This is a genomic window from Variovorax sp. LjRoot175 (assembly GCF_964253805.1).
GTDB lineage: Bacteria > Pseudomonadota > Gammaproteobacteria > Burkholderiales > Burkholderiaceae_C > Variovorax.
Genome location: NZ_CAXURY020000002.1, coordinates 1,052,407 through 1,107,603 on the forward strand (window position 1 = coordinate 1,052,407; position 55,197 = coordinate 1,107,603).

Annotated in this window: 53 protein-coding genes and 5 pseudogenes (1 of these 58 only partly in view); 32 read left to right on the plus strand and 26 right to left on the minus strand. The window is 64.3% G+C overall.

Annotated features, from left to right (window positions below; all coding sequences use genetic code 11):
• The first annotated feature begins 112 nt into the window (after window positions 1-112).
• A complete protein-coding gene (locus ACSQ89_RS35345) occupies window positions 113-1,186 on the plus strand; it encodes a DnaJ C-terminal domain-containing protein (RefSeq protein WP_436295555.1) in 1,074 nt (357 codons plus the stop codon).
• Window positions 1,187-1,690: 504 nt separating this feature from the next.
• Window positions 1,691-2,191, plus strand: coding sequence for a hypothetical protein (locus tag ACSQ89_RS35350; protein ID WP_436295556.1), 501 nt, complete (start codon window positions 1,691-1,693; stop codon window positions 2,189-2,191).
• Between the two features lie 4 nt (window positions 2,192-2,195).
• Here ACSQ89_RS35350 and ACSQ89_RS35355 read toward each other — a convergent pair whose 3' ends face one another.
• The 3 genes from ACSQ89_RS35355 to ACSQ89_RS35365 all read right to left on the minus strand — a co-directional run bounded on the left by ACSQ89_RS35355 (window position 2,196) and on the right by ACSQ89_RS35365 (window position 7,879).
• A complete protein-coding gene (locus tag ACSQ89_RS35355; protein WP_436295557.1) occupies window positions 2,196-5,645 on the minus strand; it encodes an AAA family ATPase in 3,450 nt (1,149 codons plus the stop codon).
• Window positions 5,646-5,702: 57 nt separating this feature from the next.
• Complete coding sequence (locus ACSQ89_RS35360; RefSeq protein WP_436295558.1) at window positions 5,703-7,283, minus strand: flavin monoamine oxidase family protein; 1,581 nt, start codon at window positions 7,281-7,283, stop codon at window positions 5,703-5,705.
• Window positions 7,284-7,459: 176 nt separating this feature from the next.
• Window positions 7,460-7,879 carry a TerC family protein gene (locus tag ACSQ89_RS35365; RefSeq protein WP_436295559.1) on the minus strand — a complete coding sequence of 140 codons (420 nt, stop codon included), beginning with the start codon at window positions 7,877-7,879 and terminating at the stop codon, window positions 7,460-7,462.
• A gap of 110 nt (window positions 7,880-7,989) precedes the next feature.
• Here ACSQ89_RS35365 and ACSQ89_RS35370 point away from each other — a divergent pair, with 110 nt between their 5' ends.
• Both ACSQ89_RS35370 and ACSQ89_RS35375 read left to right on the plus strand, forming a co-directional pair.
• Window positions 7,990-8,193: a DUF2905 domain-containing protein gene (locus tag ACSQ89_RS35370; protein WP_093111088.1), complete on the plus strand. Its 204-nt coding sequence runs from the start codon at window positions 7,990-7,992 to the stop codon at window positions 8,191-8,193.
• A 315-nt stretch (window positions 8,194-8,508) separates the two neighbouring features.
• Window positions 8,509-8,652, plus strand: a complete 144-nt coding sequence (locus ACSQ89_RS35375; RefSeq protein WP_436295560.1) for a hypothetical protein — start codon at window positions 8,509-8,511, stop codon at window positions 8,650-8,652.
• Window positions 8,653-8,655: 3 nt separating this feature from the next.
• On the opposite strand, the gene ACSQ89_RS35380 is transcribed toward ACSQ89_RS35375, so the two are convergent.
• Entirely contained in the window at window positions 8,656-9,204 is a 549-nt protein-coding gene (locus tag ACSQ89_RS35380) for a MarR family winged helix-turn-helix transcriptional regulator (protein ID WP_436295561.1), read from the minus strand.
• Between ACSQ89_RS35380 and ACSQ89_RS35385 the strand changes: the two genes are divergently transcribed.
• Window positions 9,184-9,540 carry a Bug family tripartite tricarboxylate transporter substrate binding protein gene (locus ACSQ89_RS35385; protein WP_436295562.1) on the plus strand — a complete coding sequence of 119 codons (357 nt, stop codon included), beginning with the start codon at window positions 9,184-9,186 and terminating at the stop codon, window positions 9,538-9,540. The genes ACSQ89_RS35380 and ACSQ89_RS35385 overlap by 21 nt on opposite strands.
• A gap of 371 nt (window positions 9,541-9,911) precedes the next feature.
• Here the strand turns inward: ACSQ89_RS35385 and ACSQ89_RS35390 are convergent.
• A pseudogene (locus tag ACSQ89_RS35390) lies at window positions 9,912-10,019 on the minus strand (LysR family transcriptional regulator); the annotation flags it as partial.
• Window positions 10,020-10,042: 23 nt separating this feature from the next.
• On the opposite strand from ACSQ89_RS35390, the gene ACSQ89_RS35395 reads away from it, so the two are divergent.
• Window positions 10,043-10,510: a transposase gene (locus ACSQ89_RS35395; protein WP_436295563.1), complete on the plus strand. Its 468-nt coding sequence runs from the start codon at window positions 10,043-10,045 to the stop codon at window positions 10,508-10,510.
• An 85-nt stretch (window positions 10,511-10,595) separates the two neighbouring features.
• Here the strand turns inward: ACSQ89_RS35395 and ACSQ89_RS35400 are convergent, their stop codons facing one another.
• Window positions 10,596-11,315: a GntR family transcriptional regulator gene (locus tag ACSQ89_RS35400; protein WP_436295578.1), complete on the minus strand. Its 720-nt coding sequence runs from the start codon at window positions 11,313-11,315 to the stop codon at window positions 10,596-10,598.
• 77 nt (window positions 11,316-11,392) lie between these two features.
• Window positions 11,393-12,118, minus strand: coding sequence for a maleate cis-trans isomerase family protein (locus ACSQ89_RS35405; RefSeq protein ID WP_093111080.1), 726 nt, complete (start codon window positions 12,116-12,118; stop codon window positions 11,393-11,395).
• A 98-nt stretch (window positions 12,119-12,216) separates the two neighbouring features.
• Between ACSQ89_RS35405 and hydA the strand changes: the two genes are divergently transcribed.
• The 12 genes from hydA to ACSQ89_RS35465 all read left to right on the plus strand — a co-directional run bounded on the left by hydA (window position 12,217) and on the right by ACSQ89_RS35465 (window position 24,841).
• Window positions 12,217-13,638 (plus strand): dihydropyrimidinase, encoded by a 1,422-nt coding sequence (gene hydA, locus ACSQ89_RS35410; protein ID WP_436295564.1) that lies wholly within the window; start codon window positions 12,217-12,219, stop codon window positions 13,636-13,638.
• A 2-nt stretch (window positions 13,639-13,640) separates the two neighbouring features.
• Window positions 13,641-14,384: an aspartate/glutamate racemase family protein gene (locus ACSQ89_RS35415; RefSeq protein WP_093111076.1), complete on the plus strand. Its 744-nt coding sequence runs from the start codon at window positions 13,641-13,643 to the stop codon at window positions 14,382-14,384.
• 39 nt (window positions 14,385-14,423) lie between these two features.
• Window positions 14,424-15,401 carry a Bug family tripartite tricarboxylate transporter substrate binding protein gene (locus ACSQ89_RS35420; RefSeq protein ID WP_436295565.1) on the plus strand — a complete coding sequence of 326 codons (978 nt, stop codon included), beginning with the start codon at window positions 14,424-14,426 and terminating at the stop codon, window positions 15,399-15,401.
• Between the two features lie 49 nt (window positions 15,402-15,450).
• Complete coding sequence (locus tag ACSQ89_RS35425; protein ID WP_093111072.1) at window positions 15,451-16,278, plus strand: IclR family transcriptional regulator; 828 nt, start codon at window positions 15,451-15,453, stop codon at window positions 16,276-16,278.
• A 149-nt stretch (window positions 16,279-16,427) separates the two neighbouring features.
• Window positions 16,428-17,069, plus strand: coding sequence for a TRAP transporter small permease subunit (locus tag ACSQ89_RS35430; RefSeq protein ID WP_436295566.1), 642 nt, complete (start codon window positions 16,428-16,430; stop codon window positions 17,067-17,069).
• Window positions 17,066-18,373: a TRAP transporter large permease gene (locus ACSQ89_RS35435; protein ID WP_436295567.1), complete on the plus strand. Its 1,308-nt coding sequence runs from the start codon at window positions 17,066-17,068 to the stop codon at window positions 18,371-18,373. The genes ACSQ89_RS35430 and ACSQ89_RS35435 overlap by 4 nt, the downstream gene beginning before the upstream one ends.
• A gap of 23 nt (window positions 18,374-18,396) precedes the next feature.
• Window positions 18,397-19,431: a TRAP transporter substrate-binding protein gene (locus tag ACSQ89_RS35440; RefSeq protein WP_436295568.1), complete on the plus strand. Its 1,035-nt coding sequence runs from the start codon at window positions 18,397-18,399 to the stop codon at window positions 19,429-19,431.
• Between the two features lie 24 nt (window positions 19,432-19,455).
• Window positions 19,456-20,496 carry a TRAP transporter substrate-binding protein gene (locus tag ACSQ89_RS35445; protein WP_436295569.1) on the plus strand — a complete coding sequence of 347 codons (1,041 nt, stop codon included), beginning with the start codon at window positions 19,456-19,458 and terminating at the stop codon, window positions 20,494-20,496.
• Window positions 20,497-20,656: 160 nt separating this feature from the next.
• The gene (locus ACSQ89_RS35450) at window positions 20,657-22,033 is read left to right on the plus strand and encodes an amidase (protein WP_436295570.1); all 1,377 of its coding nucleotides are present in this window, start codon (window positions 20,657-20,659) and stop codon (window positions 22,031-22,033) included.
• Window positions 22,009-22,794, plus strand: coding sequence for a 2-keto-4-pentenoate hydratase (locus tag ACSQ89_RS35455; RefSeq protein WP_436295571.1), 786 nt, complete (start codon window positions 22,009-22,011; stop codon window positions 22,792-22,794). Before ACSQ89_RS35450 ends, ACSQ89_RS35455 begins: the two co-directional genes overlap by 25 nt.
• 15 nt (window positions 22,795-22,809) lie before the next feature.
• Window positions 22,810-23,586, plus strand: coding sequence for a fumarylacetoacetate hydrolase family protein (locus ACSQ89_RS35460; protein ID WP_436296934.1), 777 nt, complete (start codon window positions 22,810-22,812; stop codon window positions 23,584-23,586).
• A gap of 31 nt (window positions 23,587-23,617) precedes the next feature.
• On the plus strand, window positions 23,618-24,841 hold the full coding sequence (locus tag ACSQ89_RS35465; RefSeq protein ID WP_436295573.1) for a pyridoxal-phosphate-dependent aminotransferase family protein: 1,224 nt from the start codon (window positions 23,618-23,620) through the stop codon (window positions 24,839-24,841).
• A gap of 321 nt (window positions 24,842-25,162) precedes the next feature.
• Here the strand turns inward: ACSQ89_RS35465 and ACSQ89_RS35470 are convergent, their stop codons facing one another.
• Window positions 25,163-25,606: a hypothetical protein gene (locus tag ACSQ89_RS35470; protein ID WP_436295574.1), complete on the minus strand. Its 444-nt coding sequence runs from the start codon at window positions 25,604-25,606 to the stop codon at window positions 25,163-25,165.
• 123 nt (window positions 25,607-25,729) lie between these two features.
• Here ACSQ89_RS35470 and ACSQ89_RS35475 point away from each other — a divergent pair, with 123 nt between their 5' ends.
• Window positions 25,730-26,761, plus strand: a complete 1,032-nt coding sequence (locus ACSQ89_RS35475; RefSeq protein WP_436295575.1) for an MBL fold metallo-hydrolase — start codon at window positions 25,730-25,732, stop codon at window positions 26,759-26,761.
• Between the two features lie 7 nt (window positions 26,762-26,768).
• On the opposite strand, the gene ACSQ89_RS35480 is transcribed toward ACSQ89_RS35475, so the two are convergent.
• Both ACSQ89_RS35480 and ACSQ89_RS35485 read right to left on the minus strand, forming a co-directional pair.
• The gene (locus tag ACSQ89_RS35480) at window positions 26,769-27,026 is read right to left on the minus strand and encodes a hypothetical protein (protein WP_015867751.1); all 258 of its coding nucleotides are present in this window, start codon (window positions 27,024-27,026) and stop codon (window positions 26,769-26,771) included.
• A 22-nt stretch (window positions 27,027-27,048) separates the two neighbouring features.
• Window positions 27,049-27,325 (minus strand): annotated as a pseudogene (locus ACSQ89_RS35485) (SDR family NAD(P)-dependent oxidoreductase); the annotation flags it as partial.
• A 949-nt stretch (window positions 27,326-28,274) separates the two neighbouring features.
• Between ACSQ89_RS35485 and ACSQ89_RS35490 the strand changes: the two are divergent.
• Window positions 28,275-28,580, plus strand: coding sequence for a YciI family protein (locus ACSQ89_RS35490; protein ID WP_093110894.1), 306 nt, complete (start codon window positions 28,275-28,277; stop codon window positions 28,578-28,580).
• A gap of 191 nt (window positions 28,581-28,771) precedes the next feature.
• On the opposite strand, the gene ACSQ89_RS35495 is transcribed toward ACSQ89_RS35490, so the two are convergent.
• Window positions 28,772-29,197, minus strand: a complete 426-nt coding sequence (locus tag ACSQ89_RS35495) for a type II toxin-antitoxin system PemK/MazF family toxin (RefSeq protein ID WP_436295576.1) — start codon at window positions 29,195-29,197, stop codon at window positions 28,772-28,774.
• Window positions 29,194-29,463 carry a hypothetical protein gene (locus tag ACSQ89_RS35500; protein ID WP_436295577.1) on the minus strand — a complete coding sequence of 90 codons (270 nt, stop codon included), beginning with the start codon at window positions 29,461-29,463 and terminating at the stop codon, window positions 29,194-29,196. Before ACSQ89_RS35500 ends, ACSQ89_RS35495 begins: the two co-directional genes overlap by 4 nt.
• 352 nt (window positions 29,464-29,815) lie before the next feature.
• On the opposite strand from ACSQ89_RS35500, the gene ACSQ89_RS35505 reads away from it, so the two are divergent.
• Complete coding sequence (locus ACSQ89_RS35505; RefSeq protein ID WP_436297275.1) at window positions 29,816-30,379, plus strand: CC0125/CC1285 family lipoprotein; 564 nt, start codon at window positions 29,816-29,818, stop codon at window positions 30,377-30,379.
• Window positions 30,380-30,551: 172 nt separating this feature from the next.
• On the opposite strand, the gene ACSQ89_RS35510 is transcribed toward ACSQ89_RS35505, so the two are convergent.
• The gene (locus tag ACSQ89_RS35510; protein ID WP_436296935.1) at window positions 30,552-31,523 is read right to left on the minus strand and encodes an ABC transporter substrate-binding protein; all 972 of its coding nucleotides are present in this window, start codon (window positions 31,521-31,523) and stop codon (window positions 30,552-30,554) included.
• A gap of 503 nt (window positions 31,524-32,026) precedes the next feature.
• Window positions 32,027-32,842 (minus strand): nucleotidyl transferase AbiEii/AbiGii toxin family protein, encoded by an 816-nt coding sequence (locus ACSQ89_RS35515; protein WP_436295871.1) that lies wholly within the window; start codon window positions 32,840-32,842, stop codon window positions 32,027-32,029.
• Between the two features lie 177 nt (window positions 32,843-33,019).
• On the opposite strand from ACSQ89_RS35515, the pseudogene ACSQ89_RS35520 reads away from it, so the two are divergent.
• A pseudogene (locus ACSQ89_RS35520) lies at window positions 33,020-33,517 on the plus strand (anthranilate synthase component II); the annotation flags it as partial.
• Window positions 33,518-33,974: 457 nt separating this feature from the next.
• Here ACSQ89_RS35520 and ACSQ89_RS35525 read toward each other — a convergent pair.
• Window positions 33,975-37,565, minus strand: coding sequence for an indolepyruvate ferredoxin oxidoreductase family protein (locus tag ACSQ89_RS35525; protein WP_436296936.1), 3,591 nt, complete (start codon window positions 37,563-37,565; stop codon window positions 33,975-33,977).
• Window positions 37,566-37,656: 91 nt separating this feature from the next.
• On the opposite strand from ACSQ89_RS35525, the gene ACSQ89_RS35530 reads away from it, so the two are divergent.
• A complete protein-coding gene (locus ACSQ89_RS35530) occupies window positions 37,657-38,160 on the plus strand; it encodes an Lrp/AsnC family transcriptional regulator (RefSeq protein ID WP_093110988.1) in 504 nt (167 codons plus the stop codon).
• A 361-nt stretch (window positions 38,161-38,521) separates the two neighbouring features.
• On the opposite strand, the pseudogene ACSQ89_RS35535 reads toward ACSQ89_RS35530, so the two are convergent.
• Window positions 38,522-39,143 (minus strand): annotated as a pseudogene (locus tag ACSQ89_RS35535) (tyrosine-type recombinase/integrase); the annotation flags it as partial.
• Between the two features lie 171 nt (window positions 39,144-39,314).
• The gene (locus tag ACSQ89_RS35540) at window positions 39,315-41,606 is read right to left on the minus strand and encodes a thioredoxin domain-containing protein (protein WP_436296937.1); all 2,292 of its coding nucleotides are present in this window, start codon (window positions 41,604-41,606) and stop codon (window positions 39,315-39,317) included.
• On the opposite strand from ACSQ89_RS35540, the gene ACSQ89_RS35545 reads away from it, so the two are divergent.
• Together ACSQ89_RS35545 and ACSQ89_RS35550 are read left to right on the plus strand one after the other, a co-directional pair.
• The gene (locus ACSQ89_RS35545; RefSeq protein ID WP_093110962.1) at window positions 41,560-41,886 is read left to right on the plus strand and encodes a hypothetical protein; all 327 of its coding nucleotides are present in this window, start codon (window positions 41,560-41,562) and stop codon (window positions 41,884-41,886) included. The two genes, ACSQ89_RS35540 and ACSQ89_RS35545, sit on opposite strands and share 47 nt — an antisense overlap.
• Window positions 41,887-42,020: 134 nt before the next feature.
• Window positions 42,021-42,332: a hypothetical protein gene (locus ACSQ89_RS35550; protein WP_436295868.1), complete on the plus strand. Its 312-nt coding sequence runs from the start codon at window positions 42,021-42,023 to the stop codon at window positions 42,330-42,332.
• Window positions 42,333-42,395: 63 nt separating this feature from the next.
• Here ACSQ89_RS35550 and ACSQ89_RS35555 read toward each other — a convergent pair whose 3' ends face one another.
• Window positions 42,396-42,629: a hypothetical protein gene (locus ACSQ89_RS35555; RefSeq protein ID WP_436297276.1), complete on the minus strand. Its 234-nt coding sequence runs from the start codon at window positions 42,627-42,629 to the stop codon at window positions 42,396-42,398.
• A 1-nt stretch (window position 42,630) separates the two neighbouring features.
• A pseudogene (locus ACSQ89_RS35560) lies at window positions 42,631-43,059 on the minus strand (hypothetical protein); the annotation flags it as partial.
• Here ACSQ89_RS35560 and ACSQ89_RS35565 point away from each other — a divergent pair.
• A complete protein-coding gene (locus ACSQ89_RS35565) occupies window positions 43,011-43,211 on the plus strand; it encodes a hypothetical protein (RefSeq protein WP_436296938.1) in 201 nt (66 codons plus the stop codon). The pseudogene ACSQ89_RS35560 and the gene ACSQ89_RS35565 sit on opposite strands and share 49 nt — an antisense overlap.
• Window positions 43,212-43,947: 736 nt before the next feature.
• Here ACSQ89_RS35565 and ACSQ89_RS35570 read toward each other — a convergent pair.
• Entirely contained in the window at window positions 43,948-45,537 is a 1,590-nt protein-coding gene (locus ACSQ89_RS35570; protein WP_436295865.1) for a hypothetical protein, read from the minus strand.
• Window positions 45,538-46,073: 536 nt separating this feature from the next.
• Window positions 46,074-47,228, minus strand: coding sequence for a GTPase (locus ACSQ89_RS35575; protein WP_436295864.1), 1,155 nt, complete (start codon window positions 47,226-47,228; stop codon window positions 46,074-46,076).
• A gap of 418 nt (window positions 47,229-47,646) precedes the next feature.
• Between ACSQ89_RS35575 and ACSQ89_RS35580 the strand changes: the two genes are divergently transcribed.
• The 4 genes from ACSQ89_RS35580 (at window position 47,647) to ACSQ89_RS35595 (ending at window position 50,202) form a co-directional block, all read left to right on the plus strand.
• Window positions 47,647-47,859, plus strand: a complete 213-nt coding sequence (locus ACSQ89_RS35580; RefSeq protein WP_436295863.1) for a hypothetical protein — start codon at window positions 47,647-47,649, stop codon at window positions 47,857-47,859.
• Window positions 47,860-48,126: 267 nt separating this feature from the next.
• Complete coding sequence (locus ACSQ89_RS35585) at window positions 48,127-48,654, plus strand: transporter substrate-binding domain-containing protein (RefSeq protein WP_436295862.1); 528 nt, start codon at window positions 48,127-48,129, stop codon at window positions 48,652-48,654.
• The gene (locus ACSQ89_RS35590; protein ID WP_436296939.1) at window positions 48,620-48,928 is read left to right on the plus strand and encodes a hypothetical protein; all 309 of its coding nucleotides are present in this window, start codon (window positions 48,620-48,622) and stop codon (window positions 48,926-48,928) included. Before ACSQ89_RS35585 ends, ACSQ89_RS35590 begins: the two co-directional genes overlap by 35 nt.
• Window positions 48,929-49,389: 461 nt before the next feature.
• Window positions 49,390-50,202, plus strand: coding sequence for a class I SAM-dependent methyltransferase (locus ACSQ89_RS35595; protein WP_436295580.1), 813 nt, complete (start codon window positions 49,390-49,392; stop codon window positions 50,200-50,202).
• Between the two features lie 261 nt (window positions 50,203-50,463).
• On the opposite strand, the gene ACSQ89_RS35600 is transcribed toward ACSQ89_RS35595, so the two are convergent.
• The 5 genes from ACSQ89_RS35600 to ACSQ89_RS35620 all read right to left on the minus strand — a co-directional run bounded on the left by ACSQ89_RS35600 (window position 50,464) and on the right by ACSQ89_RS35620 (window position 53,575).
• Complete coding sequence (locus ACSQ89_RS35600; RefSeq protein WP_436296940.1) at window positions 50,464-50,826, minus strand: GNAT family N-acetyltransferase; 363 nt, start codon at window positions 50,824-50,826, stop codon at window positions 50,464-50,466.
• Between the two features lie 440 nt (window positions 50,827-51,266).
• Window positions 51,267-51,872 (minus strand): class I SAM-dependent methyltransferase, encoded by a 606-nt coding sequence (locus tag ACSQ89_RS35605; protein WP_093110952.1) that lies wholly within the window; start codon window positions 51,870-51,872, stop codon window positions 51,267-51,269.
• Window positions 51,873-51,974: 102 nt separating this feature from the next.
• The gene (locus ACSQ89_RS35610; protein WP_093110950.1) at window positions 51,975-52,427 is read right to left on the minus strand and encodes a hypothetical protein; all 453 of its coding nucleotides are present in this window, start codon (window positions 52,425-52,427) and stop codon (window positions 51,975-51,977) included.
• A gap of 147 nt (window positions 52,428-52,574) precedes the next feature.
• Window positions 52,575-53,003 carry a VOC family protein gene (locus ACSQ89_RS35615; RefSeq protein ID WP_436295616.1) on the minus strand — a complete coding sequence of 143 codons (429 nt, stop codon included), beginning with the start codon at window positions 53,001-53,003 and terminating at the stop codon, window positions 52,575-52,577.
• 125 nt (window positions 53,004-53,128) lie between these two features.
• Window positions 53,129-53,575: a hypothetical protein gene (locus ACSQ89_RS35620; protein ID WP_436295581.1), complete on the minus strand. Its 447-nt coding sequence runs from the start codon at window positions 53,573-53,575 to the stop codon at window positions 53,129-53,131.
• Between the two features lie 394 nt (window positions 53,576-53,969).
• Here ACSQ89_RS35620 and ACSQ89_RS35625 point away from each other — a divergent pair, with 394 nt between their 5' ends.
• Together ACSQ89_RS35625 and ACSQ89_RS35630 are read left to right on the plus strand one after the other, a co-directional pair.
• Complete coding sequence (locus ACSQ89_RS35625) at window positions 53,970-54,455, plus strand: hypothetical protein (protein ID WP_436295582.1); 486 nt, start codon at window positions 53,970-53,972, stop codon at window positions 54,453-54,455.
• 181 nt (window positions 54,456-54,636) lie between these two features.
• Window positions 54,637-55,197, plus strand: the 5' portion of a protein-coding gene (locus ACSQ89_RS35630; RefSeq protein WP_436295583.1) for a lysyl oxidase family protein. Its footprint extends 465 nt past the window's final position; 561 of the gene's 1,026 nt are visible here — the first part of the coding sequence; the start codon lies at window positions 54,637-54,639; the stop codon falls past the right edge of the window.

Sequence of the window (55,197 nt, forward strand, 5' to 3'; positions counted from 1 at the left end):
CGCGCGTGGCACACGGCTTGCGTGCCGCTCCCTCGGATAACATTCACGCTAACAGGCCGCCGCCTCCATGGGCTTCCATCTTGGACGGCTTCCCTGAACAAGGTCTTTGGATTTGGGCACCGAGAACGCTTTCGCCGAACTGGGATTGGCACCTGACGCGACCGAGCGCGAGGTGAAGGCGGCATGGCGCCGGCTCGCCTCGCAATGGCATCCGGACCGCAATGACAGCGCCGGTGCTGTTGCCAAGATGCAGCGCATCAACCAGGCATTCGAAGAGATCCGCCGCGCCGGATTCGGTGCCCGGGCGAACGCCGACGTCGACACGCCCGGCGCGCCGGACAACAACACCCCCGACGGATTCGACGCCGACCAAGCTACGACGGCATCCCGCGCGGCCGGCACGGAACGGCAGCGCCGCCCCCTGCACCGCAAGGTCAGGATGACTCTGGAGGAAGCGGCCGTCGGTTGCATCAAGGTGCTGCGGGGCAAGGTCACCGACATCTGCGCCACCTGCGCGGGCGCCGGGCACCAGGTGATGGGCGGGAATTGCGCTCGGTGCGGGGGGTCGGGCGCGATCCCGAAGCGCTCCTTTTTCGGTTGGCCCGCCGGTGTGACCGAGTGCGAGGCTTGCTTGGGCGGCGGCATCGCGAGGCAGCCGTGCGCGGCGTGCGGCGGGGTCGGCAAGAAGGAGCCGCGCGGCTACAAGATGAACGTGCGCATTCCGCACGGCGTGCGCGATGGCGATCTGCTCCATGTCGACGGACGGCGCGTGCGAGCCGAAGGCCCTCCCGCCGACGTCGAGATTCGCGTCGAGGTGTCGGAGCACGCGTTCTTCAAGCTCGACGACGACGGCACCATTCGATGCGAGATGCCGGTCGATGGATTCGCGTGGATCGCCAATCGGCAGGTCAAGGTGCCGACCGTCACCGGCTTCCAAGCGCTGCAGCTGAGCCGCGACCGGCTGTCTTACCGCTTGAAGGGCCAGGGCTTCCCGGTGCAGTGCCGCGGCACGCGTGGCGACCATCTGGTCACGCTGGCGCCGATATTTCCGCAACAGCTCAGCACCGATCAGCAGATCCTGCTCGACCAGCTCTCGGCCACCAGCTCGGGCGCTGGCGGAGAAGCATCGGACGACCGCCTTCGCGCATGGAATCGGGGGCTACGCGCCTGGGAACGAGGCCTGTAGACGGCGGTAGCTGAGCCGGCGATGGACCGCGGACCGTGCCCCCGGGCGCGCGGGCTAGTAGGGGAACGAAATGACATTGCACCGTTTTCTCAAGACACTCGCAACAACCCAGGCGCCTCATCGTCCATTGAAGATCTTGAACCGCAGACCTCTCTCGTCGACATTGCGGACCTTCAGACTGACAGCTCGAAAGGCAGCAACGGGTCTGGTGCCGCGGCACAGTCTTCCCCACCGGTAGGGCCGGACTCGCAGCCAGATGCGGACGGTCGCCGCCGCCACCTGAATCCGCGTCGCCGCGCGCAACAATGAGTGTAGAAATGGATTTGACGCAGGTCTCCTTCACCGGCCCCAACCTTGATACTCAGTCGCCGGCGCTCGAGCGCCTACCGACGGAGCTTGCCGAATATGGCGGACTGCACGTGCGAGGCATCTGCTCAATATGGGCTTCGCACCTGCTGTCCTTCAAGAACTTGGGCATATCATCGAAGTCAGAAACAGATCCCCATGGCGCGGCCGACCAACAACCAGAGCATCACCCCGGAGGTACGACCGGTCACCGAAGAACTGGACCGCTTCGCGAGCCGTCCCGACGTGTTGTGCGTCCTGCGGCAGGCGGCCGCCGATGCACGCGAGAAATTGCGGCAGAACCCGAACATTGCCGAAGCCTTTGCAGCATTGGATCTCTCGTGTCTTGGGTGCCCAGTGCCCGCGGCGATTGGTAGCGTCAGAGTCGTGGTGAATCGCGGCGCCGGCGGCGCAAGCATCGAGCGGCATGTGAATAGCACGCAGTTTCTGTTTGCCCTGGATGGCGCCATGGAAACGCACGTCCAGACAACGGACGGCTGGCGCGTGGATCGTTATGGGCAAGGCAACCCAGCCGTACTGGAAAATCGATGGCACGTCGTTCCGCCCGGGGTTTGGCACAAATCCACCGCCCCCGGAGCGCGGAACTGGGGTGTCGTGGCTTTCCATTCCGCACGCAACGTGAGCGACGAGTATCAGTGAAGGCTCAGCCTTGCCCCGCCCTCCCAAGCAACTCGCGCGCCTCGATCAAGTCAGCCGCATCGAAGCCTTCGGTAAACCATTCATACACGGAGGCAAGCTCGAGCAAGGCCTGCGCGTGCCCGCCATGGAGACGCGCCAACCGGACCATGCTGACGCATGTGCGCAATTCAAGAGACTTGGCGCTTTGCTTCCTGGCGATGGAAAGAGCGCGCTCGAAGCAGGTCTGCGCCTCGGCGGCATTTTCCGTGGAGAGGGCAAGAAGCAATTCTCCCCTGACGCGAAAGAGCTCAGCCTCCCACCAATACGTACCCATCTCGCTGGCGAGGCCCAGCGCCTTGGTGACCGATTCCAGTCCCTCGGCGATTTGTCCGGCACGCGAGAGCGCCTGAACCTGCAACAGCAGGAATAGCGGCTGCCAGACCTTGGCACCGGTAGCCTTGTACGCTAACAGCGCCTGCTCGATGTGGGTGAATCCGCTTTCGGTATTGCCTAGCTCGGCCTCGGCCCATCCTTGGACGATCAGGCCGTGGACGAGCCAGCTCGGGAAACCCTGCTCGGTGGCGAAATCGGTCGTCGCTTCGGCCGCTTGCAGAGCCAGCGACGCTTCGCCGCGGAATTGATGGACCCATGCCAATGAAGCCATCGCGTACGCGAGGCTGAACGGGTGCCGAGGCGTTGCCGCATGCGCCGCCCGCTGCGCTTGCGCAACGCCCGCAACCGCCTGATCCGGGTATCCCAACAGCCACAGCGCCAGCGCCCCGAAGGCAAGACAGGAGACCCTCGGATCCCGGCCCAGGCTGTCGCGCAGTGCGTGATCGTGCACGTCCTCGTAGCGCTGAACCGCCAGCTCCATATGCGACCTGCAATCGAGCAGGTCGCCGACCCGAAGCAACGTGAGTCCGAGCAATTCGTGGCCGCCCACAAACAGCTCGGTTTCCAGCCTGCGCTCGGCCAAGCCCAGAAGTTGCTCGCCGATATCGCGCGCCAACCGCAGTTCACCCCGATTGATGTACAGCAATCCCAATCCTGAAAGCACCCGAACGAGGTCGGCGCTATCGGTGGTGTCCTGGCATAGTTCGCGGGCCCGCTCGTAGGCTTGGGCGACCTCCGGCACCGCAAAGCCGCGCGTCGCCATCCATGCGGACCCGAGCATCGATTGAATCTGCAACTCGCGCGAGCCGCGCCCCGCCGGATCGGAAAGTCCCGGCAGCATGGTCAGCGACGAGCTGAGATGATCGATTGCCGTGGCGTAGGCGGAGCGTTGCATCGCTTGCGATCCGGCGCGCATCAGGAAATCGACCGCCTTCGGCACGTTGTCGCTGCAAGCATAGTGATGGGCAAGCTCGCTGCAGTGATCGTCCAGGTGATCGCTGAAATGCGCTTCCATCGCTTGCGCCACACGCGAATGCAAGATGCGCCTGGTGTCAGCCAGCAGCTCGCCGTAGGCCGCCTCCCGGGTGAGTGCGTGCTTGAACACGTATTCCACATCGGGGAACACCGTTCGCTCGAAGATGAATTCGGCACTCTGCAGGCGGTCGAGCATCTCCTGGAGCTGCATTTCGGAACTCTGCGCCACACGCTCGATGAGACGCAGCGGGGACGCATTGCCGAGCACCGCAAGCATCTGTAGAAACGCCTTGTGCTCGGGCTCCAAGCGGTCGATGCGGGCCACCAACACGCCCTGCACCGTTGCGGGCATCTCGATCGTCGCCAATGCGCGGGTGAGCACGATCTCTTCACCGCGTCGCATCAGAACACCATGATCGAACAGGGTCTGAACGTACTCCTCCATGAAGAATGGATTTCCCTGCGTCTTCTCGACAATGAGCGATTTCAGCTCGGCGAGCGCGGGAGCTATTCCGAGCAAGGCGATCAGCAACGCTTCGGCATCCTCACGCCCGAACGCTTTCAAGCGCAATTGGCTGTGCGACGTGGCAGCGTCCCAGCTGGGTTGGTACTCGGGACGATAGTTGACGAGCAGCAGGATGCGCGCACCTTCCACGGCGCGGCCGAACATCGTCAGGAAGCTCTGACTCTCGGCGTCCAGCCAGTGCAAGTCCTCCATCACCATCAAGACCGGCTGGTTGACGGCTTCGCGCAGCACCAGTCGCTGAATTGCGTCGAACGTCCGGCGGCGCCGAATCTGCGGATCCATCTTGTCGATCGGCGCGGCAGGATCCCTGACGCCCAACAGGGTCAACAAGAAGGGGATCGTGTCATCGAGGCTGCGATCGAGCCCCAGCACGCGGCCCGTCACCTTCTCCAGCTTACGGCGGTCGTCGTCGCCCGGCGCAATCTGCAGATAGCTCTTCAGCATGTCGATCAACGGCAGGTAGGGAAACGCCTTGCCGTAGGAGTCCGAACTGCATTCCAAGATCAGGCAGCCCTCTCTCGCCAGCAGCTTGAACTCGTGACACAGGCGCGACTTGCCCACGCCCGCCTCGCCGATGACCGCGATGATTTGTCCTTCGCCCGCCTTGGCCAACTGCAGCATCGCCTGCATCCGTTCGAGCTCGTGCTGGCGACCGACGAACCGTGCCAAACCGTGGCTGGCGGACACTTCGAGGCGGGTACGCAATGGGCCGATGCCGGTGACTTCGAAGAGGTTGACGTTCGCACTGACGCCTTTCAACGGGACGCTGCCCAGGCTGCGAAACTCGAAGTAGCCCTCCGTCAGGCGATGGGTGGATTCGCTGACGACCACTGCGCCGGGTGCCGCGACGTGCTCAATGCGAGCCGCCAGTCCCGTCGAGTGCCCGATCGGAACATAGTCCGCACGCTGGTCGTCGGTCGGGATCGAACGCACGACCACTTCACCGGTATGGATCCCCACCCTGATCTGCATGGCGGGCAGCCCGTATTCCCGCAGCAGCCGGGCGCCGTACCCTTTCATCTGCTCCTGCATGCTGAGCGCCGCATAGAGAGCCCGGCGGGCGTGATCCTCGCGCGCGATCGGAGCGCCGAAGAAGGCGAAGATGCCGTCACCAAGCGACTGGGCAACATAGCCTTCGTAGCGGTACACGGCAGTCATCATCAAGCGCAGTGCCGGATCGATCACCTGCCGCGCGAGTTCCGGGTCCATGCCGTCGAGCAGCGCCATCGAGCCCTTGATGTCCGCGAACAGCGCGGTGATGATCTTGCGCTCGCCGACGTGCTGCGTGAGATGTACTGCGTGGCCCAGCCGGAACCGCTCGGCCAGATACGCGGGAACGTACGGATCCGCCGCGACAGCCTCGGCCGACACGCCAGGACGCGCAGACGGCGAAGGTTCAAACGTCGTTGCCGCAACGACCGCCGGTTGCGGAGTCAGCTGCGTTCCGCACTTACGACAGAACTTGCTGACTGCCGCATTCGCGGCATGACAGCCGCTGCAAATCAGCTCGAGCTTGGCACCGCAATCCTGACAAAAGTTGGCATCGGCCAGATTTTCACATTGGCAGAGGCGACACTGCATTCGCGGCTCCCAGTGATCTGGTGGCGCAAGAAGCCGAGAAACGACAATGCAGTACTGTCACACAGGACGATCGTAAGCGGGCAGGCCAAAGCACTCTTGCAGGACGGTTTCCGTGGAACGCAATGCACCGTCCACCCAAGCTTGTTCATCCGAATACGCTTCACCGCAAATGTAGACCTTGCCCTTGATCGGGTTCTGCAGCCGCGCTGCGATGGCCTTATCGTCCGCGCCGATCACCCACGAGTGATCGCCGTCCCCGAACTCCGGCGAGCCCCAACGCACATAGGTCGACAACAGCGGATCCGGCAAGGCGTTGTCGCCGAAGAACTCGGCAAGCTGCCGCATCGCCTGCTCGACCACGAACGTACCGGCCGGCGTCGTGTGCTTGGGTTGCGTCAATCCATCGGTAGGCGTGAAGGGCTTGCCCGTCTTCTGCAACTCCTCCCAATATGTGGTGCGATCGAAATCGCAGTAGATCGTCATCGACGCCGGCCCTTTGTCGTCATTGGCCGCAATGGGCCAATAGCAGTAAAACTGGGCCATCGGCAGGTCGGTGAAAGAACCGCCTGCGGCAATCTTGTAGCGGTCGAACCACCACCGCTCCTTGAAGTACAGGTTGATCTTCGTGAGCGGCATGGTGGTGACGCTGCGGATGTCAGCCATGAGCTGACCGTTGTCGCGCAGCGCCGGACATTGCGAGCAAAGGAGCTCGAGCGGACGACTGGGCAGCCCGAGGACGAGTTGCGGACAAAGAAAGTGCGTCGTCCAGCCGTTGTCAGTATGGGCTCTCACGTTGAGCAGGTTCTTGTCAGTGACGTCGAAGTCGAAGGCATCGACGTGATGTCCCAGGAGAATCCTTCCTCCCATTTCCTTGATCTGCTGCGCAAGCGTGTCCGACAGCGTTTCGTAGCCGGGCCGTAGCGTTAGATAGTTGGGCAACTTGTCGAAGTCACCCATGGTCTGGAAGCCGACGCCGGCGTTGACCTTTTGGTCATAGAACGCGAGGAACCCCATCGAGTCCTCGATCATCTGCAAGCATTCCTGAGAAAGACCGAAGTCGACGAGCAATGCCCAAAAGCCCCATTCATACAAGGGCACGCCGCGATAGCGGAATTCGAGGCGAATCTTCTGCCAGTCCTCGGGGGTTTGCGGATACCACTGCTTCGGATCGACACCATTCTCTGTCAGCACCGTGTCGAAAACCTCTTGAAGAATCTTGTTCGGCTGGCGCTGTTTCTCCTGGTCACGCAGGAAGTAGCGGCTGCTCCAGAGGTCGGGATTGCCCGCCATGTCGCCAAAGGTGAAGCGGCGGCCACGCAGGTAGTAGATGTTGTTGTCGTCCCCCATGTTGAACGGCATGATGTCCTTGTCGAGCGACAGCGTCTTGAGCAGCCACATCAAGTTCTTCATGCTATCGACAAAGCGCATGCCGCCTTCTTCGTTCTTGACCAAGGTGCCGTCGATGACGACGAGATCGGTATCCAACCGTCCGCCGGGGCGATCGAGCATTTCCAGGATGACGATCTTCGTCGTAGGCTTGTGCCTGAGCATCCGCCAAGCGAAGTACAGACCGGCCATGCCGGCGCCAACGACGACGATGTCTGGCTGAATTGCCTCTGCCGTATTCGATTCCGTCATCTGTGCCTCCCGGACCGGTTTGCCGTAGTGAGGTATGCGTGACGCAGATCGTACGGCCAGGGCGACTAAAACGCGGACTTTCGCACTCTTGTGGAACCAGATGTTACGAAATCGTACTTACATTCGGCCGCTACGCGATTGTTCAGCGATGGCAATGGCTCCGGCAGCAAGTACCGTCAGCGACGCCGGCCGCAGGAGCTAGGTTTCGATGAGCGCTCGATCAGCGCCGCGCCCAGCAGGATGAAGCCGGTGCGCGCCACCAGCGCGATCACGATGCCGATCAGCAGCGCCTTCTGTTGCGCCTCGCGCGGCACCTTGAAGCTGGACATGATCACCAGGAAGACGAACACGTTGTCGACCGACAGCGCCTTCTCCGTCAGGTAGCCGGCGAAATACTGGGTGCCGGACTCGGTGCCGCCGAGCACCCACACCATGACAGCGAACAGGACGGCCACGCCGATGTGGGCGGCCGATCGGCGGGCGGCTTCGGCGAGCATGGGCACGTGCGCCGTGCGGATGTGGAAGAAGTAGTCGAACAGCAGCAGGGCGACGATCAGGGCGATCGTCACTTCCCAGACCAGCGGGCCGTGAGTCATGTCGCACTCCTCGAGGAGCCTGAATCCGATGAAAGACACCGCGGGCTGACCATGCCCGCGGCCCGGCCGGGCCGCTACCGCTCGGCACCGCCCGGCGCTAGTATTGCCGCATGCAACGCTTGCTCATTGCGCTGGGCGTGCTCCTCGTCGTCGCGGGCCTTGCCTGGCCCTGGCTGTCGCGGCTGCCGTGGGGGCGCCTGCCGGGGGATTTCTCGATCGAGCGTGAAAGCTTCAGCTTCCATTTTCCGCTGATGACCTCGCTGATCGTGTCGATCGTCCTGAGCCTCGTCGTCTGGTGGTGGTGGCGCAAGTAGGCTTCGATCCCTCAAGGCGGGTTCTCCTCCCTGAAGATCACCTGGCTGCGCGTGCTCTCCACGCCGGCCAGCGCCTCGCGGCGCGGTTGGCAAATCACTGCTGTATTCCCGAGGTGGCCAGATCGGCCTGGACCATGGCCATCAACGACCTTCGCGGGTGACCGTTCCCGAGAAGTCGAGTTGCTGCCTCTGACATCCTGCTCATCGCGCACTAGCGCCAGCGCCACGCGGCAGCGCTTTTCAGCTCCGCGCGCATGCGAGTGGGCGCCATGAGTCGCGAACAATTGACGATTGCTGACGCTGGACCACCTACGAATGGCCAAGGCCTGGCTCGACCGGGATGCGCGGCTAGCAGAAGCGATGCACCGCTCCAACCTGAAGAAGACAGTCGAAAACTGCGAGCAGAACTTCGTCAAGTCAGGCGTTGGTGAGATGCCTCGAGTGCATGCCGTAGGCTAGCCATCAAACATGGTCTATGCCGCTCCACGCCGGTGCGTTGGCGCAGAGCTTGCGCAGCAACTGCTGCAACTGCTGACGCTCTTCGGTCGTCAGGCATTCCATCATTGCCTTCTCGCGTTCAACCAGCCCAGGCATGAATCGGTTGTGCATCTTGCGGCCGGACGCCGTGATGAATATGACCTGCCTGCGCTGATCGATCTCGTCAAGCTCCCGTCGGATCAACCCCTTCTTCTCCAGCGCGGTCACGGCGCGGCTGATGTTGTTCTTCAGGTGTCCGGAAAAGTCGCAGATGTCTGAAGCGGAAATGCCGTCTCTGAAGTACAGGAAGATCAAGGAAAGAATCTCCGGCCTCGTCAACCCGTACTTTGCTTCGATGGACCGGAACGACGGTTCGCGATACGAATTGATCATGTACCCGAGCTTGTAGGCGTACGGAATCGCAACGCCTTCCAGGATGTCGCTCAGGGGTCGAGAGGTCGTCCGCTGATGCAAGCACAGCTCGCGGATCAGGTGAACTGCACGATCGTTCCAGTGCTCGTCGCCGAACAGCATCTTCGTGCTGGGCGTGTTCGCAGCCTGGCAATTACGGCACGCGAGCGCCTACATGGCTTCGCCGACATTCCAGTACTCAAGGAGTTCGGGGTGGAGATCGACATGGGCCCGTGGTTGGGGTTCCTCGCTCCGGCTGGTACTCCTGCTGACATCGTCAACAAGCTCAATGCAGCAATTTCCGCAACGATGGCGGAACCTCAGGTCGCTGAATTCATGAGCAAGATGGCGATAGTCATTGAACAAATGACCCCGGGCGCATACCAGCACTTCTACAACAGCGAGTTCGACCGTTGGGGGGCCTATATTCGTACAGCGAAAGTGACTCTGGATCGGTAGTTGACCGCCCGCGTTGGCGCAGACTACTCGAGTGTGGCGAACGGCCGGGCCCAAACTTGCCCGTCGCCCTACTCCGACGAACATCGGGAACGCAGTGCGAAAGCCGTCCTCGCCCCCAGAATGCTGAAACTCGGCAATCAGCCCAGTCCAGCCCATAAACAATGAAAGCGTCCCTTGGGACGAACAGGGCCGTCTCGCCGATTCGGGTGAATCGATATTCCTTGCCCTCTGATCATCGAACTTGGGTTGATTTGCGCCCCTCGCCACCCGCAGCGAATTTTTCGCCGGGTGCAACAATGGGGCGTGGCCAAGCCCTGGCAGAACTTACGACGACCTGTTTTCGCCCTATGCGGTCGCGCTGACTCCGGCCCTCATACTCGCGCGGCCAAGAAGTCCAGAAGGCAGGCGATGCGCGCCGCCAGTTTCGTGTTGCGGTAGTACACCGCATTGATCCCCTGGCGTACGTCCGCCGTGTGCCCACCGAGGCAGGCAGGTAATGCGCGTGGAGCACGAGTACGCACGCGATGGCGCCTGGGCGTACTTGGCGGCGTTGGACGTGCATCGCGCCAAGGTGTTCGGCCGCTGCGAAGCAACCACAGGCATCGCGCCCTTCGAGCGTTTGGTCGATCAGGTCATGAGCCAGCCGCCATATGTCAGCGCAAGACGCGTGTTCTGGGTCATGGACAACGGCTCCTCGCATCGTGGCCAGGCGTCAGTGCGGCACCTCACGCAAGCCCATCCCCGATTGGTTCCGGTCCACGCACCGGTCCACGCCAGTTGGCTCAATCAGATCGAAATCGACTTCTCGATCGTGCAGCGCAAGGTGCTGACCCCGAACGACTTCCCTTGCTTGGAGGCGGTCGCGCTCAACGGCTGGCGAACTTCGAGCGCTACTTCGAGAGCACGCGCGTCCATTCGAGTGGAAATTCACCCGCACCGATCTCAATGCCATGACCGTGCGCATGCGTGATCGCCGGGCGCAGAGCCAGCCCTTGAAGCTGGCCGCTTGAAGAATACGTGTGCGAATTTCCGAAACGGACTACTAAGTGTCGCGGTCAGATCTCGCCTCTGAAGATCGCTTCCAGGTCCACCTCCTCGGTCGTCTGCTCCAGCTTCATGCTGCTCTCGATATGGTCGAGGTGCTCGCGCATCAGCCGCTCGGCGCGCGCCGGATCGCGCTTGGCGATGGCCTCGATGATCTGCGAGTGCTCGTCGGCGCGGCAGCTCGAGCTGGTCGGTGCGTCGTATAGAACGATCATCAGACAGGTCAATATCGACAGCTCGCGCATGCTGCGCGCCAGCGCCGTGTTGCCCGCCAGTTCGGCCGCCAGCGAATGGAATTCACCGGACAGCCGGATCACAGCGCGCTTGTCATCGCGGCGGCGGGCATCGAGCTCGAGTTCCTGGTGCTGGCGCAGGCGCGCCAGCTTCTCGGGCGTGAGTGTCTCGATCAGCCGGCGCAGCACCGCCGGCTCGATCAGCCGGCGGGCTTCGAACACATCGAGCGCTTGCTCGATCGAGGGCTTGGCAACGTAGGCGCCGCGCTGCGGATAGAGCTCGACGATCTGCTCGTGCGCGAGCCGCGCCAGCACTTCGCGAATGCGCGCCCGGCTGGCGCCGAAGATCTCGGCCAGGCGCTCCTCGCCGAGCTTGGTGCCGGGAGGCAGGCGGTGCTCGAGGACGGCGACATAGATCTTTTCGTAGATTTCGTCCTGCGTGTTCTCGCGTTCGAGTCGGGCTTGCGAGGCAGGCTTGCGCGCGCTTTTGGTTGGCATGTCTGGGTTGAGCTTGGCGAGCGGATCGGACGCCAGCAGCACGCGTGCATGGCGGCAGGCGGCGGGATGGCGGTCCATTATCGCCAGCCGAACATGCGGCCCCAGCCGCTCACCTGCGCCGGATCGGCGCCGGCGGCGCGCAGTTGCCCCCATACCGTGGTGCTGACGGTGTCGAGCAACGGAATGTCGAGTTCGGCCTCCACCGCCTCGGCCAGCGGTGCCGCCCGCAGGTTGGTGCAGAAGGTGGTGATGGCCTCCGGCCGTGCCGGCGCCACCTCGCGCATCAAGGCCATCAGCCGTTGCGGCGCGACCGATGCGAAGGCGTGGTTGACGCTGATGCCGAGGTGGCGCTCGGCCACCACTTCGATGCCGATGCTGCGGTAGTTGTCGACAATTTTCTGTTGCACATCTGCGGTGTACGGCGTCACCAGCGCGAGCCGCTTCACGCCTCGCAACGCGAGCAGTTCATTCAGCGCCAGCACCGCGGTGGTGGCGACGATGCCGGTGCGCTCGCGGATGCGTTCGACCAAGCGCCGGTCGGCGTCGAAGCCCAGCCAGCCCGAGGAGGTGCCGCTCCAGCCGATCACGTCCACCTTGGCGTCGGCCAGCAGCTCGGCGGCCGCGAGGATCTTGCTGTCGTCGAACTGGCCGAGCCCCTGCGCCGACAGCGAGATCTCGGTTACCTTGAAGCGTGAGAAGTGGGCGCTGCAGCCGGGCACGGCCGCCGCCAGCGCACTGGTCAGCGGCTCCAGCGCGGTGTTGGATGAGGGCGTGAGCACGCCGAGACGAAGGGTCTGGTGCATGGGAATCCTTTCGGGCAAGCTTCGTCGCGAACCATATTGTCGACATTAGTGTAATTACCGAGATCGACAAACAAATTGTCGACGATGATGTCGACAAAATGAACACGCCCCACCCCTTCGACTTCGTGCTGCGCAACGCCCGCGTGGCAACCGCCAGCGACACCTTCGACGCAGACATCGCCGTTGTTGGCGGGCGCATCGTCCAACTCGGCACCGGGCTGGCCGGCGGTGCGCGCGAGATCGACGCAGCCGGCCGCGTCGTGACGCCCGGCGGTGTGGACGCGCACTGCCACCTCGACCAGCCGATGGCGTCGCCGCTGCGCATGGCCGACGACTTCGAAAGCGGCACCCGAAGCGCGGCTTGCGGCGGCACGACCACCGTGATCCCTTTCGCCGCACAGGAAAAGGGCCAGTCGCTGCGCGCCGCCGTCGCTGACTACCACCAGCGTGCCGAGGGCCGCGCCCACGTGGACTACGCCTTTCACCTGATCGTCAGCGACCCCACGCCCAAGGTGCTGAACGAGGAACTGCCGGCGTTGATCCGAGAGGGCTACACCTCGTTCAAGATCTACATGACCTATGACGACCTGAAGCTCGACGACGGCCAGATCCTCGACGTGTTGTCGGTTGCGCGCGAGCACGGCGCGATGGCGATGATCCACGCCGAGAACGCAGACTGCATCGAATGGCTGACCAGGAAGCTCGAGGCCGCCGGCCGCACCGCACCACGCTTCCATGCCCATTCGCGGCCGATGCTGGTCGAGCGTGAGGCGACGCATCGCGCGATCGCGCTGTCGCAGCTGGTCGACGTGCCGATCCTGATCGTGCACGTCTCGGGTCGCGAAGCGGTGGAGCAGATCCGCTGGGCGCGCGCCCACGGCCTGTCGGTGTTCGCCGAGACCTGCCCGCAGTACCTGTTCCTGACTGCGGCCGACCTCGGACTGGACGACAGCTACCAGGGCGCTCGCTGCGTCTGCAGCCCGCCACCGCGCGACAAGGCGAACCAGGAGGTGATCTGGAACGGCCTGAACGACGGCTTGTTCACCGTGTTCTCTTCCGACCACGCACCCTTTCGCTACGACGCGCCGGAAGGCAAGAAGCCGGGCGGCGAGGAAGTCGCGTTCCGCCACATCCCGAACGGCATCCCCGGCCTCGAGACGCGCCTGCCGCTGCTCTACTCCGAAGGCGTGCTGGGCGGCCGCATGACGCTGAACCGCTTCGTCGAGCTGACCTCGACCAACCCCGCTAAGGCCTATGGCCTGCATCCGCGCAAGGGCACGATCGCGGTCGGCAGCGACGCCGACCTGGTGGTCTGGGAGGAGCGCGAGTTCGTGCTGCGCAACACCGACCTGCACCACAACGTCGACTACACGCCCTACGAGGGCCAGCGGCTGCGCGCCTGGCCGGCACTGACGATCGCCGGCGGCGAGCTGCTGTGGGACGGCCAGTTCCACGGCCGCGCCGGACGCGGGCGCTTTCTGGCCTGCGACGCACCTTCGCTGCTGCCGCGGCGCGCCTGACCATGAAGCTGCTCCTGATCAACCCCAACATCTCCGACAGCGTCACGGCGCTGATCGACAGCGAGGCGCGCCGCGCGGCCTCGCCCGAAACGCGCATCACGACGCTGACCGCGCCCTTCGGCGTGGCCTACATCGAGACCCGCTTCGAGGCGCTGATCGGCGCCTACGCCGCGGCGACGCTGGCGGCCGAGCACGGCGCGCTGCACGACGCCGTGGTGGTCGCCGCCTTCGGCGATCCCGGCCTGGCGGGCCTGCGCGAGGCGCTCGACATCCCGGTGCTCGGCCTCACCGAAAGCGCGCTGATGAGCGCCTGCATGCTCGGCCAGCGCTTCTCGATCATCGCGATTTCGCGCCGCATCACCGCCTGGTACCGCGAATGCGTGGCGGCGAACGGGCTGGCCGATCGGCTCGCCAGCATCCGCCACCTCGACCAGCCGCTCGCGGACATCGGCCGCGTGCAGGACAACCACGCCGCGCATCTGGCAGCGCTGTGCGAGCGAGCCGTCGACGAAGACGGCGCAGACGTCATCGTGCTGGCCGGCGCACCACTCGCGGGCCTGGCGCGCAGCCTCAAAAGCCGCCTGCCGGTGCCGGTGGTCGATGGCGTGTCGAGCGCGGTTCGCCACGCCGAGACGCTGGTGGCGCTGCAGTCCGGCACGGCCCGCCGCGGCAGCTTCGCGCCGCCGCCCCAGAAGCCGAACCGCGGGCTGCCGCCCGCCATCGAGGCGCTGCTGCGCCGCCAGTGATCCGAACTCTTCACCCACCACCCGCGGAGACCCTGAACCATGCAAAGACGTCACATCCTCCAGGCCGCCGGCGCGGCCGCCGCATCGCTGGCCGCGCCCTCCATGTTCGCCCAGGCCTTGCCGGCTACGCCGATCCGCCTGGTCGTCGGCTTTCCGCCCGGCGGTGGCGCCGATGCGCTGGCACGGGTGGTGGCGCAGAAGCTCGGCGGCCTGTGGAACCAGCAGGTCGTGGTCGAGAACAAGGCCGGTGCCTCGGGCACGCTCGCGGCCGACTACATGCTGCAGCAGCCGCCCGACGGCAGCGTGCTGCTCCTGTCCACCATCAACAGCCACGCGCTCGCGCCGGCCGTGCGCTCCAACCTGCGCTACAACGCCGAGCGCGACTTCGTGCCCGTGGTGCTGCTCGGCGTCACGCCCAACCTGCTGATCACGAGCGCGACGAACCCTGTGAAGTCGGTGAAGGAAGTCGTCGCGCAGTGCAAGGCGCAGCCCGGCAAGATCAGCTTCGGCTCCGCCGGGCCCGGCACCATCCAGCACTTCGCCATCGAGATGTTCAAGCTGCAGGCCGGCGTCGACGTGCTGCACGTGCCATACAAGGGCAGCGGGCCGTTGCTCACCGACCTGATTGGCGGCCAGATCCAGTACACCTTCGAGACCATGACGGCCGCCACGCCGCACGTGAAGAACGGCCGCGTCGTCGCGCTCGCGCAGACGCGCGCCAAGCGCTCGAAGGCCTACCCCGGAGTGCCCACCATGCAGGAACAGGGCTTCCCCCAGTTCGAGACCATGAACTGGTACGGCATCTCCGGCCCGGCCAAGCTGCCCGCGGCGCTGGCGCGCAAGATCAACCAGGACGTCAACGCCGTGCTCGCGATGGCCGACGTGCAGGAAAAGTTCGAAGGCTTCGGGGTCGAGGACGGCGGCGGCCCGGTCGACGCCTACAGCAGCTTCACGCACAGCGAGATCGCCAAGTGGGCCAAGGTGGCGAAGGACGCCAAGGTCTCCATCGACGGCTGAGGGGGCGCCGGCCACCACCCGATGGCGCGCAACTTGCAAGAGGCACGCCATGACAGCAAGCTCGCCCCGCCGCCCCTCCAAGACCGCCAAGATCACCCGCATCGACCGCGACAGCGACAGCACCGTGCAGTCGCTCACGCGGGCAATGCAGTTGCTGGAACTGCTTGCCGACGATGACGAAGGCTACCGCCTCGTCGACATCGCCGCGCACAGCGGCCTCTCTTCCTCCACCGCGCACCGCCTGCTCACCACGCTGGAGCAGCGCCAGTTCGTCCAGTTCGACCGCGAGACCAACCTCTGGTATGTGGGCGTGCGCTGCTTCTCGGTCGGCGCCGCGTTCGCGCGGCGGCGCCGCATCGCGCCAGTCGCGCTGCCGGTGATGCGACGCCTGCGCGACAGCTCCGGCGAGAGCATCAACCTCGGCATCGCCGACCTGGGCGACATCGTGTTCGTGACCCAAGTCGAAAGCCGCGAGCAGATGCGCGCCATGGGCAAGCCGGGCTTTCGCGCGCCGCTGCACGGCACGGCGATGGGACAGGCGATCCTCGCCGCGATGGCGGAGGACGATGTGCTGCAGTACCTGCGCACCTACGGCCTGCCGAAGCTCACGGCCAACACCATCGCGCGCGCGTCGCGGCTGCACGAGACCCTCGGCGAGGTCCGCCGCGCCGGCTTCGCGATCGACGACGAACAGAACGCGGTCGGCCTGCGCTGCATCGCCGCAGCGATCCGCGACGAGCATGGCCAACCCTTCGGCGCGATCTCGCTCGTCGGGCCGACGCAGCGCATCAAGAGCGCCGACTTCGCGCAGCTCGGCGCGGCCGTGCGCGCCGCGGCCGACGACATCACCGCAGCCTACGGCGGGCGCATCAGGTAGCGCGCTTCTTCCGCGGGCGCGCAGCGCCAAGTGCTTGATTCGAAAAGAGTTTTTCCGCCTCTCCCGCTCCGCGGAAAAGTCTGCAGGCGCGCCCTGCCGCGCGCTTCAATGCGTGCACGTTCCCCTTCACTGCACAGCCACGAAAACCCATGAAAACACTGCTCCCACCGGACCCCGTGAGCCGCGGGCTGACGCGCGTCTGTGACTGGACCGTCATCGCCTGCGGCTGGTGGCTCATCGCTCTATCGGTGATGACCTGCATCGAGATGCTCGGCCGCAAGGTCTTCTCGTTCAGCTTGCAGGGCATCGACGAGATCGGCTCGTATACCTACGGCATCGTCGGCGCGTTCGGCTTCGCCTACACGCTCATCACACGCAGCCACACGCGCGTCGACTTCCTGCTGTCGCGCTTCCCCATGAAGACGCGCGCGCTGCTCAACCTGCTCGCGATGCTGAGCCTCGCTGCCCTGTCGATGCTGTGCCTCTGGCGCGGCTGGCACGTGGTCGTCGAAAGCATCGAGCTGCACAGCACCGCGGCCACGCCGCTGGCCACGCCGATGTGGATCCCGCAATCGATCTGGCTCGGCGGCTATCTGATGTTCGCGCTGGTCGCGGGCTGGGCCGCGATCGATGCGCTGCGCCTCTTCCTGGCGCGCCGCACGCAGGAGCTCAACACGCGCTTCGGCCCGCAGACGCTCGAGGAAGAGATCGAGGCCGAGACCGACATCCACGTGAAGACACCCGCGGAAACCGCGTCCATCCACACGACCCCCGCCGGAGCCACATCATGATCGGACCGCTCGAAATCCTGGCCGGCCTGGCCATCATGCTGGGGCTGATGTTCCTCGGCTTCCATGTCGCGACGACGATGCTGGTCGTCGGCCTGCTCGGGTCGCTGATCCACTTCGGCATGCCGGCGATCAACGCGGTAGGCGAGCAGCTCTGGGCCGCCGGCGAAGACTACCTGCTGCTGTCGATCCCGCTGTACATCCTGCTCGGCGAGATCCTGATGCGCGGCGGCGCCACCGACAAGATGTACCAGTCGCTCGGCCAGTGGCTCAACCGCATGCCCGGCGGCCTGCTGCACACCAACATCGGCGCCTCGGCGCTGTTCTCCGCGGTGTCGGGCTCGTCGGTCGCGACCGCGGCGACGATCTCGACCGTCGCGCTGCCGGCCTTCAAGAACCGCAAGTACGACCAGCGCATGGTGCTCGGCACCATCGCCGCTGGCGCCAGCCTGGGCAACCTGATTCCGCCCGGCGTGGCTTTCATCATCTACGGCTCGATGACCAACACCTCGGCAGCGCGGCTGTACATGGCCGGCATCCTGCCCGGCGCGATCATGACGGTGCTGTTCCTGCTCACCATCCTCGCAATCTGCGTCTGGAAGCCCTCGATCGCCGGCACTCGCGAAGCCGGCACGGCGATGCGCGAGAAGCTGCGGCACTCGGTGCACCTGCTGGGCCCGCTGGCCGTGTTCTCGGTCGTGATGGGCGGCATCTACACCGGCTGGGCTACGGTGACCGAAAGCGCGGCGCTCGGCGTGATCGTGTGCCTCCCGATCGCGGCGGCCTACGGCAAGCTCAAGGTCGGCATGCTGCACGAGTGCTTCCGCTCGACCATGCGGCTCACCGCGATGACCGCGCTGATCCTCGTCGCGGCGCTGTACCTGAACTTCGTGCTGTCGATGCTCGGCGTGCCGCAGGCGCTCGCCAGCCTCATCAAGTCGGCCGACGTCTCGCCGATCATGCTGCTGTGGATGCTGGCGGTGATGTATCTCATCCTCGGCATCGCGCTCGAGACCATGCCGATGCTCGTCGGCACGCTGCCGGTGGTGTTCCCGATCATCCAGGCGGCCGGCATCGACCCGGTGTTCTTCGGCGTCTTCATGGTGCTGATGTGCGAGATCTCGCTGATCAGCCCGCCCATCGGCATGACGCTGTACGTGATCCAGGGCGTGCGCGGCGAAGGCTCGATCAACGACGTGTTCCAGGGCACCCTGCCCTTCTTCGCCGCCATGATCGTGATGACCGCGATCCTGATCCACACCCCCTGGATCGCCACCTACCTGCCGAACCTGATGTTCGGCAAATGACGGTCCCTCCCACGAAAGAACCCATGAAGCTCAAGCTCGCCCTCATCGCGGCCGCGCTCGCGTTCGCGCTGCCCGTCCACGCCCAGAACACCAAGCTTCGCGCCGCCGGCAGCCTGGTCTCCGGCGGCCTGATCCAGCAGAACAAGGAACAACCCTTCTTCGAGAACTTCGCGAAGAACACCGGCCTGCCCATCGACGTCGACTACAAGCCGATGGACGTGCTGGGCGTGAAGGACGCCGACGGCCTGCGCGTCGTCAAGTCGGGCTTGTTCGACATCGTGACCTTGCGGCTCGCGCAGGTGTCGCGCGACGACCCCTTCCTGCTGGGCCCCGACATCGTCGGCCTGTCGACCGACTACGACACCGCGCGCAAGGTGGTCGACGCCTACCGCGGCGCATTCGACAAGCGACTGCAGGAAAGGCACAACGCCAAGCTGCTCGGCACCTATCCCTTCGGGCCGCAGATCCTGTTCTGCAAGTCGGCGATCTCGGGTCTGGCCGACCTCAAGGGCAAGAAGGTGCGCGTGAGCGACCAGTCGCTCGCGAAGTTCATCGAAAAGCTCGACGGCATCCCGGTCGCCCTCGCCTTCAACGAGACGCAGCAGGCGCTCGAGCGCGGCGTGACCGACTGCGCCATCACCGGCCCGAGCTCGGCCAACTCGGCCGGCTGGCCCGAAGTGGCGACGCACGTGATGCCGATCGGCTTCCAGATTCACCTCGTCGCTTACGCGATCAACCTGAAGAAGTGGAACGCACTGCCGCCCGCCCAGCAGACAAGGATGAGCGAGGCCTTCGCCAGGTTCGAGACCGAGGCCTGGGCCTATTCGCGGGAACTGTGGGACGACGCGTCACGTTGCAACGTCGGCCAGGAACCCTGCAAGTACGGCAAGAAGTACGCGATGAAGGAAGTGCCGGTAAAGCCCGCCGACCAGAAGCTCGTGCGCGACGCGGTCGGCGCCGTCTCATTGCCGCTGTGGGCCGAGGTTTGCGACAAGTCCTACGACAAATGCTCGGCCACCTGGAAGCAGGCGATCGGTCCGCTGGTCGGAATTCGATGAACAAGTTCTTAAAGGAGTGATGCCGTGAAACTGAAATTCGTTCTCCCCTCGCTTGCCGCCGTCCTCGCGCTGGCCCTGCCGGCACATGCCGAAAACCCCAAGCTGCGCGTGGCCGGCAACCTGGTCGCCACCGGGCTGATCCAGCAGACGAAGGAGCAGCCCTTCTTCGAGAACTTCGCGAAGAACACCGGCCTGCCCATCGACGCAGACTACAAGCCGATGGACGTGCTCGGCGTGAAGGACGCTGACGGCCTGCGCGTGCTGAAGTCGGGCCTGTTCGACATCGTCACGCTGCGCCTCGCGCAGGTGTCGCGCGACGAACCCTTCTTCCTCGGCCCTGACATCGTCGGCCTGTCGACCGACTACGAAGTCGCGCGCAAGGTGGTCGACGCCTACCGGGATGCCTTCGACAAGCGCCTGCAGGAGCGCCATGGCGGCAAGCTGCTCGGCATCTATCCCTTTGGCCCGCAGGTCGTGTTCTGCAAGGTGGCGATCACCGGCCTCGCGGACCTGAAGGGCAAGAAGGTGCGGGTCTACGACCAGTCGCTCGCCAAGTTCATCGAGAAGCTCGGCGGCATCCCGGTCACGATCCCGTTCGGCGAGACGCAGCAGGCGCTCGAACGCGGCGTGACCGACTGCGCCATCACCGGCCCGAGCTCGGCCAACTCGGCCGGCTGGCCCGAAGTCACGACGCATTTCATGCCGATCGGCTTCCAGATCGCGCTCAACGCGTATGCGATGAACCTCACGAAGTGGAACGCGCTGCCGGCCGATCAGAAGGCGAAGATCACCGAGGCGTTCAAGAGGTTCGAGACCGACGTCTGGGCCTACTCCAAGGAACTCTTCGAGGACGCGTCGCGCTGCAACGTCGGCAAGGAACCGTGCAAGACGGTCAAGAAGTTCGCGATGAAGGATGTCCCGGTCAAGCCGGGCGACCAGCAGATGATTCGCGACGCGCTGACGACGGTGTCGCTGCCGATCTGGAGCGAGCTCTGCGACAAGTCCTACGACAAGTGCTCGGCCACTTGGAAGCAGGTCGTCGGCCCGGTGGTGGGACTGAAATGAGCTCACCCCCAGGCTTGCCCGCTTCGTGTGGCCGCCAACCCCCTAGCCGGGGGCAACACCAGCGGCCCGGCAAAGCCGGTTCCGCGGTGTTTCCCGAACGGGCCCGGCTGCGCCGGCCGTCTTGCGTCGCGGGTGGCGTCCGGCCTGTGGATCGACTGAAATGAAATTGCTCTGGCAACTTACGGCAACGCAGCTCGCCGCCGGTTTTCGCGACGCCGCGTTCACGCCGACCCAGGCGCTCGAGGCCTGTCTGGCGCGCAGTGCCGAGGTCAACCCGCGGCTCAACGCGCTGATCGCGCTCGACGCCGAGGGCGCGACCCACGCCGCCGAGCAAAGCAGCGCGCGCTGGCGCACGGGCCGGGCGATCGGCGCGTTGGACGGCGTGCCGATCACGATCAAGGACAACCTGCAGGTGCGAGGCCTGCCCACTCACTGGGGAAGCCGCGCGCTCGCCGGCTTCGTGGCCGAACGCGACGAGCTTCCGGTGGCGAAGCTGCGCGAAGCCGGCGCCCTGATCTTCGGCAAGACCAACGTGCCCGAGTTCACGATGCAGGGCTACACGGACAACCCGGTGTTCGGCCCCACCGGCAATCCGTGGAACCCGACCCTGACGCCCGGCGGCTCATCGGGCGGCGCGGCCGCGCTGGTCGCTGCGGGCGGATGCCCCATCGCGCTTGGCACCGACGGCGGCGGCTCGATCCGGCGACCCGCATCGCACACCAACCTGGTCGGCCTCAAGCCCTCGCGCGGCCGCGTGCCGCGCAGCGGCGGACTGCCGCCGATCTTTCTGGACTTCGAGGTCGCAGGGCCGCTCGCGCGTTGCGTGGACGACGTGGCCGCGGTGATGCAGGTGATAGGGCTCGGCCCGATGCGGCCAGTGGCACCAACGCCGGCGCGCATCCTGTACATCCCACGCTTTTGCGACCACCCGCTCGATCCGCAGATCGCGCATCTCGCCGATGCGGCGGCCCGGAATCTTTCCATGCTGGGCCATGAAGTGACGACAGCAGAGGGCTTCGATCTGGCAGAGGCGGTCAACCAGCGCTGGCCGCTGCTGGCGCAGGTGGGGCTGGCGTGGCTGGTCGAGCATCCGCAGGCGCTGTCGCCGACGCGTCCGTTCGATCCGGCCTTGTTCGCCCCCGCGATGCAGGCCAACGCGCAAGCCGGGCGCAGCGCGTCGGCCCTCGCGCTGTTCGACCTGCTGCTCGAAGCCGAGCGGTTGCGCACCGAACTGGCCATCCTGTTCGAGCGCTACGACTTCCTCTTGACGCCGGCGGCGGCGGCGCTTCCCTGGCCGGCCGGCGAAACGCATCCACCCCGAATCGATGGCCGCGAGGTCGGCGCGCGCGGTCACGCCGTCTTTGCTGGCTTCGCCAATGCGGTCGGCCTGCCGGCGATCGCGCTGCCCTGCGGCTTCGCCCAAGGCTTGCCGGTCGGCCTGCAGCTGGTCGCGCGCGAAGGCGACGACGACGCGTTGCTCGCGCTGGCCCGCGCGTTCGAGCGAGCTCATCCGTGGCAGCGCTTTCCCGAGCTCTGACGCCGGTGGCCGCCACGGTCACGCCGGACATCGCAGCGCGCGCCCTGTACATCGCGCGTCGCGACGGCCGGCGCGTGCCCTCGGCACTGGTGCAGCCTGCGGACCGCCACGAGGCCTATGCGATCCAGGACGCGACGCTGGCCGCTCTCGGCACCGTCGGCGGCTGGAAGGTCGGCGCGCGTGCGCCGGGACTGGAGCCGACCTGTGCGCCATTGCCGGCCGAAGGGCTGCGGTCCGACGGTGCGCTGCTGAAAGGCCCGGCTTGGCGGCTGCGCGGCATCGAAGTCGAAGTCGGCTTCCAACTCGGCGTCGACCTGCCGTCCCGCGCGGCGCCCTATACCCTGGACGAGCTGGCGTTCGCCATCGAATCGGTGCTGCCGGTGATCGAAGTCGTGGAGACCCGCCTCGCCGACTGGCTCGGCGCCGGCTCCGATGCGCAATTGGCAGACCTGCTGAGCCACGGCGCACTGGTGCTGGGGCGACGCCAGCCCTTCGAGCCGGCGTGGTTCGATCTGGCGAAGGTCGAGGCCGTGCTTCGCTTCGGCGAGCAGATCGTGGCCCATACGGTGGGCGAGCACCCGAGCCCCGATGCCGGCACGCTGCTCGAATGGCTGGCCAACCATTGCTCGGCGCGCGGCGTCGGGCTCAAGGCAGGCCAGGTCATCACCAGCGGCTCGTGCACCGGCATGCTGTTCGCGTCCCAGGGCACTGCCGTGCGCGTCGAGATCGCGGGTCTCGCGCCGTTGAGCGTGTCGTTCTGACCCCAGTCAAAAGGAATGGAAGTGCCCCTTTCGAAAATCGATGCCGTGGCCGACGCGCTGATTCATGCGCGTCGCACCAGGAACCTGGCGGATGCCGCGCCGCTGGCCGATGCGCTGACCGACACAGCCGATGCCTACGCAGTGCAGCAGCGCGTGGCGCGCGAACTCGGCGGGTTCGAAGCTGCAGCGCCGCAGTACTGGAAATCGGGCGGCCCGTCCCGCGGCGCGGTACTCACCCATGCGCGGCTGCCACCGGCCGGCGTATGGACCAGTCCGGCGCAGAGCGGCACCTGGCCGTTTCACATGCGCGGCATCGAGGCCGAGGTTGCGCTGCGGCTCGCGCGCGATGTCGATGCCACGCTCGCCGAAACGCTGGACGCAGGCAGCGCGAGCGCACTGGTCGATGCGATGACCGTCTCGATCGAGCTCGTCGACTCGCGCTGGCGCGAAGCACTGGGCGCGCCGGCGCTGTTCAAGCTGGCCGACCTGCAGTCGCATGGCGCGCTGGTGCTCGGCCCCTGGATACCGTTCGCGGCGCGTGACTGGCGCGCGCAGACGTGCCGCGTGCAGATCGGCGCACAACCGGCGGTCGAACGCCGCGGCACCCATTCGCTCGGCGACCCCGCCTTCCTGCTGACGGCGTGGCTGCGTCACGCCACGCTGGACGGCCGCAGCCTGCCGGCGGGCACCGTCGTGACCACCGGCACCTGGGTGGGGATTCTTCACGCGGCCGCGGGCGATCTCGTCACGGCCGAGTTTCCGGGCATCGGACGCGCGTCCGTGCAGTTGTAGTTCCATCGACTCGCCACAGAAAAGGAGACCCATGATCGCTCTCGACAACCATCCCAGCGGCCGCCACTTCCTGCAGATCCCCGGCCCGAGCCCGGTACCCGACCGCATCCTGCGCGCCATCAGCCTGCCGACCATCGATCATCGCGGCCCCGAGTTCGCGACGCTCGGCAAGAAGGTGATCGCCGGCCTGCAGCAGGTGTTCCGGACGCAGCATCCGGTGGTCATCTACCCCGCGTCGGGCACCGGCGCCTGGGAGGCGGCGCTCGTCAACGTGATGAGCCCCGGCGATGCGGTCCTGATGTACGAGACGGGCCACTTCGCGACGCTGTGGCAGCGGATGGCGCAGCGCCTCGGCCTGGAGCCCGAGTTCATCGGCCTGCCCGGCGTCGACGACACCGGCTTGCCGCGCAGCTGGCGCCACGGCGTGCAGCCCGACCTGATCGAGGCGCGCCTGCGCAAGGACACCGAGAAGAAGATCAAGGCCGTGTGCGTGGTGCACAACGAGACCTCCACCGGCGTCACCTCCGACATCGCCGCGGTGCGCCGCGCCATCGATGCGGCCGGGCATCCCACGCTGCTGATGGTCGACACCATCTCGGGCCTCGCGAGCGCCAATTTCCGTCACGACGAATGGGGCGTCGACGTGACCGTCAGCGGCTCGCAGAAGGGCCTGATGCTGCCGCCCGGCATCAGCTTCAACGCCCTGTCGCCCAAGGCCATCGAGGTCAGCAGGACGGCGCGCCTGCCCAAGGCCTTCTGGGCCTGGGACGAGATCGTCGAGATGAACCAGGGCGGCTACTGGCCCTACACGCCGAGCACGAACCTGCTCTACGGCCTCAGCGAGGCGCTCGACATGGTGCTCGGACAGGGACTGCCGGTGGTGTTCGCGCGCCACCAGCGCTGGGGCGAAGGCGTGCGCGCCGCGGTCCGTGCGTGGGGCCTGCCGACGCAATGTGCGGACGAGCGCGTCCACTCGCCGGTGCTCACCGGCGTCATCACGCCGCAAGGCGTGGATGCCGATTCGCTGCGCCGGCTGATCCACGAACGCTTCGATCTCTCGCTTGGCGCGGGACTCGGCAAGCTCAAGGGTCGCATGTTCCGCATCGGCCACCTGGGCGACTGCAACGACCTGACGCTGATGGCCGCGCTGACGGGGGTTGAGATGGGCCTGAAGCTGGCAGGCGTGCCACTGGCCAGCAGCGGCGTCGCGGCGGCCATGGACTTCTTCGCAGCGACACCGCAGCCCAAAGTCTAGCAAGCTCCTCGCTTCACTCAACCCGAACTTCCGCTTCGCGGCGGCGGGAGCGGACGTCGAGCTTGAGGTTTCAAACTACCGACTTCGGTGGCCACAAGATGCTATGTAGCGCTGCGTGCGATCTGGGTCCGTCAAATAATTTGGCAAGGAGCACATTCGTGGTCAAAGGTCGACGTGGCCGCAACTTCCGCGGGTCACTGCAGGGTGACCGTTCCAAAAGATGGGGCACGTCGGTAACTGGGGTTTGCCGGTGCGCTTTGCGCGCATGCTGCATGTGGTGCACGGTGTTCGCACCTGCACGGATAGAAGCTCGTCCGAGCACTACTGGCTCGAACGCTCCATCACGCCCCGGCCTTGAACCAGGATGCGTGACCGCCACGCCGCGGCCGACTCGACATCGCGCAGGAAACCAGGCTTGACAAACCAGTCCTCATAGAAGCGGTAGTTTGTAAGGTCTTGTCGAGTGGGTTTGCGCCCTCCGCAACGGCTCCTCGCTTGTCGGTCATTTCTTGCTCTTCGGGGGCGCTGCGGGCCGCGCCGATGCGTCCAAACAAGCAGCCTTTGCTCTGTCTGAGATAGCGCTGTGAGGTTGTAGCGCCATATCGGCGCGGACTCGTCAAATGCAGGGGTTGCGCAATAGATGCCGCTCGCAACGATGGTCTCCAGCCGGTTCACGATCGAGCGTATGGTGTCGAGCGTGTCGTAGCGCACGAGAGCATCGAGCTCCTCGCCAGTGGCGATGCCGGTCACGTAGACGGTGAACATCTCGATGACGCCTACGAGAAGTGGAAGGGCATCGTGCAAGCCTCGGGCGCGACAATCGAATAGGTGCCCGTGTCGCAGAATGACGTCTCCACAATAGGCCGCACTGACGGCACGGAGACAGCAATGGCACAGCGCAAGAATCGAACAGACACCCTTCTGCTGAAGACAACCGCCCTCGCAGCGGTTGTCGCCCTGGCGCAGGGCTGCGCGCAGACCACGGCACAGCGGCCGGCGCCGTCGGGCGCCACCGTCGCCGCACATGTTGCAGCAGCCACGGGTGCCGCCGGATCCGATCTGACGGCGCTGTTGACTCTCTGCAAACCCGCTCCCGCCGCGCGGCCGCCCCAGGCCGAGCTGGACAAGGGCCTTGCCGCCTTCATCGCCAAGCCCGCACCGCCACCGGGCCAGGCTTTCGACAACCTGTATTTCGTGGGCGCCGACTGGGTCAGCGCCTGGGCGATCAAGACCTCGGACGGCATCATCCTCATCGATGCGCTCAACAACCAGGCGGAGGCCGCGGCACTGATCGAAGGAGGCATGCGCAAGCTGGGCCTCGATCCGGCGCAGATCAAGTACGTGATCGCGACGCACGGCCACGGCGACCACTACGGCGGCGCGCCGTACCTCTCGCAGAAGTACCGTGCGCGCGTGGTGATGAGCGAGACCGATTGGACCATGACCGAAACCAAACTTGAATTCGCAACGCCGATCTGGGGCGCGCCGCCGAAGCGCGACGTTTCCGTGAAGGACGGTGACCGCATCACGCTCGGCGATACCACCGTCTCGCTGTACATCACGCCGGGCCACACCATGGGCACGATCTCGCCAGTGTTCGACGTGACGTCTGGCGGCAGGAAGCACCGCGCCATGCTCTGGGGCGGCACGGGCTTCAACTTCGGCAAGGACGTGCCGCGGCTGGACAGCTACATCGATTCAACGCGGCGCATGGGCGCGGTGGCACAGGCGCAGCGCATCGACGTGCTGCTGTCGAACCACTCGGGCATCGACGGCTCGCAGGCCAAGCTGGCTGCGCTGCTCCAGCAGCCGGCCGGCGCGGCCAACCCGTTCGTGATCGGCACGCCCGCCGTGGAGCGCGCATTGAACGTGATGGGCGAATGCGCTCAGGCGCAGCGCGATCGGTTCGCGCTGCAGTAAGGCCGGCTCAATCTGGCGTGAACTTCTTGTTGAAGATGTCGACATCCGATGCCAACTCGAACGTCGCCACCTGCCCCATCTTCCCGTCGCTGAGGCGGCAGGCGGAGAACAGGCTGTAGCGGCCCTTGAAGTAGAACTCGTCCATCACGATCAGTGCGTACGGATACGGCACGAAGACCTGGTGCTCGAAGATGACGCGGTGCACGTTCCTGGGCGAAGGAAAGAGCTTGTAGTCGCCGGTGTCGATCGACTTTGCGGTGGCCATGGCGTGCTCGCTTCTTCTGCGTTCAGGCGGGGTCGCGCACGTCGGCCACGGGGTTGTTGCCGAAGTCCTCGCGCGCCAGATACTTAAGCACCTTGGCCGCCGCGGTGGCGGGGCTGTCGAGCCGGCCCTCCTCTTTCATGCTCACGAAGCGCGTTCGGTCCGGAAACTTCTCGGCCGATGCGCCGCGCAATTGCACCTGCATGTCGGTGTCGATCACCGCCAAACGCGAGAGAGATGATGCGTGCGCCGTTCGGCGCCCCTGCTTCCTCGAGCGCCACGACGCGCGAGAAGTGGTCCATGCGCTGCCCATGGCACTAGCCCCAGGCCCGATGGCGCGTCGAAGGCATGAGCCCAATGCCGTGCGTGCCGACGTGTGACCGCGTTTGGCCGTGAGTCGGCAGCACGTCGCACCAGCCAACCACTACACCCTCCAGAGCGGCAATCATCTGGCGCCACCGGTTCGCGACGATAGACGAGTACAACGCCCATGAATCCTCCTCTGGCGGCGCCTCCGTGAACGAGAGAAATCGCTTCTCTCGCGCCACTGTGTCGAGCGCGAGACGTAGTCCCTCGAAATGCTGCGTCGAAAGAGGTTCAATGGACAGGTTCATCTGATAGGAGCCCTGGAAGTTGAGCTCTTGGGCAGAACTCTGTCTGTCGCTCTCATGGGGAATGACCTCAGTCGTTGACACGTTGGTACTGCTCGATCTGACAGGCGTAGCTCCCAGGCTGCGTCGAGCATACCGAATAGCCCACAGGCGCGGTGCTTGCGCAGCCGGCCAGGACGCATAAAAGTACTGCGCTCGCGACCTTGAACATGAAGCCTCCGAACGACAGACCTGACAGCTGGGTCTTGGCTGCATTCTGCCCGTCAAGTTGGAGCGGCAGCGAACGTCGGGTTTTGGACCGTATCGCGTCATGCGGCCGAATCATCGAGCCAGAGGTCCTCGCGGCGCAGATGATCGGGCAGTGGTCGACGACGCGGCTTGCGTTGGTTGTCGCCCGGAGGCGCTACGTCCTTTGAGAGTTCAAGCGTTGAGCGACTGCTTTCTGGCTTTCCTTGCATGCTCTGAAACGCAGCTCTGGGCCCTTCGCGATGGCGCCGCGTCCGGCTACAGTCGGCCAGAAGCGGTCAACCACGTAGCCCGCCTCGCGCCCCGATGGCAATCGGTCCAGCGGGCTGCGCACCGAACTCAACCGAAGGACCGAATGATCACGAAATTCCTTATCTCCTTTCCTGCAAGGGCGATGGATGTCCCGGCACAGGACCTCGCCGCCGTGGGTGAAGCTGCGCGCGAGGTCATACGCGAGGCGAAGGCTGCAGGCGTGTACGTCTTCGGTGGTGGCATCAACGAAGATGTCGCACCGCTCATGGTCGCCTCAGACGGCGCGGTCACAACCGAAACCTATCCCCAGACGAAGGATTTCGACGGCGGCTTCTGTGTCCTGCAGCTTCCGTCGCGCGAAGCCGCCATCCTGTGGGCTGCAAAGATCGCCAAAGCTTGCCGCTGCTCGCAGGAACTCCGCGAGTTTGGGTATGACCCCGAGAGTTGACGGGCAGGGCCCGCAGCCGGCCAGAAGCGGTCGGTCGCAGCCGCGCTCTATTCGCAGGAATCTCAACGTGGGGTACGTCGTCTCGACGACTGCCTTCTGGGGGCAAGTGATCAACTTCTGGCAGGGACGGGGCTTCATTCGCAAATAAGGCCCTGCCGAAGTTGGCAGGGCCGAAAGATGCGATAGACAGCTCAGAAGCTCTTGGGTTGATTCCTGGCTTCCATGATTGCTGATTGAAGCTTGCGCTTCACTATGGCATCCTGAAGGTCAAGCCGCCCGCGCCGAGGGTATCTTGGCGTCTTGCCGGGCGCGGGCGCGAACCAGGCGTCATCAAAGGAAAGCCGGTGATGATTGACCAGGTCAAACTTGGTTGCCTTGGTTAAGCCCGTTTTGGCGCTGGCCTCAATGACGAACTCTCCCGGGCACACCGCTGTGGTGTTCTGGGATGTGGCGTATGCGACTACCACAACAGAACCGGCCGGGTCATCGGTCGCCTCTTCGACTTGAAGCACTAAGGCCGGGCGGTTCTTGGGGCCTGGCACGCCCATTTCCTGCGGAAAGCTGCACTCAACAATGTCGCCGAGTTTGGGCCGCGGTTTCCAGTAGTTCCTGCTCACAGCAGCGAGTCGATGACCTTACCTCTCCTTTTTGGTTCGGCCTTCGCGATGGTTTGGTGCTGTATCTTGGTGAGTGGCATCAATTTCTCCGTGTCCTGTTCGACGAAAACCTCGTCTCGCAGTCTAGCGAGTGCGTACAGGACGGTTTGGGTTTCGTTAAAGCCCAATTTTTTGGCCAGCGCCCGCAGCGCGTCTCTCGACACGGTAGTCAGCGTGTCGTCTTTGAAATTCAGCTTAAGTGGCTGATGGCTGGTGGTGGCAGGCATGGCGGCTCCGCGGATGGGTCTCTGGTATGTATATTATACATACCGCGTAGCTATATTGCAAGCTGACGTGCACCGCTGTTCATGAGGCGACCGAGGCGCCGAACAGAACCGTTCCCCTCGAGCTGCTGTCCCACAGGGCGGTTGAGGGCGTCGGTCCGGCGATGACGCGCATGTGGCAGGATCCGGGCCAATACCGGAAGTTCCTCACGACGCTCCAGTTTTCTTCCAGTGGAGCCTTGCAATTGCTCTCGCCCTGGCTGCGGCTGGCCGATATCTGATGTTCCAATCCAGCATGAAATTGAGTGACGCCGACAGAATCAGAGATGCAGATCGCACAGTACGTCCAAATCACATGCGCCCTTGTTTAGTGCTCCTCTTACTGTCGACGGTCTTGTTCGCTTGCACGACTCAACCATCGACACCGTATCGTCCGATGGGCGAAGGACAGGGGCCGTTCGGCTATGCCTCAGAAACTGTAGGCGATCTTCTGTTTCGCGTTGAGTTTTGGGGTTCGAATAGAACCCCTGCGAGAACGACAAAGGCATTCGCACTCTTTCGTGCTGCCGAGCTAGCCAGAACGCTCAACATGGTGGCCTTTACGATTGAAGATGGTCCGTTCGATCGTTCAGTACTAGACGGCGACGATGTTTTTTCAACCAACGACCGCGTTGGGCCGACGTTCTCGTTCGGAGCAGACACCGTGGGGCCCGTGCGCCGAGTCCAGACGTCGACGATTTGGATCCCCATACATGTCCCAACTCCCGAAGAGCGCTACGAGCGCACAGCCTCAAAACTCGTGATCCTGCGCGTCCGCATGCACCCAGAGCCTGTTGCTTCAGGGGACCCGCGAACTTTCATTACCGAGGAAGTGCTGGATCGCTTGGGGCCCCGGATCGTGCGTGGCCAATCGTCATGAGCGAGGGCAGCATGCGGCCAAGAACTGTCCTTGGGTCGCACCGATCGTGCGGCGGGTCAAGTCCGACTCCGGTCGTTCAACGGGCGAACGAGCCGGCAGTTTCGACCCATAACGGCTGTTCGACCAGGGTGCTGCGACGTCGGCTCCGGCTTAACGCCGCCGCCGAGCAGGGTCACTGCACCACCTGGCTGGCGCTTGCCAATGTTGCAGCGGGGATGGCGACGCCGAGGTTGCGTGCCGCCGCGAGATTGACGATCAGTTCATGCCGGGACACTCTCTCTACAGGTATGTCGGCAGGCTTTGCCCCTCTCAGAATCTTGTCCACCACTGCCGCCGAGTGCTTGGTCGCCTCGACAAAGCTTGTGCCGTAGCTGAGCAGGCCCCCTGCATCTGCATGGTCCCTCGGGGAGAGCGTGGGGAGGGTGTGTTTGACCGCAAGTTCCGCGATCCTCTTGCGATTCGGTGTGGTCACAGGGGTGGACAGAACGACGACTGCATTGGCGCCATCCTTCTTCGCGGCCTGGAATGCACCATCGAAGTCGGGATTGGGGACTCTCTCCACCTTGAGCGTGAATGTCTCGATGCCGGCTGACTGGGCTGCCTTCTCGACGGCTTGGAACAGGGTTGGAGCAGCACCCGAATCTCCTAGGATGCCAACGCGCTTCACGGTCGGGATTGCGGACTTGAGCAGCTCGAACTGCTTGGCGGCAAATTGCGGGTCGAAGGTCGTGGAGCCAGTGACATTTGCGCCGGGTCTTTCCAAGGTGGCGACAAGGTCCGTCGCGACAGGGTCAACCACCACCTCGAACACAATCGGCACATCCGATGTGACGCTCTTGGCGGCCCTGGCGGCAGTTGCTCCAACCACGACCAACACGTCCACCTTGAGCTTTAACAGTTCAGTAGCCGACGCTGCCATCTGGTCGAGCCGGTCCCCCTCCGGCCACCGCGCATCGATCATCACGGTGCGACCTTCCACATACCCGAGGCTGGCCAGTGTCTTGCGAAGGACCTCCAGCAAGGGCGTATTGGTAGGGCCCAGAAATCCCACCCGAGGAATGCCGGCTGGTTGCTGTGCGGAAGCAGTTGAGAACAACGAACCCATTAGAGCCGCAACGTGAACCAGCGCGAGTCGTCTGTGCATCATCGCTCCTAGGGGCAGGTGCGATCCTGCTCGTCATCAGGCGGTGAGTCAATCCCCACAAAGTCAGAGGCCCCGAACTTTTGTACGAGGCCTCGTGGTTCTTGGCTTCCCGCTGATCTGCCGGCTGCGACTTCGGTCTAGAGAGAACCGATCGTCCAAGACAGTGGAGTCAAGGGCGGACCAGTGTCGCTGGGCGTGCGTCCGACACCGACCCTTGCCGAACCGCTCCGGCCTTCGAACAGGCCGCCCCGTCCGAGTTCGGGCCTGGACGGCGGCTTCGGGGAAGATCAATTTGCGGATCACGACCGTCCGCTCCTGGCCGGGATGGTGGGCTTGAGGCGCAGCGGCGAACGGCAGCATCGCACTACATACCTGCCGTAGGTCGATCGGTGGCGACGGACGGCATCGGGCCCATTCCAGCCCGCCAGCGGACATCATGAGGTTCAAGGTAGCGTGCGGAACCGGCGCCTAACGCCTTGATGCGCAAACGGTCGGCGGAACCATCATGGGCGCCGATCGACAACTGCAGCAAAACCGAGAGCGTGAAAATCGCGGACTTCGGCAATTCGCGGGATGAGCTGCAACGGCACGCGCTTCAGCTCGAACATCTGCTGCACCATGTGCCTCACCCTCTCTTCGGCCAGATCGACCTTGAACATGTTGACCAGCGCCTCGATGTCGACGAAGTCTCGCGCGCGCTCGTTTCCCAACCCCTTGCGTTTGATGATGTCTGCGTACTCCGGCATCTGCTGGCAGATGGCCCGAATCTTCTCGCTGACAATCATGGCCGGCGAGTAGACGTAGATGCGATAGCCAAGGAGCTCGTGTTCCTGCTTGTCTTCGGTGTACTCATGCCGGCTGATGTCGACTGTGAACCTCGTCCCCTCGCCGAGCTTGACGGCCTCTCTGCGCATCTGCGCCAGATCGCGTTCAAGCGCGCCGGCTCGCTCGAGCGAAATGAGTTTGAACTCGACGAGGTAGCCTCCCCAGAAGGCAGCGAGGTCGTCAGGCATCTTGCCCGGTCGCTGATTCATGCGGATATCGAATGCCAGGTAGCCGAGTTCTCGTTCGAACGTGGACTGCAGCGCACGCTCGACTTGCTTCTGCGCCTTCACAAAGTCCAGGTCGCGCGCCGTCGAGAAATCGAGGTCTGCCGACGCTCGGCTGTTGACCTGAAGAACCACGTCCATGGCGTTCCCGCCCTTCAGGACAAGTTGCTCCAGGAGTTCGTCGTCCGAGAACATGGCTGCGATGGCTACGCGCTTGATCTGCTCAAGGCTGTCGCCGCTGGCCGTCTTTGCCGTCTTGCCACGAATCATTCGACGATGGTACTGCCGCGCTCAACCGCAGGCGCCTTTGAGCTCTGCTTCGATCTGGACTGGGTGACAAGTTTGGTGTCGACCGCTCTCGTATCTCCCAACTACCAAGAACGGTAGTTGCCCCCTCGTGTCGCCTCGGCTGAACATGATCTGTTCCAACGCTGAAGGGATATGCGCATGAAAACGCTCCTTATCGACAACTACGACTCCTTCACCTACAACCTCTCTCAGTACCTCTGCGCCTGCAACGCCGAGCCGCCCCTCGTCGTGCGCAACGACGAGATGACCTGGGACAAGGTGGAAGGCCTCGCATTCGACAACATCGTGATCTCGCCGGGCCCCGGCCGACCGCAGCGGGCCGAGGACGTCGGAATATCTGCCGACGCGCTGCGCTGCTCGTCGAAGCCCGTGCTCGGCGTGTGCCTGGGCCACCAGGCCATCGCCCACCACTGCGGCGCAGTGGTCGATCTCGCGATGAGACCGATGCATGGCCGCATTGACCGCATCTCCCATGCCCAACGCGATCTGTTCCGGGGCATTCCGGATCGCTTCCAGGCGGTGCGCTACCACTCCCTCGCTGTGACGCGTCTGCCGCAATCGCTCGAACCCCTCGCCTGGACCTCGGACGGCACCTTGATGGCGCTGCGTCACGTCTCTCTTCCCTGGTGGCGCGTACAGTTCCACCCGGAATCGATCTGCACGGAGTTCGGCGCCAGGCTCCTGCGCAATTTTCGGGAGCTCACCGAGGAGTGGCGCGCGGGCCGTCCCCTGAAAAGCACCTTTGGAAGCTTCGGGGAGCCGGATCAGGCCACCAGCGAGCCGCAGCGCCACTTGCATGCGGAGTGCGTGGAGACTCAAGTCGAAGCACAGGCTCTCTTTGAGCTCGCCTTCGCGACCGCCGAGTGCTCGTTCTGGCTCGACAGCAGCCTCACGACCCCTGGACAGGCACGTTTCTCGTTCATGGGCGATGCGAAAGGCCCACTCGCCGAAGTCGTGAGCTACCGCAGCGCCACGCAGGAGCTCGTGATCCGGCGCGCAGACAAGGTGCAGACGCGTTCGCAGAGCATCCTGGACTACCTGCGCGAACAGATTCCCAGCAACGCAACGAAGTCATGGCCGGACTCGATGGGTTTCAGTTCGCAACGACCGCGATCCCTCGGAACTGCCCCGCCTGCACCCCCGCCGCCGGCCTCGGGTAGCGCCCTGGCGAGAAGCGGTGCATCAGCTCGGCCTCGCGGGCGCGCGCCAACGCGAGGTTGGCCAGCTTCACGTGGCCGAAACCGCGGATCGTCATGGGAACGGCGGCGATCTGCGCCGCGAGCTTCTGGTTGTCCGTGGACAGTTCGGCCAGCAACTCGTCGAGTCGCGCATCGAACTGTTCTATCAGCGAGCGCTCGAGCCGGCGTTCGGCCGTGTAGCCGAACAGATCGAAGGCTGTTCCGCGCAAACGCTTGCCATGGGCCAGCCACCTCATGGCGGGCAGCATCCAGCCGCCGAGGCGGATCTTCGCCGGCGGCTGTCCGTTCCTCGGCCGCGACAGGAACGGCGGGGCCATGTGGAATTCCAGCTTGACGTCGCCTTCGAACTGCTGCGCGAGCTTCTCGCGGAAATTGCCGTCGCTGTACAGGCGCGCGACCTCGTACTCGTCCTTGTAGCTCATGAGCTTGAGCAGGCTGCGTGCAGCGTTGCGACTGAAAGGCACGGATGGATCGCCCCCCGCCAGCGCCGCCTCGCGCTGCTGCACGCCGCGCACGCGCGCCTCGAAACGACCCGCCCAGGCCCCATTCTGATAGCCGGTGAGATGGCTGCGGCCGCGCGCGATCAGCACCTCCAGCGATTCATCCTGCGACTCGGGCGAGGCGGTGCTGCGCAGTCCTTCGATCGCCTGCGGCGCGCCCGCGGCCAGCCGGCCCAGCGAGAAGGCCATCTGGTTGGGTGCGATGGCGACACCGTTGAGCTCGATCGCGCGCGTCAGCGCCTCCAGGCTCAGCGGTATCAGGCCGCGCTGCCAGGCGTAGCCGGTCGCGAGGATGTTCGACGCCAGCGTGTCACCGAGGAATTCCTCCGCGAGCGTCTGCGCATCGAAGGTCTCGACCTGTTCGCTGCCGGCGACGAAGCGCATCTTCTCGAGCAGCAGCTCCACCTTGAGGTCGGCATCCGGGTTGCGCAGCGATTCGGCCACCGGGATCTCGTGCGTGTTCGCGAGGATGCGGGTGCGGCCATGGCGCACGGTCTGTAGTGCGTCGGGCGAGGCTCCCACCACGATGTCGCAGGCCAGGATCGCGTCGGCCTGTTGGGTGTCGATGCGCACCTGGTTCAATCGCTCGGGCACATCGGCGAGGCGCACGAAGCTCAGCACCGCCCCGCCCTTCTGGGCGAAGCCCATGAAGTCCAGCACGCTGGCCGATTTGCCTTCGAGATGCGCGGCCATCGCGACCACCGCACCGACGGTCACCACGCCGGTGCCGCCGACGCCGGTGACGAGCAGGTCGTAGGGCGCGTCCCAGGTTCGCTGCGCAGGCCGTGGCAATGCGGCCACGTGTCGCAGGAAGGCATCGCGGCCCGCGGCCAGCGTCCCGCTCTTCTTGCGCAACGCCCCGCCAGTCACGCCAACGAAGCTCGGGCAGAAGCCCTTGGCGCACGAATAGTCCTTGTTGCAGCTGGTCTGGTCGATCTTGCGCTTGCGCCCAAGGTCGGTTTCGTGCGGCAGCACCGCCACGCAGTTGCTCTGCACGGTGCAGTCGCCGCAGCCCTCGCAGACGGCCTCGTTGATGAAGAGGCGCTTGGCAGGATCGACCATCTCGCCCTTCTTGCGGCGGCGGCGCTTCTCGGCCGCGCAGGTCTGTTCGTAGATCAGCACGGTGACGCCGGGCAGCTCGCGCAGTCGGCGCTGTACCGCGTCGAGCTCGCTGCGGTCGTGGAACTCGGTGCCGGCCGGGAATTTGCCCTTGATCTGCGCGTACTTGTCGATCGCGTCGCTGACGACGACCACCTGCTTCACGCCTTCCGATTCCACCTGCCGCGCGATGGCATCGACACTGATGACGCCATCGACCGGTTGCCCGCCGGTCATCGCGACCGCGTCGTTGAAGAGGATCTTGTAGGTGAGCGTCGCCTTGGCCGCGACCGCCTGCCGGATCGCGAGGTAGCCCGAGTGATAGTAGGTGCCGTCGCCGAGGTTCTGGAACACGTGCGGCGTGCGCGTGAACATCGAGTGCGAGACCCAGTCGACGCCTTCGCCGCCCATCTGGATCAGGCCCGCCGTGCTGCGGTCCATCCAGTTGGCCATGAAGTGGCAGCCGATGCCAGCGCGTGCGGTCGAGCCTTCGGGCACCTTGGTGCTGGTGTTGTGCGGGCAACCGGCACAGAAGTAAGGCAGGCGCTTGACGCTGTCGCCACCGTTGCTCAGCAGTTCGGGCGGCGTGAAGTCGCGCACATGCTGGAAGTGGTCGCCCAACTCGGCGTTATCCGGGAAGTGCTCCGACAGCCAATGGGCCACCAGCTCGATCAGCCGCGAAGGCCGAAGCTCTCCGAGCGCCGACACCAGTGGCCGGCCGTCGCGATCGTGCTTGCCCACCAGTGCCGGCCGCGCATCGGCCGGTGCGTTGTAGAACAGGTCGCGCAACTGGCTCTCGACGATTGCGCCCTTCTCCTCGACGATCAGGATCTCGTCCAGGCCTTGTGCGAACGCCCGGATGCGCGTGGGCTCGATCGGAAAGCTCAGGCCCACCTTGTAGAGGCGCACGCCCACGCGAGTCAGGCTCTCCGGCGTCACCTCGAGACGGCGCAGCACCTCCATCAGGTCGTAGTGCGCCTTGCCGCAGGTCACGATGCCGACCTTCGCATGCGGGCTCTCGATCACCTGGCGGTCGATGCTGTTCACGCGCGCAAAGGCGGCCACCGCCTGCAGCTTGTCGGCCAGGCGCGACTCGATGCGCAGCGACGGCAAGTCGGGCCAGCGATAGTGCAGCCCGTCGGGCGGCGCGACGTGACCGGTGGCCGCGCGAACTGCGTCGGCATCGGCCCAGTCGGCGACGCGGGACTCGACCAGGTCGAGGTCCACCGTGCCCGCGCTCTCGACCACTTCGGACAGGGCCGCCATGCCGACCCACGCGCCGGAGAAACGCGACAGCTCGTAGCCGTACAGGCCGAACTCCAGGTACTCGGCCACGCAGGCCGGCTGCACGATCGGCATGCTCCACGCCACGAAGGCGTGGTCGCTCTGGTGCGGCATCGACGAGGAAACGCAGCCGTGGTCGTCGCCGGCGACCACCAGCACGCCGCCATGCGGCGACGAGCCATAGGCATTGCCGTGCTTGAGCGCATCGCCGGCGCGGTCCACGCCCGGGCCCTTGCCGTACCACATCGCAAACACGCCCTCGACGGTGCGCTCGTGGTCCGACTCCACGCGCTGCGTGCCGAGCACCTGCGTGGCCGCCAATTCCTCGTTGATCGCGGGTACGAAGCGGATGCCCGCGTCCTTGAAGCCCGGCCCGGCCTTCCAGATCGCCTGGTCGACCATGCCCAGTGGCGAGCCGCGGTAGCCGCTCACGAAGCCCTGGGTGTTCAGCCCTCGGGCCGCATCGCGCCAGCGCTGCATCAGGAGCAAGCGCACCAGGGCTTGCGTGCCGGTCAGGAAGACGGCGCCCGAGCGCGCCCAGAGGCTGTCTGAAAGTTGGTAGTCCTGGCGCTGCAGCGCAGGAGGCGTCGTGATCAAGTGCATTGGAGGATTGTTCTTCGCCATTCGGAGGAATATCCTCTGCAATGCACCGGAATCGACCCTATTTCTGAGAATTTTATTCTCCTCACCCTCCATGAACGACGTTTTCATTCCTCTTGACAACCACTCGCTCCAGATCCTGCTCGAGCTGCAGCGCGACGCGCGCCAGACGGTGCAGCAGATTGCGGACAAGGTCGGGCTTTCGTCCACGCCCTGCTGGCGCCGCATCAAGGAGATGGAAGCTTCCGGCGTGATCCGCGGCTACACGGTCGTCGTCGATCGCGAGAAGGTCGGCCTCAACCTCGCGGCCGTGACCGAGGTCAACCTCGACCGGCACAGCGAATCGAAGGTGCGCGATTTCGAGAAGGCGGTGGAGGCGAGCCCGCAGATCGTGCGCTGCGTCTCGGCGACGGGTCCGGCCGACTACATCCTCACCGTGCTGGTGCCCGACATCAAGCACTACGAGAAATTCCTGCACACCACCTTGTTCGAGCAGGCCGGCGTCACGCACGTGCGTTCGGCGATCGTGCTGAGGGAAGTGAAGTCCGAAGGGAGCCTGCCGGTCGACCTCGGGCCGACCAAGAGGGCGCGCGCCTGAGCGGCGACGGATTCGGTACGCTCTTCATCGTGGACTCAGCCCGATGAGTGCCGTGCCCGGCCCCTAGGTTGCACCGGGTGGGTCGAACCGGCGCGCCTTGAATCTCCCGGTTTCACTTGAAGATGTCGTACACGCAGTTCGCTGCGCGATCGATGACTTGAATGTTCTTCATGGAAAGCTCGTGGTCGAGGTCGACCTCGAAGGTCTGCTTGGCCGGGAGCGCGATGCCGAAGTCGCTCCAGGGAGCTGCCATCGGCTTGTGCGTCAAACGGTCACGCGCTGGCAAGACGGGCACACCGGCCGATCGCTTCGCCTTGGGTTCGGCAATCGAATGGCATGCCCAATAGACGCCTCGATCAGAGATCTCAGTTTGCTCGGAGATCTCCAACGCGTCGTCCACCTCGATACCGAGGTACCTCACGGGAGATAGTCGAGCTTGGAATGACCAAGCAGCAACTGCACAGCACGCAGGTTCTAGCGCGCCGGTAGATCAACGTCGCCTTGGTTCGCCGCATCGAATGCGTGCCGTAGTCTGCGGGATCAAGTCCAAGATCCTCGACCCAGCCCTCGAGGATTCGAGCGAACTGCCGTGTCCCCAGATGTGGTGAGGCGTGGAAGCGGCTTGGGAAAACGAAATCCTCAGATTTCAGCCCTGCTTGCTTGACCCACTTCTGCACAGCTTCTCGTGTCGCTTGCGTGATCTCGAACTGGACAGGGCGCTGGGTCTTGTGTTGCATCACCACGGCGCGCGTTGCCACCTGGTCGCCGTGGCAGATGTCCCGGACCTTGAGACTGACGAGGTCACAGCCACGCAACTTGCTGTCGATGCCCAGATTGAAGAGAGCAAGCTCGCGCACCCGGTTTTCCATCTGGAGGCGCGCTCGAAGTGCCCAGATGTCCTTGCCCTTGAACGGGGCCTTCTGGCCGACGATCTTGCCCTTGTTCCATGGCTCGCGGCAAGCAGCGTTGACATTGGTTCCCATGATGGACTCCTATCAAGTTGAGGACCATCAAAGATGCACCTCTGAGAGAGTCAAAACGCTTGGACTGGGGCAAGGCGGCAGACGAATCAAGGACGAGCGACTGCCGTGCGGTGGGGGCGTGGTCGGCCCAGCTCTCACGTCGAAAGTCAGTTTCCCGGCTCAGCTACGAACTCACCGTCTCGGCCAAGAGCCGACGGTCGTCGACGACGACCGCTTTCCGGCATTCCAGCACGCATCGGCGGGTCGAAGCCGCGTGCAACCGTCGGCGCAAGGGCATCGTCGGCCAATTTCCGCGTGTTGAACGATCGCCGGCCTTCTCTTGAGCCGATGGCTCGGCCGCAACCCCTCAAGCAGTGCCGTCCGATGCTGCGAACTTGCCGCCCGGGCCAGAGAACCCCTTTGCCAGTTGCTCTCGCAGCGCTTCGACCGATCGCGCCGGCAGCTCACAGCTTCCATTCCGACACAGGTAGGCCTCGCCCGCAATCCGTCCTTCGAGCAGCGGACCGACCCCGGAAAGCCACGGAAGAGCGTGACCAGTGGCGCAAACGCCTGCTGCGCCGCCGCCCACAGGCGTTCGCTGCCCGGTCCCGCCGGGATCGCAAGATCAGCCCCCCGCTCAGCCAGCAGCTGTGCGTGCAGCAACGCTGGCGCGGCCATCGGCGCTTCCTCCATCAACGCGCCGCGGCCCTCGAGCGTCGCGCTTGCGATGTCGGTCCAGTTGCTGCGTTCATAGGGGCCCGCCAGTCGCAGCAACAGCTCGCACGCCGCCGCAGTACCCGAGGGCACTGCGCCGTCGTAGAGGCTGTGCGCCCGCATCGGCAGCTGCGTCGACGTGCTATCGAAGAAGCCTTCGACCGCATCGTGGAAGCGCTCGACCATTCCGCCGCACAGGTCGAGCGCGGCGTTTAGCCACTCCAGCTCGCCGGTGGCTGCATGCAGTTCCACGAGGCCGAGCCCGAGTTGCGCATGGTCGGCTAGGTACCCCTCATCGCGCAGCGTGCCGTCGCGCCAGGCGTGGTGGACCCGCCCATCCCGGACCATGGCGGCCAGCAGGAAGCGCGCGAGCTCTCGCGCAGCCTGCACGAAGTCGTCTCGCCCGAGCAGTCGCCCTCCTTCAGCAAATGCGCGCAGCGCCATGCCGTTACAGTCGGCCAGCACCTTGTCGTCGGTAATCGGCCAGGCGCGCTGGGCACGCGCGGCGTAGAGGCGCTCGCGCACCGAGCGTTCCCAGGACGCGAAGGCCTCGGGTTCCTGGTCGAGTTCGGCGCGTACGCCTTCCGGATCGCGGCGCTCGAGCACGTTCGTGCCGTGCTCCCAGTTGCCCTGCACCGTCACGCCATGCAGACGCGCCGCGGCCTGTGCATCGGCGCCGAGCACGGCGCGGAACTCGGCCAGCGTCCAGACGTGGAATTTGCCCTCGACGCCCTCGGCGTCGGCGTCCTGCGCGCAAGCGTAGGCTGCCGGCGCAGCCGCGGGGTGCATCTCGCGCAGCAGGTACGTCAATGTGCCCTCGGCGACAAGGCGCAGCCTCTCTTCGCCGGTCAGCCTGAAGGCGCCGGCATACACGCGCGCGAGCTGGGCGTTGTCGTACAGCATCTTTTCGAAGTGCGGCACATGCCAGCGCTCGTCGGTCGAGTAGCGAGCGAAGCCACCACTGACGTGGTCATACATTCCGCCTGCGGCCATGTGGTGCAGCGTCGCAACGAGCATCGTGCGCGCGCTCCCGTCGCCGCTGGCGGCCAGCGCCAGCAGATACTGCAGCAGCGGAGTCTGCGGGAACTTGGGCGCGCTGCCGAAGCCCCCGCGCGTTTCGTCGAAGCGCAGGGCGATCTGGGCCACGGCTCGCCGGTGCATCTCATCGGCCGATGTACGGGCCGAGAGGGTCGTGCCGCGGCGCACGAGATCGAGCAGCGTTTGGGCCTCCCGCTCGATGTCACCCCGCCGGTGGACCCAGGCCTCGCGCACGGCGGCGAGCACCTCGGAAAAGCTGGGGATTCCTTGGCGCGATCGCGGCGGGAAGTACGTGCCGCCGAAGAAAGCGCGAAGTTGCGGCGTGAGGAACACGTTCATCGGCCAGCCGCCGCGGCCCGTGAGCGCCTGCAGCGCGCTCATGTAGACGTGGTCGACGTCGGGCAGTTCCTCGCGGTCGACCTTGATCGCAACGAAGGCATCGGCCAACTGGCGCGCCAGCCCCACGTCCTCGAAGCTCTCGCGCTCCATCACATGGCACCAGTGGCAGGTGGCGTAGCCCACTGATAGCAAGATGGGCTTGTCCTCGGCGCGCGCCTTGGCGAACGCCTCCTCGCCCCATGGAAACCAGTCCACCGGGTTGTGCGCGTGCTGCAGCAGGTAGGGACTCGTCTCGCGAGCAAGGCGGTTGGTGGGGCGGTCCGCGGGTTGCGAACTGAGAGTCGTCATGGACAGCGGCCCCGGCCTCGGAGTTTGTCTGGGAACGTTCGCCATTGTTTTAGCCTATGCCTTTGTCGAAGGCGTGGTCATGATCAAGGAAAGAAAGTACGCTACACCTCCACGGGAATGTGGCGGCGCTGACATCCACGACGCCGACAAGGTCGAAGCGGTGCTGCGCTATCACGAGCGTACCAACGCGGCCGGTACAGCCAGCGAAGTCGGCCGACGACCGACTCAGCCGATGTCCGGGTCGGTGCCTCTTGAGAGTCTCGGCCACGCATGCGCGTTGATGGTCCTGTGCGAAGGCGCTGCCATGGAACCCAGCATTGCATAGATTGTCTAAGAGTCAGCGCCGCAGTCGATGATGTCCATCTTGGCAAAGTCGCCGGCCCGCAAGAGGTATCAGTCTTCCCGATACGCTGTCAGAAACGACTGCGACGAACCACCGCCATCAGAAGGAAATGTATCGTGCATGAGCTGACCTTCCACACTCTCCTGTACCGCTACTTCTTTTTCGAGTGGCTCTTCCTGGACGCCACACAAGGCAGCCTCATCGAGCGCTCAGCGGCCTGGCGGCACAACCAATCTCAAGCTCACTGGCTTCCCACTTACATGCGACGCTGGCTGTGGTGCGCCGTGCTGTTGTACGGGTTGGGGGGGATTGTCGAAATCCTGATTGGCGCGCCGGCGGTATCGGCGCTGTTCTATGTGCCGAGCGCCTTGAGCGTGTCGGTGAATGCGGTGATCGCGGCGGCTTGGCTGGGGCTGAAGACCTTGTAGGAACCTCTCTGAGATCGCGACCCCGGGTCGAAGAATCAGAAGTTGTAGGCTTTTTCGCCGTGATCAGCGCGCGAGGTCGAGTCCTTGTTCCTGATCTTCGTCGCTGGCACGGATGCCGATCGTGTACTTCAGGATCGTCATGATCACGAAGGCCACGAACGCGAACCAGAGCAGGGTGATGCCGATGTCTTGCAACTGCGCGATCATCTGCGCCCCGGCATCGAAGTCCCCCCACCTTGCCGGCCACGTAGTCATAAACGCCCGTGCCGCCAAAGGCCGGGTTGACGAAAAATCCAGTGCCAAGCGACCCCAGGATGCCGCCGATGCAGTGCACGCCGAACGTGTCCAGGGCGTCGTCATACTTCAGCCAGGCCTTGAGCTTCGTGACAGCGAAGAAGCAAACGATGCCCGCGACGCCCCAAGTGACAAACGCGCCGACCGGACCCACATAGCCAGCCGCAGGCGTGATCGCCACCAGGCCCGCCACGATGCCCGAGCAGATTCCCAGCACACTGGGTTTTCCCTTGACGATCCATTCCGTCAGCGTCCAGGTGCCGCCCGCGGTAGCGGTGCCGAGCGGGTCCGCGCGACGTCGATCGACTTCTTCGCCGATCCGCTGCCCGACGCAGACGTGTTGACCATGGGGATGATCCTGCACGACTGAATCTCGAGAAGAAGATGCACCTGCTGCGAGCGGCCCATGCGGCCCTTGCTCCGGGCGGCGCATTGATCGTGATCGAAAGCCTAATGATCGAGTTCGGCGACGCGTTCAACTTCACGGTAGGCGACCTATTCGGCTGGTGCCGCGACGCGGGGCTTCGCAAGACAGAGGTAATCGCGCTGGCCGGCGCCGTGAGCGCGGGCATCGCCTACAAGTAGGCCTGCCGCGGGTCATCTGGTCGCACGATTGAACGAGTTGGGGGCGATTGCGCACCTGGCAATCGACTGACTCGGACGTGGTTGCTAGTGGCGGCAGAATTCGGCCAACAGACGGTCGCGAATGTCAGCTATCTGGTAGCTCATAGGCGTCATGACCCGCGGCGGGCTCACACGCGGTTTGCCCTTCGTGCGGCCTGCGGCAGCTGGGGCTACAAGGAATTTCGCGCGACCCGGAAGACCAGGGTGCGTGGCTCCTCACGTCGTCCAATGAGAATGGCATCTTCGCTTGCCGCGAGGACGCACTGAGGTGGCTCATCGCTCACGCGCAACTATTTCAGCCAAATGATCACCGGAACCGCCGGCCGGTCCGGGCAGTTCATCGATCCGCTATAACGATCTGATAGTCGTCCGCTGTACCTGCATTCGACGCCATCAACCAATATGGTTGCCTCGATTGCAGACCGAAACTTCGACAACTGAAAACGGATTTCACCTATTCTTTCCTCCGGTCCATCCTGCGTGCAGATACCCACGTGCCGCATCGTCAACGGCCCCGAGAATTCCTTAGTTCGATTCACGGTCCGTTCGGTAACGCTGGCGCTTAACTCCCACTGCCCGAACTCGCCGGAATATCCGATAACTTGCAGCGATTGGGCCTCCGCTTGCGTCACTACAGCGACCAGTAGGATCAGACCCAAGCACGTCCTCATCAGATTCTCCCCAGGGCACCAAAATCTCATGGCCGCTTCGCCAAGAACGCGCGCGCGTCGTTAACCTCGGTTCGGGTCCTGTCAGCGCCATCGGCGATCGTGATGACCTTGCCAAAATACTCCCGAGCCCTGGCCGAATCGCCGAACTTTTCGGCGGCTTTTGCCGCACCAACATAGGCGCCCAGCCGATTGGGTTCCTTCTTCAGTGTCGCTTCGAAAGCAACGAGCGCTTCCTTGGCCATTCCGCGCTCGAGCAGCATGACGCCGTAGAGTTCGCGCGCGGGCTTGAGAACGCCCGGCGTCACCGGATGCTTGTCGGTCCGGTCCTCGGCATCGGCGGCTGCACTCATCGCTTTCAGCGCGTCGTCATGCTTGCCTTCGGCGTACAAGACCCACGCGGTTGCAACCTGGCGCTGAATATCGACCTGCTCGGACCAATATGCATCCTTGGCTTCGCGCAACTTGTCTCGCAATTCGGCGAGCTTGGCGATGTCCACATTGGCGGCTGCAGTGTCACCCGAACGGGCAGCGCCGAGCGCCCGCGCAAAATGCGTGATCGCTTGTACGTTGGCCAGCGGGCTGGGACGGATATGGAGGTCAGCCGCGGCCTTCCAGTCGCCGCGTTCCACCGCGTAGCGCGCCGGCGAAGCGGCCAGCGCATAGGGCCCAGGGATAGAAGTCTCGGTGAAACCGGTGACCCGGCTCATCTCGTCGATGACGGCGCTGGCATTCTTGTCCTGCCCGAGCTGCAAATTGGCATAGACCAGGTAGTCCATGGCGTGCAGCTGATCATGGCCCTCCTTGCCCTGCGCCGCGACACGTGCCGACTCCGTGTTGGAGGCAATCGAGTCCTTCCAGTAGCCGATGCGCGTGAAGACGTGCGACGGCATGTGCTGAGCGTGAGCCGCCGCGGGCGCGATCTGGGAATAGCGCCTGGCGGCACCAAGTCCTCTTTCCGCGAGCTCCGGAGAGTCGTAAAGATGAATCAGATAGTGAGCCACTCCCGGGTGCTGCGGCTGTCGCTTCGCAATCTCCTCCAGGATGGCCGCACCTTTTAGCTGGTTGGCGTACGTCTTGTCAGCTGGCGAAGCCGAGGTGTTGAGGGCAAGCGCATAGTAGATTTGAGCCTCGTCATCAGTTGGGTAGCGCTGCGCCAACTGTTCCATCGCCTTGGCATAGGCCTGCATGCGCGTGCGGTGATCGACCTTGTCGTAGTCAGCGTACATGGCGCTCAGCGCATCGAGGTAGTCGCGTTCCCTTTGAGTGGCGGCGCCAATGCTCTTTCCCTTCGTCAGCGCGGCGGCGCCCTCGGCGAGATTCTTCGCGGGCGCTGGGATGTGGGGATTCCAAAGCATGCTCAGCGCGATGCCCCAATAGGCGATGCCGCAAGCGGGATCGGCCTTCAATACATCCTCGAAGACACTTTGCGAGCCCCGGTACCAGAACGAGTGCTGATACAGCATCCCGCGGTCGAAAAGCTTCTGCGCGTCCGGCGTGCACGACGCCTCGAAATGCACCTTGCCAAGCTTTTCGTCACCCGCTTGTCCAAAGGCCGGTGGGGCAAGCGACACGCCGGTTGCAAACATCGCAACGAGGACGAACGACGACTTGGTCATGACCGGCTCCTTAGGGCGTCAAGAGTTCGCCCGAGCGTCTTCCAGTCTATGCCTTTTTCGCGTCGATAACGAAGACTTCGCAACGGCATCGAAGCCGACGTGGACGTCCGGTTGCTCGAAGATTCTTGGGCTCGGCTTGCTCAATGCGAGTAACAGCGCGGGGCTTGACAGACTCCGGCGCTCTGCCCTCGTGGGGAAAAAAGGTCGGTCGGTCAAGTCACGCCTGCCCGCGATCCATCCGCTTCGCGTCGTCCTGACCTTGCCATCAGACAGCCGCTTTGGGCTCCATCTGTCGCCTTGGCGAAGGGCGGAGCCGGCCAGGAGCCGTCCTCGTCGCAAGGCGGCTTTGAGTAGCCAGAGCCAGGATGTGAGGGGCCAGGTGGGAATTGCTCCTCCGCAGGGATGACCTTCGCCAGACCATCCTGCGGAATGTGGCTACCGGCATACCGGCCCCTGGCGGAAGCCGGCTTCGGGAAGATATCGAGCAAGTGAATGGCAAACGAGTAGCGAACGGCGGGATCAAGGGCTGACACGGCTCATGCGTGCAGCTCGACGATATCGCCATCCGCGACGCAGTGGTCGTGCCCGACCTGCTGCCCTTCGAACCCTGACCTGCCCCAGACGCGCGCGTAGCGCAACGAGCGCGCCAGATCCTGATGCACCAGCCGCGCGACGTCGCCTACAGTCTGGCCGCGGCGAAGCGTAAATGGCCGGTGCTTGTCGGCGGGATGCCCCGGAGTCTTGGTGTAGACGCGCACGATGCCGAGGTTCTGGAATAGCCACGGGCCGATGTCCCCCAGGCCGTGACCCGTGGCCGCGGAAACGGCGAACACCGGCAGGCGCGAGCCCGACAGCTCGCGCAGTGCGAGGAGTTCCGCATCGAGGTCGGCCATGCCATCCGCCTTGTTCGCGAGCATTAGGGTTGGCAGCCGCAGCGCGAAGGGGTCCTCGTCTGCGGTCGCCTCCAGACGCTCTGTAAGCGTCACGCGCTGCTGCCCCAGCATTGACCGCACGGCCTGCAGTTGCTCTATGCACGAGGGCTCGCCCAGATCCACGACCAGCAGCGCCGCGTCGGCCGTCTGCAAGGTGTTGACCAGCCATGGCACAGGATGCTCCGGGGCGATCGGCGGCAGGTCGATCAGTTGGAAGTGCACATCCTCGTGCGGCATCATCCCGGCTTCCGGGTACTGCGTCGTGAACGGATACAGACCGACGTGCGCCGCGGAACCCGTCAGCCGCGCGTGCAGCGAGGACTTTCCTGCGTTCGGTGGCCCTATCAGCGCGATCTGCGCCGCGCCTTCGGGGCGGATCACCAGCGCCGGGCCGCCGTGCCCTGCGCCCTTCGTAGCACCTTCCAGCTGTTCGGTGAGTCCCTTGATGCGGGCCTTGATATCTGCCTGCAGGTGCTCGGTGCCCTTGTGCTTGGGAATCGTGCGCAGCATCTCGCGCAACCACTCCATACGGTCGCACGGGTCGCGGCTCTTGCGGAAGGCGGCTTCGGCCGCCTTGTAGTCGGGCGAAAGATTCGCGGGCACGATATCAGCGTCCTCGCCTCTATTGTGTTCCTCGTGCAGCTCCAGGCCCCCGACCCGGCGTACGCAGGCTCCGAGCAGGCCCGAGCCCACTTCCGCCTTGCCCTCAAGATCGCCTTCGGTTTCGTCACGCTGATCTGGCTCATCGACGCGATGCAATGGGCACTGGGCCTGGAGCCGGACCCGTACGGCGTCCGCCCGCTTTCGGTGCTGGGCCGGGGTTCGGTCCACTTCGGTGTCAGCGGTTTGGTCCTGCTCAGGTTGAGGCGCCGCAGTGCCCCGGCATGCCGGTGGGGTTCACTCACTCCGAGAGCGCTCCCTCAAGTTCTATGAAGAGGCCGCTGAGAAGACAATGGGACACCAGCAGTTTCTGACCTATCAAGGCGCGCTTTCCGAGAGCGAGAAGGTCTTGCGCAGCTGGTACGACATGCCGCAACACCAACAAAGCCCGTCTCCATCGGGTTTCGAGCTCGAGGTGGAGGTGCGCTTTCGGACGTGCGCCTACGGATTCGCGGAGGGGCGGTCCGCCCAAGCTTCCATGCGGCTAAGATTGGACTCCACCACATGGAGACATTGCATGACGCTCGATGAGTACACGGAAGCAGCGAAGAAAATCTATGCGGAGCAGCAGAGCCTCGCGCAGTCGATGTCGCAGCTGGCGCTCGCGGCCAGAGCTGTACCGGCCAACCCTGAATTCGTGGCTCTCATGACGAAGCAGTGGGGGCTGGTGCAGCAATTGGCCTCGCTCAATACGGAACTGATGCTCGGCATCATGGTCCCCAAGAAATAGGGGCGGGCGACTACTGGCTGCGGCAACGCGAGCCTGTCCGTAATTTTTTGTGCGAGGCATGGCATGACGACCAGGAGCATGTATGCCAAGCAGGAAGACGACGAAGGCGGCAGCGGCCGCCGCGGCGGCGTTGCCGTCGATCCCCAAGGAGCTGATTGACCAGTTCGTGAAGGGGCCCATGAGTGCCGAGGCGGTGCAAGCCGCGGGGTGCGAGTCTGTTGCCGGACATCCAGGTTAGTGAGCCACTCGAGTTCGGGGGAGGATGCTATGCGTATTGCTCGCTGGTCCATCATTGGCGTACTTGCTTCGCTTTTGGGTGGCTGTGCAAGTACGCAAACACCCACCCCTGAAGCGCAACATGCGCTGGCGCCGACCGGTAAGCTTCGGGTGGCATTTCTCTCGGCCCCGCTCTACGCGGTCAAGGACCCTGCGACAGGCGAGTTCAAAGGCCAGGCTGTCGATCTCGGGAAGCAACTGGCACGCCGCGTTGGCGTGCCGTTCGAGCCGGTCCCCTATGCAAACGCCGCAGCAATACTCAGCGCAGCGGAGTCCGCAGAATGGGATGTCGCGCTGATGGGCATCAATGCGGAGCGCGCGGCTGCAATCGAATTTTCCGCGCCCTACCTTGAAGTCGAGCAGGGGTATCTCGTCCGCACCGGCGTACCTATTTCCACGATGGCGGACGTGGACAAGCCCGGAGTCCGAATTGCGGTGTTCGAAAAGTCCGGCGCCGATCTGTACCATTCGAACACCCTGAAGAATGCCGACGCTTGTCCGCGCAAAGAGTATCGATGAGTTGTTCGATGCTGTGTTCGTATCGACGCAGGCGGACGTCATCGCCGCGACCAAGTCAGCCCTCTTCGAGCGGTCCGGCAGTCACCCGGGCTCGCGAGTGCTCGACGGCCGGTTCCTCGTCGAACCAGTCGGCATGCGCGTGCCCAAGGGGCGCAAGCCCATCGCTGCTTCGTACGTCGGCAAGATCGTCGAGGATGCAAAAGCAGTCCACCTGGTCAAGACCGCAATCGATAGAGCCAGCCTGCATGGCGTAGCCGTCGCGCCATTGAAATGACATTCTCCAACGTTGTGTAGCAGCGGACAGCAGGCAGCCGACACCATCGAGCCCCCCGTTGGACGACCGTTTTGCGGCGCCAAGTGCGACTCGCCGAAGGACGGCTTCGGGCCCATCTCGACCATACGGCGGCTGAGATTGCTCGCCCGACAGCGGCCATTCGCAGCATCACCGCGACAGCGCTGCCACGCAAGCATTCGTTCGACGCCAGTCAGCAGCCATTCGCCCTGAATCCCTGGGCTGAACGCGCCTGAGGCGCCTTACTCGGGCGGGAATGTCCGGCAAAAGTAGCCGGCAAGCATGATGGAGGAGACCGCAGGACGACGTTGACGAGGGTGGCATGCGCGGCCACCATAGCGCATCGTCACCAATGCCCAACTAGGCAGCGGGCTCGTTGGAGAGGCCTGACCCGCTCTGAAATGGGGGGTCAAGGCGCCGTGCAGAGCTTTCAAGGAGATCCCATGGCTGAGAGCGACAAGGTGTTCGCAGGCTCGATCCCGAAGTTCTACGACACGCTGATGGTTCCCCTGATCTTCGAGGCCTATGCCGCCGACCTGGCGGAGCTTGTCGCTGCCTCCTCGCCCGGTTCGGTGCTTGAAACTGCGGCCGGCAGTGGCGTGGTCACGCGGGCGCTTGCGCCAAAGATCAGCGCCGACGCGCGCTACGTGGTGACCGACCTCAACCAACCCATGCTCGACTATGCCGCCACCCGGCAGGGGTCCGATAGCCGTATCGAATGGCGACAGGCGGACGCGCTCGACCTGCCGTTCGAAGATGCCTCGTTCGACGTCGTTTGCTGTCAGTTCGGCGCGATGTTTTTCCCCGACCGGGTCGCCGGCTACGCCGAGGCGCGTCGCGTGCTGAGGCCAGGCGGGCGATTTGTCTTCAATGTCTGGGGCCGCATCGAAGAGAACGCCTTTGCCGACGACGTCACCAACGCCGTCGCCGCGGTGTTTCCGCACGACCCTCCGCGATTCCTCGCCCGCACGCCGCACGGCTATCACGATGTCGCACTGATCCGCGAGGAATTGAGCCGCGCAGGGTTCACCGACATCGAGATCGAGACGCACGAGAAGGTGAGTCGCGTGTCCTCGGCACGCGACGTTGCCACCGCCTATTGCCAGGGAACGCCGCTGCGCAACGAAATCGAGGCGCGCGACGCCAGCTTGCTTCAACTCGCTACGGACCGCGCGACGGAGGCGATCGCCAGCCGCCGTGGCGAAGGCCCGGTGGCCGGCAAGATTCAGGCGCATGTGATCGTGGCGGCGGGATAGCGGAGTCCCGGCGCAAGGCTGTTGCAGGCCCGACCGGCATTTGCGGTAAGTGCGGGCATCCGAGGCGCTGTGTGCCTTTGCCCGTGCGCACCAGAAAGCAGCCCGCCAAGACGAAATTCCCCGAGCTTGTGTTCTCGAGGCATGCAGTCGACGCAGGTGCTTCATCGCGGCAACTATGGCCTAGTGAGATGCCAGGAAGCCGCCTGTGGCCAGCGACTGGAACTGGGCCGCATTCTGCCTTCCGAGGAAACCTCTCGCACCCTAGCCAATCGGACCGAGCTGCTTTCGCATGGGATGGCCCTTTATGCCAAACGCTGAAACTGGAAGGCCCTCCGGCACGAATCCGTTGCGGACATAGAGCGCCCGCGCCGTGCGTGTGCTTTCCAGACGCAGGGCCTTCAGGCCCGTCCGAGCTGAGTGGTCCTCGACAGCTGCGAGTAGCGCCTTGCCCACGCCGGCAAAGCGCACAGACGGGGTGACATAGCAAAGCGTCAGCTCACCGGTCCGCGACGCAGAGCCGAGCCCCACCACCGCCGAATTGACGATGGCGACGACCGAAAACGCGGTTGGTGCAAGGACAAGCATGCGCACGAAGTCAGGCGTCTTATTGCACAGCACAGCCACCCTTCGAGCACCTTGGCATCGCCGCGATGGTCCTCGCTGCAGCACTCGAGGATCGAGCTTCGAATGACACTGCAGGCGGCGGTTGCGTCGTCAACCGTCGCAGGTCGAATCTGAAAATCCATGGGCTCCTCAGGTGGCGACTTCTGGCTGCATTCTGCCTTCCCCGCTGAAGCCGCAAGTCGTTCCCGGCGGCTGGCGGAAATGTCCGAACGAACCAGTGGTGCGTTGCACCAAAGGGCAATATCCAAAATCCCATACCGAGGTTAGCGTGAGACCGTTTGGACATCCAGAGCCCGACGAGCGAGGCACCTGCTTCAATTTTGGACGGCTTCAGTGTTGGCGCCGACCGAAAACTGAGCCACTTATGGCTCAGATTTGATTCGGCGCGGACAGCCCGACACAGTCGCACTTTTGCCTGGAGGGCTTTCCGGGGGGAGACGTCACTCTGCTACGTACTCCAGTGAGAACAGTGGCACCTCGGCTTGCCGGCTCAGCCACACGCCGCCGCCCACCTCCTGAAAATGCCGCGACAGCCCGTGCCGGTACACCTCGGCGCGGTGGCGAAAGATGTGCGGGTCGGTCACGTCCTCATCCACGATGTCGCGCGCGTAGTCCTCGCGCGTCACGGCCTCCACATACAGGGCGCCCTGACTCAGTAGGCTCAGGTTGCGCAGAGCGCGCTTCACATCTGGCGGGCTGAGATAAGGCAGCACGCCCTGGCAGATGACGAAGTCAAAGGGCTTCCTGACTTGGTAATCCACCACCGAGCCGCGCTCCCACCCGTAGCGCCCGCACAGGTATTCGCTGAACTCCACTCCGTGGTAACTGGCCAAGGGGAATTGCCGCGCCACGATGTCACGCCAGAGCCCGATGCCGCAACCCACGTCCAGCACTCGCCTTATGGGCACGCGCAGGTATCGCAGGTAGGCGCAGACAAACGCGCCCAACCGCTCGACGTGCTGGGGGTCCACCACTTTGGTCTTCTTGTCGAAGTAGTAGCGCTGGTAATAGGCTTCGTCGAAGGTGGCGGCACCGGCTGATTGCATATTCACACTACTCGTCAGGCGCTGTAATGTTACTAGACAGACAAAGGCCGGACCTTCCGGCTGTGGCGGCCCCGAACGGCAGCTTGTGGCCCGGATTCTGACTTACTTTCCGGGCTCTGGCGCGTTGTGCGGGTCTTGCCACTGCTTGACGCCCCATGATTCGGCCAAGGAATCACGACATGCGCGCGCGAGTCGCAGCGACAATTGTTCGAGCTCTGGTCCCTTCTTGCCTGCGTTGAGCGCGTCCCTGAACTCCACCATCGCCGATTCGACGTGGCGGTCTTCCACCATCACAAGTTCTCCCCAAAACAGCAGGAGGAATCTGCTCCTCGCTGCGGCTACCTCCTCCGGTGATTTTGATGTTGCCATCGTCGAAGCAGCCTGAGTGGCATCAGTGTAAAGCTTCAGTTGTCTGTCAAGAAACGGCCTTGTGGCCTCGACTCTTCGCGTTTCAGCTTGGCCGCGTTGTGTAAGGAGGAACTGGTATGCGCCCCAGCAGAAGGCAACCACTGCGCCCATCGCAGTGAGTATTTTTAGCGTCGATTCGAGGGACATCTTGAAGGTCTCTTATTGGCCGGTCACGGCTGTTCGCCGCCCCAAGCTATGTTGTGGTCGAACAAGCGGGCTGGTCGGTCGCAGGGCAGTAGTTCGCGCCGCAGGATCCGCCTTTGCACTTGCATAGCCCGCGTGCCATGCGCAGGATCAGAACGTTACCTTGACCGAGGGCGCGCTACGCCGGGCCTCGCCGTGGAACACGGCCTCGATGTTGTTGCCGTCGGGGTCGAGCACGAAGCAGGCGTAGTAGCCGGGGTGATACTGCCGCTCGCCGGGTGCTCCGTTGTCCGTGCCGCCATGCGCGAGCGCGGCCTTGTAGAACGCATCGACCATCGCTTTGTCCTGGGACTGGAAAGCCAGGTGGTGGCGCCCGGTCAACTGGCCCTGAGCGGCTTTGCTGTCGGCGGTCGACACGAAAAGCTCATCGACCCAGAAATAGTCCTCGCCAGCACCACCCATCGGAATCTTCAGCACCTCGAAGACAGCCTTGTAGAAAGCTTGACTCGCGGCAAGATCGCTCACCACGAGCTGGATGTGATCGATCAGACGCCCGCGGTGCAACTCCTGTGTTTCCATGCATACGCTCCTTTGACTTTGCGCCAGTTTGCACACGGCGTGTCCGGCGGGCGTGAGAACGTCGAGACGTTTCACGTAGGACCCATGGTGAATGTCGGCCCCTGGCCGACTGTAGCCGCTCTCGGTCACCCTTCGATGTTGGGTACGAAGTAGGTGACGACGCGAATTTGCCCGTCGTCCGAGTAGGAAACGTGGAGCTTTCGCCCGTCCAACTGCCATCGGTCTGCCAAGACTGACCCGTCGAGCCATCGCGACCATTCGGGCTCGCCCAGCCGACGTATCAATGATGAGGGGCGGTCAGAAAAGTCTAGGCCGCCAGGTAGCTCATGGCCGTACTGTGAATAGCCGTCCACTCCTTCCGCATAGAAGAAGATGCCGGTAAAGAAGAGAGGCCCGGTTCCGATGGCCTGCTCGCCCTTGCCCAAGAACATGGCTTCGTCGGTAAACACAAATGAGACACCGGCGGCAGGGCGCTCCACGTAGGCAATGTAGTCACCGTCTGGCAATGACACCTCTTCGGATGGCTCGATGCTCAGTTCCCGCAACGCTTCCAGCAAAGGGACGGAATTCAAGGTGCTTCCGAAGTGCGGCATCAAGCTAGCGACATTCATTTGGGGTGGGCGCCGGTGGCCATTGGGGGCGTGTCGGATGGGGTGAACTGGAAGGCGACCTCAGAGGTTCGGCTTTGGCCGACAGCTCCAGTTCGGGGTCCGGGTTCGAAGGTCCGCTCTGCTGCAGCCGGATCTGACAGTGTCGAAGGAAGCTTTGGCGAGTCAGTCAGGCTGAGGCGCCCGGCGCGGCCTGCCCCAACTTCATCTGGCAGCGACGAACTTTCAGATGCTGACAGCCATCGCCCGGGGTTGCACGCTGTTCCCCTTTCGTGGAATGGCGCCTAGTACTAAAAGCTGACATCGTGACGATGCCAACTGCAGATTCGCATACAGGATCTGGTGAGGGCGACCTTTGGTGACCACGCGTGACAGCCGCACCAGCTGTCGATTGTTCCGTCATGGCGTCATCGTCCCGCTCAGGCGCGGCAAATCGAAGGTGGCCGACATGACGGAAGTCCACGAGGAGACAAGCATGAAGAAGCGGTATTGGCTGAGGCCGGTCGTAGTGGCTCTGGGTGTTTACGCCGGAACGGCACTGGCTGCGCAACTCGAAAACCTGAGCGGGCAGTCTTGCGGGGACTCCACGGGCACCTGGCACTTCGTCAACAACCAGACGGGAGGCGCCGGCGCCGGCACGCTCAGCGCGACCTGGTCATCGGGGAATTCCTGCAGCGTCAGTCCCTCGAAGGTGCTCCAGAGCACCCAGCATTTCAACTGCACGGGTGCTGGCACACTGCTCAGTGCCTCGACGAACCTGCCTGGCAGGCTGGTGCTGTCCGACTTCAGCTGCGAGACCAAAGAGCCGCCCCCGTGCGACCCGAAGAAGGAGATCTGCAAGTAGCCGATTTCGATCTCGCGCGCGCTCGGAGGGAGGGGGAACTCCCTCCGATTCGCGCGGTTGCCCGCCATCCGCGCCGCACGCTGCGTCGGAGACTGGCGTGTCGAGTGCATGACGAATAGCTCGACTTGCGGGTCCGAGCCCCAACGAAGACTTGTCTCTCATAACCTGGAAAGCCGCGCCGATGAGCACGAACCCTTCCCACTTTCGGTCGGTCGCCTTTGGCTCGCTGGCGGCTTGTGTTGTGGCGCTTGCCAGCAGTGCGATGGCTCAGACGGTGGTTGACCGGCCGCCCAACCTGAAACCTCTGCCCGCTTCGAGCCTCTCGCTCGTAGCCGACGCGTCCGCTAGCTCCATCTTGCGCTTCAGCACGACGAGTTGGAACAACGGAACCGGGCCGCTTCAACTCGAGGCAGGATCCGTCGACACAGGGTCGGGTAAGCAGCAAGTGTTTCAGCGCGTCTTCCTGAGCGATGGCACATCGTTTCTCCGTCTCGCAGGCTACTTCGAGTGGCACCCCGCCCACAGCCACTTCCACTTCGACGACTATGCGCTGTACACGCTGCAACCCGTCAACGCTCCGGGCGGCTCAGTGCGAACCGGAAGCAAGATGACCTTCTGCGTGATGGACACCACCAAGATGGACACGACGTTGCCCGGGGCGCCCGGGCAAGCGGTGTACAACACCTGCGGCCGGTCTATTCAAGGCATGTCCGTCGGCTGGGGCGACACCTACGGAAGCCAT

Coding starts and splice junctions, on each gene's coding strand:
- ACSQ89_RS35350 (WP_436295556.1), top strand. CDS start 1,691: ATGGCGCGGCCGACCAACAACCAGAGCATCACCCCGGAGGTACGACCG.
- ACSQ89_RS35355 (WP_436295557.1), bottom strand. CDS start 5,645: ATGCAGTGTCGCCTCTGCCAATGTGAAAATCTGGCCGATGCCAACTTT.
- ACSQ89_RS35360 (WP_436295558.1), bottom strand. CDS start 7,283: ATGACGGAATCGAATACGGCAGAGGCAATTCAGCCAGACATCGTCGTC.
- ACSQ89_RS35365 (WP_436295559.1), bottom strand. CDS start 7,879: ATGACTCACGGCCCGCTGGTCTGGGAAGTGACGATCGCCCTGATCGTC.
- ACSQ89_RS35370 (WP_093111088.1), top strand. CDS start 7,990: ATGCAACGCTTGCTCATTGCGCTGGGCGTGCTCCTCGTCGTCGCGGGC.
- ACSQ89_RS35375 (WP_436295560.1), top strand. CDS start 8,509: ATGGCCAAGGCCTGGCTCGACCGGGATGCGCGGCTAGCAGAAGCGATG.
- ACSQ89_RS35380 (WP_436295561.1), bottom strand. CDS start 9,204: ATGCTGTTCGGCGACGAGCACTGGAACGATCGTGCAGTTCACCTGATC.
- ACSQ89_RS35400 (WP_436295578.1), bottom strand. CDS start 11,315: ATGCCAACCAAAAGCGCGCGCAAGCCTGCCTCGCAAGCCCGACTCGAA.
- ACSQ89_RS35405 (WP_093111080.1), bottom strand. CDS start 12,118: ATGCACCAGACCCTTCGTCTCGGCGTGCTCACGCCCTCATCCAACACC.
- hydA (WP_436295564.1), top strand. CDS start 12,217: ATGAACACGCCCCACCCCTTCGACTTCGTGCTGCGCAACGCCCGCGTG.
- ACSQ89_RS35415 (WP_093111076.1), top strand. CDS start 13,641: ATGAAGCTGCTCCTGATCAACCCCAACATCTCCGACAGCGTCACGGCG.
- ACSQ89_RS35420 (WP_436295565.1), top strand. CDS start 14,424: ATGCAAAGACGTCACATCCTCCAGGCCGCCGGCGCGGCCGCCGCATCG.
- ACSQ89_RS35425 (WP_093111072.1), top strand. CDS start 15,451: ATGACAGCAAGCTCGCCCCGCCGCCCCTCCAAGACCGCCAAGATCACC.
- ACSQ89_RS35430 (WP_436295566.1), top strand. CDS start 16,428: ATGAAAACACTGCTCCCACCGGACCCCGTGAGCCGCGGGCTGACGCGC.
- ACSQ89_RS35435 (WP_436295567.1), top strand. CDS start 17,066: ATGATCGGACCGCTCGAAATCCTGGCCGGCCTGGCCATCATGCTGGGG.
- ACSQ89_RS35440 (WP_436295568.1), top strand. CDS start 18,397: ATGAAGCTCAAGCTCGCCCTCATCGCGGCCGCGCTCGCGTTCGCGCTG.
- ACSQ89_RS35450 (WP_436295570.1), top strand. CDS start 20,657: ATGAAATTGCTCTGGCAACTTACGGCAACGCAGCTCGCCGCCGGTTTT.
- ACSQ89_RS35460 (WP_436296934.1), top strand. CDS start 22,810: ATGGAAGTGCCCCTTTCGAAAATCGATGCCGTGGCCGACGCGCTGATT.
- ACSQ89_RS35465 (WP_436295573.1), top strand. CDS start 23,618: ATGATCGCTCTCGACAACCATCCCAGCGGCCGCCACTTCCTGCAGATC.
- ACSQ89_RS35470 (WP_436295574.1), bottom strand. CDS start 25,606: ATGTTCACCGTCTACGTGACCGGCATCGCCACTGGCGAGGAGCTCGAT.
- ACSQ89_RS35475 (WP_436295575.1), top strand. CDS start 25,730: ATGGCACAGCGCAAGAATCGAACAGACACCCTTCTGCTGAAGACAACC.
- ACSQ89_RS35480 (WP_015867751.1), bottom strand. CDS start 27,026: ATGGCCACCGCAAAGTCGATCGACACCGGCGACTACAAGCTCTTTCCT.
- ACSQ89_RS35490 (WP_093110894.1), top strand. CDS start 28,275: ATGGATGTCCCGGCACAGGACCTCGCCGCCGTGGGTGAAGCTGCGCGC.
- ACSQ89_RS35500 (WP_436295577.1), bottom strand. CDS start 29,463: ATGCCTGCCACCACCAGCCATCAGCCACTTAAGCTGAATTTCAAAGAC.
- ACSQ89_RS35505 (WP_436297275.1), top strand. CDS start 29,816: ATGCGCCCTTGTTTAGTGCTCCTCTTACTGTCGACGGTCTTGTTCGCT.
- ACSQ89_RS35510 (WP_436296935.1), bottom strand. CDS start 31,523: ATGCACAGACGACTCGCGCTGGTTCACGTTGCGGCTCTAATGGGTTCG.
- ACSQ89_RS35515 (WP_436295871.1), bottom strand. CDS start 32,842: ATGATTCGTGGCAAGACGGCAAAGACGGCCAGCGGCGACAGCCTTGAG.
- ACSQ89_RS35525 (WP_436296936.1), bottom strand. CDS start 37,565: ATGCACTTGATCACGACGCCTCCTGCGCTGCAGCGCCAGGACTACCAA.
- ACSQ89_RS35530 (WP_093110988.1), top strand. CDS start 37,657: ATGAACGACGTTTTCATTCCTCTTGACAACCACTCGCTCCAGATCCTG.
- ACSQ89_RS35545 (WP_093110962.1), top strand. CDS start 41,560: ATGGACAGCGGCCCCGGCCTCGGAGTTTGTCTGGGAACGTTCGCCATT.
- ACSQ89_RS35540 (WP_436296937.1), bottom strand. CDS start 41,606: ATGGCGAACGTTCCCAGACAAACTCCGAGGCCGGGGCCGCTGTCCATG.
- ACSQ89_RS35565 (WP_436296938.1), top strand. CDS start 43,011: ATGCACCTGCTGCGAGCGGCCCATGCGGCCCTTGCTCCGGGCGGCGCA.
- ACSQ89_RS35570 (WP_436295865.1), bottom strand. CDS start 45,537: ATGACCAAGTCGTCGTTCGTCCTCGTTGCGATGTTTGCAACCGGCGTG.
- ACSQ89_RS35580 (WP_436295863.1), top strand. CDS start 47,647: ATGACGCTCGATGAGTACACGGAAGCAGCGAAGAAAATCTATGCGGAG.
- ACSQ89_RS35585 (WP_436295862.1), top strand. CDS start 48,127: ATGCGTATTGCTCGCTGGTCCATCATTGGCGTACTTGCTTCGCTTTTG.
- ACSQ89_RS35590 (WP_436296939.1), top strand. CDS start 48,620: ATGCCGACGCTTGTCCGCGCAAAGAGTATCGATGAGTTGTTCGATGCT.
- ACSQ89_RS35595 (WP_436295580.1), top strand. CDS start 49,390: ATGGCTGAGAGCGACAAGGTGTTCGCAGGCTCGATCCCGAAGTTCTAC.
- ACSQ89_RS35605 (WP_093110952.1), bottom strand. CDS start 51,872: ATGCAATCAGCCGGTGCCGCCACCTTCGACGAAGCCTATTACCAGCGC.
- ACSQ89_RS35610 (WP_093110950.1), bottom strand. CDS start 52,427: ATGTCCCTCGAATCGACGCTAAAAATACTCACTGCGATGGGCGCAGTG.
- ACSQ89_RS35615 (WP_436295616.1), bottom strand. CDS start 53,003: ATGGAAACACAGGAGTTGCACCGCGGGCGTCTGATCGATCACATCCAG.